The following is a 57,671-nucleotide window of genomic DNA, read 5'->3' as shown; positions in this document are numbered from 1 at the left end:
CATCACCACCTGGTTCGCGCAGAAGGATCGCGCCACGGCTGTAGGCCTCATTCTCACGGCCTCATCCGTCGCCTTCATCGTCGCCAACCCCATCGGCGGTGCACTCATGAAGTTGGACGGCATCGCGGGTCTGCACGGCTGGCAGTGGCTCTTCATACTCGAGGGCATCCCGACTGTGATCCTCGGCGTCATCCTGTACATCACGCTGCCCAATTCGCCGGAGAAGGCACCATGGCTCGAACCGGAGGAGGCGCGCGAACTGACTCGCCGCGCCGTCGGGAACGAGGTCGAGGAGTCGAACCCGGGCGCAATCGTCCGTACTGCGATGTCCAAGCCTTTTCTGCTGGCCATCGCGGGCATCTACTTCATCAACCAGATTGCGACCTACGGCGTCATTTTCTTCGTCCCCTCGATCGTCGAGGCGATGAATGTGACCGACAGCTTCATGATCGGACTCATCTCGGGCGTCGTCGGCATCGGTGCCGTCATCGGCGTGGTGTTCATCCCCCGTGTACTCAAGCGCAATCCCGGCACGGAGGTGCGGCTCATCGGCATCACGACCGCGGCCGTGATCGTCCTGGCGTTGCTGTTCATCTTGGTCGGGAATCCGGTGACCAAGATGCTCATCCTCAGCGCGGCCATGCTCTTCATCGTGGGGGTTCAGCCTCTCTACTGGTCCGTCCTCATGGCTCGCCTGGGGGGAGTCGCCGCAGCTGCCGGCCTGGCTTTCGTCAACACCATCGGACTCACCGGTGCCTTCGTGGGGCCGTACGCCTTCGGTCTTGCGGAGACGGCAACCGGCTCACCGTCCTCCGGACTGTGGGTAGTCGTGGGCACGACCTTCATCGGACTGTTGCTTGTCCCCCTGCTGAGGAAGCTGCTCGAGCGCCACGACAGTGAGAACCCGACGCAGGAGCTGGTCGAGCACAAGACCGAAAAGCCCGTGGTCATCCCCGGACACGCGCTCTGACCCGGCGGTTCGTCCACGATCTCGTACGGCGAATTCTGACAACCCACATGCCCGGCGATAGGACAACGGTCCCGAGCCGCGGGTGTGATCCTCGCGGAAACGCGGGCTCGACCAGCGCCTGTATCCGCATTCAACTACCGCTTTTTTACACCTGAGAGCCAGAAGGAGAAAGCTATGGCGACCGTCCCGACAGTGACAGGGGATATCGACTCCGCCGATCTCGGCCGAGTGCTGGCCCACGAACACATCTTCGTGCTGGGGGAGGAGTACCGGGAGAACTACCAAGACGACTGGGACGAAGATGCCAAGGTCGCCGAGGCGGTAGCAGAACTCGGACAACTGCCTGACCTGGGAATCGACACGATCCTCGACCCGACTGTACTGGGACTGGGTCGCTACCTACCTCGAGTGCAGCGGGTAGCCGAACAGGTCGACGTCAACATCGTCGTCGCCACCGGCTTGTACACGTACAACGAGATCCCCTTCCAGTTCCACTACACGGGTCCCGGTCTCCTTTTCGACGTCCCTGAACCGCTGACGCAGCTCTTTCTTAAGGACCTGCGCGAGGGCATCGCCGACACGGGCGTGCGTGCCGGCTTCCTCAAGTGCGCCATCGAAGAGCAGGGTCTGACCCCGGGCGTCGAGCGAGCGATGCGGGCAGTCGGTGCCGCCAGCGCCGAAAGTGGTGCTCCGATCACGGTGCACACCAACCCCCACACCGGCTCGGGCCTTGTGGCCCAGAGCGTGCTCGCCGAAGAGGGTGCCGACCTGTCGAAGGTCGTGATCGGCCACAGCGGGGACACCACCGACGTCGACTACCTCTGCAAGGTCGCTGACGCGGGCTCCTACCTGGGTATGGATCGGTTTGGGCTGGACGTACTCCTACCCTTCGAGGATCGGGTGGCCACGGTGTTGGAGATGCTGCGCCGCGGCTACGCCGAGCGGATGGTGCTCGCACATGATGCGGCGTGCTTCATCGACTGGTTCGACCCCGAAGCCAAGCGCCGGGTGGTCCCGCAGTGGAACTACCGGCACATCAGTGAGGACGTCATCCCCGCGCTCCTCGAGGGCGGTGCGTCACAGGACGACATAGACACGATGCTCATCAAGAATCCGCGCGCGTACTTCGAAGGGTGATCCATTCCGGTACTGCGGTGACGCCGGGTGACTGGCCTATACGTCCTGCCCCGCCCCGCCCCGCCCCGACTCAGGCGGGGCGGGGCGGGGCTGGAATCTGGTAGCAGTCAGTGCGCGAAGACCGGGGGGCGCTTCTCGACGAACGCCCGGGCCGCCTCGACGTGGTCGTCGGTCAGTCCGCACTCCTTGTGTCGCGGGACCTCTCCCATCATGGACTCCGACAACGTCTGGTGCGGGGCCTCTCGCAGATTGCTCTTGATGTACCGCAGGGTCAGTGCCGGGCCGTTGGCCAGACGGGTCGCGAGCTCTGTGGTCATCCGTGTGAGCTCATCTTCGGAGACGAGTTGGGTGAGCAGATTCAGGTCGAGACATGCTTGTCCGTCGAGGCGGGGATTCAGCAGCAGCAACTCGCGAGCACGCGCCGGGCCGACCAGCCGGTCGAGCAGCCACGCGACGCCAAAGTCGCCGGACAGTGCCACTGCGGCGAAAGCCGTCGCCATGACGGTCCGTGGTGTTCCGATTCGCAGATCGGTGGCGAGGGCCAAGCCCAGTCCGGCGCCGGCTGCAGCGCCGGGAATGGCCGCGATCGTCGGCTTGGTGAAGGCGTGCAGACGCCCGACGGTGAGTTCCTGGTGGCGCAGCTGCTCGGCGACCGCGTCGGGGTCGACCTCGGTGGCGCCGCCTCCTTCTCCGCCGTCCTCGTCGAACTGCTGGACGTCGCCACCAGCGCAGAATGCGCGTCCCGCGCCGGTGAGGACGAGAACGCGCACGGCGGGATCCTCGTCGGCGTGTGCGAGTAGTTCGCCGAGTCGCTCGATCATCGGCACCGACATCGCGTTTCGTCGGTCCGGCCGGTTGAGGGTGATGGTCGCGATTCCCTCAGTGATGTCGTAGAGGACGTGGTCGGTATCAGTCACGGGATCTCCTGGTGTCGGGGTTCGGATCGGGGCCGGGTGGAAGGGAATGGTCGGACGAAAGCGATGGTGGCGATCATCGGGAGGACGGCCAGCACGAGCATGGCCCTGGGGAAGCCGATGGCCTCACCGAGACCGCCAACCGCGGCTGCGCCCAAACTGCCGCCCAGAAGGAAGACCAAAGTCAGTAGACCGAGGGCCCCGCCCCGGGTGTTCACGGGCACCGAGTCGGCTACGAGCGCGGTCATCGCGGGCTGCCCCAGGCCGAAGGCGAGCACGAGAACGAGTGTGGCAGCGATGAGGGCGACGGCGTCTACCCGGGCGGCTCCCGTGGCGGCCAGAGCTATGGCCGAGGTGGTTCCGATCGTCGCGAGAAGTTGGCTGCGCGGCGCGCCGAACCTGATGAGCATCGGGCCGGTGATGCGCGGCGCGACGATACCGAGCGCGGCGCAGGGGACGAGAAGTAGTCCGACTCGCGCCCCGGACCATCCATCGGCGATGAGGACCGTGGGTACAGCAACCAGGATTCCGAACCACGCCGCTGGAAGGCTCACCGCGGTGAGTAGGCTCCGGCGGGCTATTCGGTCGCTGACGAGGCCGGCGGGCACGACCCCGTGCGGCCGCCAGCGCGAACGCAGGACCGCGGTGGGTCCGCAGACGAGTAGGAGCGCGCCACCTGCGGCCGCCACGATCGGGCCCAGCGTCGCTGCCTGCAGGGACATCACGGCGCCGATAGCCGCGCCCCCGATGAGGGCCACTCCGGCGGGGTCCAGCGTCGCGCCCTGCTGGCGATCTGTAGGCAGGTCGCGCCTCACGAGAGGAACGATGAGCAGGGTGAGCACCGGGATGGCGACGACCGGCCGCCAGCCGAAGGGGTCGACGAGCAGGGCCCCGGCCACCGGACCGAGTGCGTTGATGGTCGCTCCGATGCCTGAGTACGTCGCCATGGCGCGCGCTCTCGAGTCGCCCGCGAATAGCGCCTGGACTGCGGCGATGGTCAGCGCCGGGACGGCTGCAGCTCCCAGTCCCTGCAGGGTGCGTGTAGCGATGAGGGCCGGGAGGGAATCGACGAGCGCCCCCGCACAGGCCGCGGTGACCATGATCGATATGCCCACGAGAAGGGGCAGCCGGATGCCGAAAAAGTCGCCCAGGCGTCCGAAGAGAGCGCTGCCCACCGCAAGGGCCAGCGAGTAGCAGCTGACGACGAGAGCGGCACGACCAGCTGTGAGGTTGAGATCGTTCGCGATCGCCGGCAGGGCGACAGCGACCGCCGCGCTGCCGAGGCCGGTCACGCCGAAGAGCACGGCGATGGCCCAGGCGAGCGTCCCGCGGTGCGGTGCCGGTGGCGGGCTGGCGCTGGAGATGGTCACTCCTCAGGCGAGGCGGCAAGGACTTGAAGGTGAATCAGGGTTCAAGTATACCTGTAGTCAGATTAACCTTGAAGGAGTCCCGCTTTGACGTCTATGTCTCCGGTGACGGCCCCGTCCGACGGGCGCCCTGTGCGGGCACTTCTGATCGACTACGGGGGAGTGCTCACGGTCCCGCTGGGTTCAGCCTTCCGTGGAATCGCCGCCGACGCGGGACTCGAACCGAGTCAGGTGCTTGGCGTGCTCGGCACCCATGAAGGGGCACGCTCTGCGCTGGTGGAGCACGAGGTGGGACAGCTGGATGATGAGGGTTTCGAGGATGCGTTCGCGGCAGCCCTTGTCGAGGCAGGGGGAAAGGTCGAGGCGCGGGGGCTGCTGGCCGCCCTGGGCGCCCACCTCGAGCTGGACCCGTCGATGATCGACCTGGTCCGCCGGATTCGTGCCGCAGGCGTACCGGTGGCGCTCGTCTCCAACTCCCTCGGTCGGGATTGTTATTCCCGCATCGACCTCGACGAACTCTTCGATGTCAGTGTGATCTCCGCTCAAGTGGGTGTACGCAAACCATCACGCGAGATCTACCGCATCGCGTGTGCTCGGCTCGGCGTGGCACCGGATGAGTGCCTGCTCGTCGACGACCTCGAGCACAACCTCGTCGGTGCTGCCCGTCTGGGAATCACCGGCGTCCTCCACCGAACCGCCGAGGAGACGATCGGCGCCGTTCACGACCTCTTGCACCTGCCCGCCCCATCCGTCATCGGCCAGTAGCCGGCACACCATCAGAAAAGGACCACCACGATGTTTGAACTCAGCGAGCGCGGACAGGACTACCGCGACCGTCTCCTCACCTTCATGGAAGAGCACGTCTATCCCGCGGAGAGCGTCTACCGCGAGCAGATGCGTGCATCGGGCGATGCGAACCACCAGCCGCAGGTGCTCGAAGACCTCAAGGCCGAGGCTCGTAGCCAGGGTCTGTGGAATCTGTTCCACCCGCATCCGGAGTGGGGACCGGGCCTGACCAACCTCGAGTACGCGCACCTCGCCGAGATCACCGGACGCAGCCTTGAGATCGCACCCGAGGCCATCAACTGCAACGCCCCGGACACCGGCAACATGGAGGTGCTCACCCTCTTCGGCACCGAGGAGCACAAAGAAAAGTACCTGCGGCCGCTTCTCGCGGGCGAGATGGCCTCCGCGTTCGCCATGACCGAGCCCGCCGTCGCGAGCTCCGACGCGACCAACATCGAGACCCGCATGGAGCGCGATGGTGACGAGTACGTCATCAACGGGCGCAAGTGGTGGACGTCGAACGCCTTGCACAAGAACTGCAAGGTCATGATCGTCATGGGCAAAACCGATCCAGACGCCCCCATTCACCGGCAGCAGTCGATGATGGTGGTCCCCCTCGACACCCCGGGAGTGAAGATCGAACGCGGTCTCCCGGTCTTCGGGTACATGGATCGGGAAGGTCATGCGGAGGTGACGTTCACCGATGTGCGCGTGCCCCGCTCCGCCCTTCTCGCCGGCGAGGGGGATGGCTTCATGATCTCCCAGGCACGACTCGGCCCGGGTCGTATCCATCACTGCATGCGCGCCATCGGTGTCGCCGAGCGCGCCCTCGACCTGATGATCGACCGCGCACAGTCGCGGGTGACGTTCGGCGAGCCGGTGGCGAACCGGGCCAACATCATGGATTGGGTCGCCGAATCGCGCATCGAGATCGAGATGGCCCGCCTGCTCACCCTGAAGGCGGCACACATGATGGACACCGTCGGCAACAAGGTGGCGCGCACGGAGATCGCCGCGATCAAGGTCGCGGCCCCAGCTGTCGCGTTGAAGGTTATCGACCGCGCCATCCAGGTGCATGGCGGTGGCGGCGTGAGCGACGACTTCCCTCTCGCGCTCTGGTACGCCCATATGCGCACCCTGCGTCTCGCCGATGGTCCGGACGAGGTGCACAAGATGACCATCGCGCGTCGCGAGTACCGTCGCCGCGATCCCGAGTGGGGGCGGAAGAAGTGATCGAGGGCATCGACACGGAGGCGATGACGGAGTGGCTCGCCGAGCGAGTGGAGGTCGAGCAGCCGTTGACCTACGAACGTGTGGGTTTGGGTCAGTCCAACCTGACCTACCTGGCGACAGACGTCAGGGGCCGCCGGTTGGTGTTACGCCGTCCACCGATGGGCGAGATCCTCGCCTCCGCGCATGATGTCGCGCGGGAGCACCGGATTCTCTCGGCTCTCCAGGACACGCGGGTACCCTTGCCTGTCGTCCACGGATTGTGCGAGGACCCGGCGGTCGCCGACCGTCCGGTACTCGTCGTGTCCTTCGTCGACGGGCTCGTGCTCGATGATCGAGCGGATGCGGAGCGGCTTTCCCCGGCTGCTCGGCACGCTGTGGGGCTGTCTCTGGCGGAGACCCTGGCACGCATTCACGCTGTCGATCTGGAGGAAGTCGGTCTCGCCGACCTCGCGAGCCGCAAGCCCTACGCCGCGCGGCAGCTGCGTCGGTGGGCTGGTCAATGGGAGCTGTCCCGCACCCGTGAGCTGGGCGAACTGGATCGGTTGACGAATCGTTTGCACGGGCTCGAACCGGCGCCCGGCGAAGTCGCACTCGTCCACGGCGACAGTCACCTCCGCAACATCATCATCGACCCGGATGACGCGCAGGTGCGCGCGATCCTCGACTGGGAGCTTGCCACCCTCGGCGACCCGCTCGCCGACCTCGGCACCTTGCTGGCCTACTGGCCCCAAGAGGGAGACCTGCCGACGATGCGCTTCGACGCCTCGACCGTGCCGGGCTTCGCAACACGGACCGAGCTGGTCGAGCACTACGCCGAGGTGTCAGGACGTGACGTTTCGGACTTGCCCTTCTGGCATGGTCTCGGACTGTGGAAGCTCGCGATCATTCTCGAGGGGGTTCGTCGGCGCCAGCTCGACGATCCGCGCAACCTCACGGCGATGGGTCAGATCCCGGCGGAGGCGGTCGATGAGCTCGTCGCCTGCGCTCATGCGGTGCTCGATGAGGCAGGGGAGATGTGATCTACGAGAGGGTCGTTCCCGGCTCGGGAAGCTGAGCCCGGTTGAGCGAGGGCCTCCGGTTGAAGGAGCGGACCCGTGCGGTTCGCCGCTCCACCATCCGGAGGTTCTCGCACCGGCCACTGCCGTCCCGTGGCCGCTCGACTGCACTAGCCTTGGGCCCCATGATCACCGCAATCGTCTTCGTCCACGCCGAGACGGCGCGGATCCCCGAGGTCGCCTCCGCCATCGCCGAGATCGACGGCGTGTCAGAGGTGTACTCCGTCACCGGCACCATCGACCTCATCGTGTTGGTCCGGGCGCGGCGCAACGAGGAGATCGCCGACATCGTCTCCGACCGCCTCAACAAGGTACCCGGCGTGCTGGACACCGAGACGCACATCGCGTTCCGCACCCAGTCCAAGCATGACCTCGAGGCCGCGTTCTCGATCGGTTACGAGGACTGACCGCTCATCTGCTGGAACGGGCGAGCCGGCGTGCCCGGCGCCGCGCGCGCTGCAACTCGGCGAGCAGGTCGGGGCCACCCCACCGACGGCGGTTCTCGCCGTCGGCCTCCGCCTCGCGCACCAGCTCCACCATCCGCTCGCAGGCCGGCGCCGACAGTCCGAGCTGACGGGCCATCTGCACGACCTTGCCCTGCAGGACGTCGATCTCGGTGGGCCGGCCGCGCAGCAGGTCGTCGTTCATGGACGAGGTGCCGTCGGCGTCGACCCGCATCACGGCCCGACCGAGTCGGCGGAACAGCGGGGTGGGCAGGCGCATCACGATCGGGAGGGCGCCCGCGGGCACGGCGAGCGGCACCCGGGGCACCACGCCGGCCGCGGTGAACACCCGGTTCGCCTCGGCCTGGCACAGGGCTACGCAACACCGCAGGTCGCGGTCGAGCAGCTCGGTGCGCAGCGGCAGGCCGGAGAGGGCCTGGACGGCGTTGTTGAGGTTCATGAGGATCTTGCCGTGCAGGACGGCCTGGATGTCGTCGGTGGGACGCAGCGGCAGGCCGGCCTCGGCGGCCGTGAGCAGCAGTGGGGTGAGCCTCGGGTGCTCGGCGATCCGGATCTCACCGGTGGACGTGCGGCGGTAGGTGGCGGGTCCGGTGCGGGCGACGTTGAACGGCACGACGCCGGCGATCACCGGCGCGGAGTCGACGCCTTCGCGGATGAGGTCGGCGGAGTGCAGCCCGTTCTGCAGACCGACCACGAGGGTGGTGGGTCGCAGGAGCGGTGCGAACTCCGCGGTGGCGGTGGCGGTCTGCCCGGCTTTGGTGCACATCAGCACGACATCGGTGCGGCGGACCGAATCCGGGGTGGTGGCCAGGGTGAGCATGTCCGCGGGGACGTGCAGGCGACCGCCCTCGTTGCCACCCGCCTCCACGGTGAGGCCCAGTTCGCGGATGGGGTCGAGGACGTGAGGTCGCCCGACGAGGGTCACGTCGGCGTGGCGGGCGAGTCGGCCGCCGAGGTAGCAGCCGACCACGCCCGCGCCGATCACGGTGATCCGGAGTGGGCGATCGGGGCTGGTCATGGTGGTGCAGACGTTACGACACGCACGGCCGCGCGGCAGGCGTTCGCCGTACGTGACTGTGACGGGAAGTGCGAGGGGAGTGGCGCGGGCGCGCGAGGGGAGTGGCGCGGGCGCGCGAGGGGAGTGGGGGCGGGCGTCAGCGGTGCCGGGGCCGCAGGACGACCTCGGTGGGGTGGGCGTCCGGAGTGGACTCCAACGCGTGCCGGACGGCGGTGGCCACGGAGTCGGCGCTGAGGTAGGCGCCGGGGTCGTAGGTGCCGCCCTCCGCCGCGACGATCGCGCGCTGCATGTCCGTGTCGACGCGGCCGGGGTGGATCGATGTGACGCGTAGGTCGGGTTCTTCGCCGCGGAGGGTGTCGGTGACGGCGCGCAGCGCGAACTTGGAGGCGCTGTAGGAGCCCCAGCCGGGCTTGGCGGTGGTCCCCGCGCCGGAGTTGACGACGACGAGGTGTCCGCCTGCCGCGCGCAGCGCCGGGAGCAGTGCCCGGGTCAGCTCGACCACGGCCAGCACGTTGACCTCGAACGCCCGGCGCCACTGCTCGGCGTCGGTGTGTTCGATCCGGCCGAGATCGGCGACCCCGGCACAGTGGACGAGCCCGTCGAGCGTGCTGAGGCCGTCGGCGACGCAGGCGACCCCGTCGGCGGTGGTGAGGTCGGCCTCGACGATCTCGACGGACCGGCCGTCGTCCGGGTGTGCGGAGCGACAGTCGGCGGCGACGGCCCGCAGCGCGTCGGCGTCGCGGCCCACCAGGACCAGTTCGTGGCTGCCGGCCAGGGCGCGGGCGGTCGCCGCCCCGATCCCGCGGGAGGCGCCGGTGATGACGACTGTGCTCATGCCCGCCGAGGCTAGTCGGGCAAGGCGGGGGAGTGGGCCGCGCGGGTCCAGGCGGGGGCCGTGCGTCGGGCGGGGGCCAGGTGGGTTCAGGCGGGTCCGGCGGAGTCGGCGTCGAAGGCGTCGAGGAGGGCGTTGAAGGCGGGCACCGCCGCCGACAGCAGCTCACGCTGCTCGCCGGTCAGCCGCCCCAGGTGTTCGGCGAAGTCGCGGTCGCGGTCGGCCAGCACCTGCTCGATGCGCGCACGGCCCAGGTCCGTCAGACGAACGCAGACACCACGCCGGTCCGACTCGTCGGGCTCGCGCTCGACGTACCCCATGGCCTCGATGACGCTCACCGAGTTGCTGGTGGTCGGCACCCGCACGTTCTCGAGACGGGCGAGGTCCGTCATGCGCAGCCGCCCGTGGCAGGCCAGGGTGTGCAGTATCGACGTCTGCGCTCTACTCAGCGCGTACTGGGTGCTCTGCCGGCGGACCAGCAGGTCCAGCCGGAGGAGGATCGGCCGGAACTGTTCGGCGAGACCCAGAGCGGGCCCGACCTCACCGGTGTCCGGTTCCCTCGTCGTCGTCACCATGACCCCAGCCCCCTCGAGACCGGCTCCCCCCCGGGAGCCTCGCGGCACCGAATGTAAGCCCTTCCTCTCCCGCCGTGGGGCGTCACGTCGAGGCACTGGTGGGGGGGCGTGTGGTGGTGGACACTGAAGGCATGGGTTTGTATCACCAGATCACCGGATCCGGACCGACCATCGTCCTCATCCACGGCGTCTGCCACCGCGCGCACGCCTGGGACGCCGTGGTGCCGCTGCTCGCCGACCGGTTCCGCGTGGTCGTCGTCGACCTGCCCGGACACGGACGCTCCGCCGACCTGCCGGACGCCGGGGACGTGCTCGACCACTTCGTCGGTGAGCTCGTCGACCTGATCGAGGCGGTCGTCCCGGCTGGCGAGCGGCCGCACATCGCCGGCAACTCCCTCGGCGGCTTCCTCGCGCTGGAACTCGGCGCGCGCGGGCTGGCCAGCAGCGTCACCGCGCTCTCGCCCGCCGGGTTCTTCCGCTCGCACGCCGAGTGGCGCTACACGATCACCGTCTTCCGCAGCCTCCGACGCGCGGCCGGCAGACTCGGCCGGCACATCCCCGCCCTCACCGAGCGGGCCGCCGGACGCGCGGTGATGATGGCGGTGTTCTGCGCCCGCCCGTGGCGGTACCCCGCCGAGGCCGCCGCGATAGACAGCGAGGCGATCGTGTCCAACACCGTGCTGGACCGGGCCGACCGCCGGACCTTCCTGTTCTCCGCGCCCGTCGACGAGAACCTCCCCATCACCATCCGCTGGGGCCGGTTCGACATGGTCCTACCGGTCGGTCAGATCAAGCTCGCCACGCGGCTGTTCCCGCAGGCGAAGGTGGAGATCACCGCCGACGGGCACGTGCCGATGTCCGACGACCCCGAGGGCGTGGCCGCGTCGATCGCGGCCTGCGCCGAGCGCGGACTGGCGTACGCGGGCGCGGCACCGGTGGTCGCGAGCGCGGGCGCACCCGCCGGGCGGTAAGCCGCGCCGCCCGCCTGCCCGCCTGTCCGCCGGCCCGTCGAGAAGAGCGTTTGCCCCGCATTGCCCGAGTGGAAATGTGCGAAACGGTCTTCTCGACGGCGGCCTACGCCCCGGTGCGCAGGGTCAGAGGCCTACGCTCCGGGGCGCGGCGGGGTCAGCGGCCGAGCGAGCCCATCGGCAGCGACCCCGAGCCCAGGGAACCCCCGCCCAGGGAACCCGAGCCGAGCGAGCCCGTGCCGCCGGAGAAGCCGTCGCGCCAGGCCACGACCGTCGACGGACGCGGCTGGGAGTCGCCGCCATCGGGCCAGTGCGAGGCCGGGTTCTCGATCGACGCGCCGTCCATCTCGCCCGGGTGCTGGACGTTGACGATCGCGCGATCCTTGAACACCAGCGGACCGCAGGTCTCCGCCCCGATCGGGACGGTGAGGAACAGCTTGGTCTCGCCGCGGTTCGGCCCCTCGGTGGCCACCGAGTAGAGGCCGTCGTTGAAGCCGAGTGCGTTGCCGTCCGTCGACACCCACAGTCCGCCGGCGGGGTCGAACGCGACGTTGTCCGGGCACGAGATCGGGCTGACCTTGGACTTGTCGAAGCCGCCGAAGTAGGAATCGGCCTCGGCGGGATCACCACACACGAGCAGCAGGTTCCAGCCGAAGGTGGTGCCTTCGTGGTCGTCGGTGATCTCCACGACCTGACCGTGCTTGTTGTTGTGCCGGGGGTTGGCCTCGTCGGCCGCGGCCCGGCCGGTGCCGCCGCGCTGGGAGTTGTTGGTCAGCGCCATGTACACCTTGCCGGTGGTGGGGCTGGGCTCCACGTCCTCGGGCCGGTCCATCTTGGTGGCGCCGACCTTGTCGCCGGCCATACGCGTGTGCACGGCGACCTGCTCGGGCGTCATACCCTCGACGTGCGAGACGGCCTTGCCGTCCGCGTTGGCGGTCATGAGCGGGATCCAGGTGCCGGAACCGTCGAATGCGCCGTCGGACGGCAACGTGCCCGAGCCGTCGATCTCGGACGCGGGCGAGTTGCCGGAGAAGGTGGCCACGTAGAGGGTGCCCTCGTCGAGGATCCGCATGTTCTCGGCGCGTGCCGCCCGCGTGTTGCCGGGGACGATCCGGCGGCTGGAGACGAACTTGTAGAGGTAGTCGAAGCGCTCGTCGTCACCGGAGTAGGCCACGACGGTCCCGTTGGCGGTCACGTGGATGCTCGCGCCCTCGTGCTTGAAGCGGCCCATCGCCGAGTGCTTGACCGGCGTCGAGTCGGGATCCCAGGGATCGACCTCGACGACGTAGCCGAAGCGGTTGACCTCGTTGGGCTCGGCGGCCAGGTCGAAGCGGTCGTCGAACCGCTCCCACAGCCGGCCGGAGGGGGAGACGCTGATGCCGTAGCGGCTCAGCTGCGCGCGGCGCTCGGTGTCGGTGACCGAACCGGAGGTGCCGAAGTACTGGTTGAAGTTCTCCTCGCCGGAGAGCACGGTGCCCCACGGGGTGTGCCCGCCCGCGCAGTTGTTCAGCGTGCCCAGGACGCGCGTGCCGGTCGGGTCGGCGGTGGTCCGGGTGAGCGGGCCGACGGCGGGACCGCGCAGCTCGAACGGGGTGGTGGCGGTGATGCGACGGTTGTAGGAGCCCATGACGGGGTCGAGGCCGCCGTCGGAGGAGCGGGTGGCCAGCTCGACGACGGTCAGCCCGTGTGCGGCCCATGCGATCTCGACCTGCTCGCGGGTGGGGTTCGCGGAGTCGTAGCCACGGAACATCGTGGGCTCGGTGGTGTACTCGTGGTTGACGGTGAGCAGGTAGCGGCCGTCGCGGTCGTCCATCGGGAACATCACGGCGAGGTCGCAGTTGTAGCCGTACTGCATGGCCTGGGCGGCCGCGGTCTGGTTCTCGAAGTCGAACTCCGGGGCGCCGGGCAGCACGGGGTCGCCCCAGCGGATCACGACGTCACTGGAGTAGCCCTCGGGGACGGTCACAGCGTCGGCCTTGTTGGGCGCGACCGGGGTGAATCCGGTGTCGATCGCGGCGCCGCCGGTCGAGCCGGTGGCCCCGAGCGAGCCGGTGGCCGCGGAACCCTGCGCGGCGGCGGTCGCGGGCAGGGCCTGCGCGGCTCCCACCGCCAGCGCCACGACGCCCGCGGCCTTGAGCGCCCCGCGGCGGCTGATCTCGGTGGCGATGTCGCCGAAGTAGGCGTTGTCGGAGGTGTTCGGCACCGGGGCGGCGCACTGGTCTCCACACTTGTACACACAGGTCACGTGCTGGCGGTCGGAGATCCCCGGAGTGGCGATCGGAAGCAGGCGGCGGACGGACATTCGAGTCTCCCTGAAGACATCTACGGCTCAACGGACGCTGTGACGCTAGGAGCATGGGTCAGTAATGGCTCGAAGCGCGCCGAGAGTACGGCGGAGTGCGTGAGAGCGTTGCGCTCGGGCCGGCGTCACTGGCGGCCAGGTATTCGGTTTGCGAAGCCGCGGTGATGGCGTTCAGTCCGCGGGTCAGCCTGTAGGTCGCCCGGGCCTGCCAGTTCAGGCGATCTGGAGGCCGCCGAGCCCGGTGGCGCCGATATGACCGTGGAGCTTTCGCAGGTTGTGGCAGGCAGCGAGCAGTAGCCATTCACCGCGGGCGGCGTCCAGACCGCGAATCAGGAGTTGCTTGCCGTTCTGCAGGGTGCTCATCTGTCCGAAGACCGGTTCGACGATCGCTTTGCGCCGGGCGTAGACCGCTCGGCCTTTCTTCGTGGCGAGCTTGCGGGCCATGCGCTGCTTGTCCGTGGCGCTGGCCGGGATCGGTCCCCGGGGGGCGATCGGCGCCGGTTCCCCGCTGCGCTGTCGTCCGGTGGCGATGAAGAACTCGGTGCCCTGCTCGCCGGTGACCTCGGCGGAGGCGGCGAGGTTCGCGGCTGAGCAGTACCCGGCATCGGCGAGCATCTGCTTCGGGGCCTGCCCCGTGTTGCTGATGGCCTGCTCGGTCATGGGGATGAGGTTGCCGACGTCGGCGGCACAGTCGTTGACCTCGGCCGCCACGATGATCTGATGGGCGGCATCGACCACGGCCTGGCCGTTGTAGCACTGAGCGAACGACCCGTCCCCGGTGAGCATGATCTTCGACTCCGGGTCGGTGAAGTTGCGCTGGGCCTTCGGCCTGGGCGTGGCGCGCTCGGCGGCCTCAGCGGCCTTCTGCGCGACGGTGTCTTCGTCTTCGCCCTTACCGCGGGCCTTAGCCTCAGCCTTCTCCGCCGCATCGGCGGCGGCGTCGGCTTCCAGAGCAGCTTTGGCCTGGCGCAGCTTGACCAGGCGAGACTCTCGGCGGGCCAGCTCATCGGGCAGCTCGTCCCCGCGCCGGTTCTTGCCGAACTTGGCGTCCTCGGCCTTGTCGATGGCCTCGGCGGCGGCCAGCAGATCGGAGACCTCCTGGGCCAGTACCTTCTCCTTGTCCGTCAGCCGCGCGTACGACATGGCCTTGCGTTTGGAGGCGTTCGCCCGCAGCTTCGTCCCATCCAGCGCGACCTGTCCAAGCGTGACCATCCCGGCGGCCTGGCACAACGCCAACGCCTGCAAGAACAGGTTGCCCAGCGCGGCCAGGTGCCTCTTGCGAAACCTGGCGATCGCGCGGTAGTCCGGGGCCGCCCCGGCCGCCAACCACCGGAAAGCGACGATGTCGGTGCAGGCCTTCTCGATCCCGCGGGAGGAGCGCACCCCCGTGGTGTAGCCGAAGATCAGCAACCGCACCATCAACCGCGGATCGTACGGCGGGGCCCCGCGCCCCTCCTGGTAGGAGACGTAGATCCGCGATAAATCCAGGTGCTCATCGACCAGATCCGCCACGAACCGTGCCAGATGATCGGCCGGAAGCCAGTCATCCAGCGACGGCGGCAGCAACAACCCCTGGCCCGGGTCGAACGCCCGAAATGTCTTGCCTGCGCCCACCGGCTCGACCTCGCCCTGCCGGTCAGCCCGCTCGACGCGGAACTCCTCGGCGGCGAACAACTCTTCCTCGCCCATGACGACAATTATCCCGCCGAACCCGCCCCATCAGCGGACCTGAACTGGCGTGTTACTGACCCACGCTCCTAGGTGCGCAGAACCACCGGACGGACGCGCCCGGTGGACGTCCGGATGAACTGTGGGCGCAGTGCCGGTGAACTCCGGCGCGGGCCGCTACAGTCGTCGTGTCCACCCTCTATCTCGGATCGTCCGGCACGTTCCTGCCGGTGAAGGGAAAGACCCGCTCATGGCCTCGGTGACCTTCGAGAACGTGTCCATCGTCTATCCCGGGGCCGCGCGGCGCAGCGTGGACCGGCTGGACCTGGAGATCGCCGACGGCGAGTTCCTCGTCCTGGTCGGGCCCTCCGGCTGCGGCAAGTCGACCACCCTGCGCGCGCTCGCCGGTCTCGAGGACGTGGCCGCCGGCCGCGTCCTCATCGGCGACAGGGACGTCACCGGCACGGAACCCAAGGACCGGGACATCGCGATGGTGTTCCAGAACTACGCGCTGTACCCGCACTACACGGTCCGCGAGAACATGGGCTTCGCGCTCAAGTTGGCCAAGGCGAGCAAGCAGGAGATCGCCGAGCGGGTCCAGACCGCCGCGGAGATGCTCGACCTGGTGCCGTACCTGGACCGCAAGCCCAAGGAACTCTCCGGTGGTCAGCGGCAGCGTGTGGCGATGGGCCGGGCGATCGTGCGCAATCCGCAGGTCTTCCTCATGGACGAGCCGCTGTCCAACCTCGACGCCAAGCTCCGCGTGGCGACGCGTGCGCAGATCGCCAAGCTGCAGCGGGATCTGCGCACCACGATGATCTACGTGACCCACGACCAGGTCGAGGCCATGACGATGGGCGACCGCGTCGCGGTGCTCAAGGACGGGGTGCTTCAGCAGGTCGACACCCCGCGGGAGCTGTACAACAACCCGGTCAACGCGTTCGTCGCCGGGTTCATCGGCTCGCCGTCGATGAACCTCTTCGAGGCGCCCGTGGCCGACGGGGCGGTGGACCTCGAGGGCTTCCGTGAGCCGGTGCCGGCCGGGTCGGGTCCGCGGGTCACGGTGGGCGTGCGGCCCGAGCACCTGCGGATCGCCGAGGACGGTCACGGGTTGCAGGTGACGGTCGTGCTGGTGGAGGAGCTCGGCGCGGACAGCTATCTGCACTGCTCGACCGCCGACGGCCACCCCGTGGTGTACCGCGCCGGGTCCGGCGAGCACGCGCGCAAGGGCGACACCGTGTACCTCGAGGCGCTCGACGGCGAGGTGCGCTTCTTCGACGTGGAGACCGGCGACCGCCTCCGCTGAACCGTCAAGCGGCGCAACATCTGTTGTTGTTACAGTTAACGCTGTGACCTCGCCTGCGTGAACCCCACGTGACGGCGGGAGCGAGCGACCCGGCCGATGATCGCCGTGGTCCCGCGCCGCCGCCGTCGTGTGGGTTACGCTCAGCAGGTCCTCAGTGAGATCCGAGTCACATTCGACGTCGATCAGCTGCCCCTCGGCGCGCGCCGACGGGAGTCGAGACACGACAGTAGGAGAGAGCGCATGGCCGTTCACGGCAGGTTCCTCAAGGCGGCGACGGCCGCCTCCATCGTCGCGGTGGTCGCCGCGGGTTGTTCCTCCGGGAGCGGGGAGGACAGCGAACAGGCGAGTTCCGGCACCTCCGGCGTCGGCCCCATCACCTTCGCGATGGGCAGCAACGACACGGACAAGCTGCGCCCCGTCATCGAACAGTGGAACGCGGAGAACCCCGACCAGGAGGTCACCCTCCACGAGCTCCCCGCCGAGCAGGACGGTCAGCGCGACACCCTCGTGCAGTCGCTGCAGACGGAGAGCGGCGAGTACGACGTGTTCGCGCTCGACGTCACCGACACCGCGTACTTCGCGGCCAACGGCTGGCTCCAGCCGATCGAGGGTGAGACCGAGGTCGACACCAGCGGGCTGATCGAGGCCGCCGTCGACTCGGCGACCTACAACGACACCCTCTACGCGGTGCCGCAGAACACCAACGCGCAGCTGCTCTACTACCGCACCGACCTGCAGCCGGAGGCCCCCGCCAACTGGGGCGAGCTCGTCGAGTCCTGCGGCGCTGCCGTCGAGGCCGCCATCGACTGCGTCAACCTGCAGCTCAAGCAGTACGAGGGCCTGACCGTCGCGGCCACGCAGTTCATCCACAGCTGGGGCGGCAGGATCGTCGGCGACGACGGCCAGACCCCCGAGCTGGATAGCGAGGAGACCCGCGCCGGCCTCACGGCCCTGGTCGACGCGTACAAGAACGACGTCGTCGCCATGAAGTCAGACAGCTTCACGGAGGAGCAGACCGCGCAGGCCTTCCTGGGCGGCCGCACCATGTACGCCTACAACTGGCCGTACATGTACGACTCGGGCCAGACCGACCCGACCTCGGAGGTCGTGGACAAGTTCGACGTCGCGCCGATCCTCGGCCCGGACGGTCCGGGCAAGTCCGTGCTCGGCGGCTACAACAACGGCATCAACGTCTACTCCGAGAACAAGGCCACGGCCAAGGCGTTCCTCGAGTTCCTCATCTCCGAGGACGTCCAGATGGGCTTCGCGCAGGAGTCCTTCCCGCCGGTGCTGTCCTCGATCTACGACGACGCCGCGCTGCAGGAGCAGTTCCCGTACATGGAGGCCCTCAAGGCCGCCCTGGACAACGCCGAGCCGCGCCCGGTCTCGCCGTTCTACCCGGCTCTGTCGAAGGCCATCCAGGACAACACCTTCGCGGCCCTGAAGGGCGAGAAGACCGTCGAGCAGGCGCTCACCGACATGAGCGCCGCGATCGAACAGGCTCAGTGACGGGCCCTCTCTGAACAACGGCCGATGGGCCCCGGGTGCGAGCCCGGGGCCCAGCGGTCTCCGTGACAGGGTGTGGCGCACCCGGCGAGGAAGCGGCGAGATGACGACGAGCGAGAAGTCCCAGGCTCCACTGGTGGCGAAGAAATTCGACTGGCGACCGGTGTGGATGGTGGGCCCCGCCCTGATCATCCTCGCGGTGGTGATCGGCTACCCGATCGTCCGCGCGGTGTACCTGTCCTTCATGGCCGACCGCGGGCTCGACCCCGCCACCGGGATGTTCACCTCCGGCGGGTTCGCCGGCTTCCAGCACTACCTCTACTGGCTCACGCAGGCGTGCCCGGCCCCCGGCGGCGGCACCGTCACCTGCCCCGACGGCGTCTCGGCCACCGACTTCTGGCCCGCCATGGGCAACACCCTGTTCTTCACGGTCACCACGGTCTCGCTCGAGACCGTGCTCGGCTTCGCGATGGCCGTCATCATGGGCAAGAGCATCTGGGGCCGCTCCCTCCTGCGGGCCGCGGTGCTCGTCCCCTGGGCGATCCCCACCGCCGTCACCGCCAAGCTGTGGGCGTTCATCTTCGATCCCAACGGCATCGCCAACACGATCCTCGGCACGAACATCGCCTGGACCACCGACCCCTTCTACGCCCGTGTGGCCATCATCGTCGCCGACGTGTGGAAGACCGCGCCGTTCATGGCCCTGCTTATCCTGGCCGGACTGCAGATGATCCCCGGGGACGTCTACGAAGCGGCCCGCGTCGACGGCGCCTCCCGGTGGCAGCAATTCGTCCGCATCACCCTGCCGCTGGTCCGGCCCGCGCTCATGGTCGCGATCCTGTTCCGCACGCTCGACGCGCTGCGCATGTACGACCTGCCCGTCATCCTGGTCTCGGCGAACTCCAACTCGCCCACCGCGACCGTGTCCATGCTCGTGGTCAACGAGATGAGGATGGGCAACTTCAACAGCGCCTCCGCGATCTCGACACTCGTGTTCCTGCTGGTCTTCGCCGTCGCGTACATCATGGTGAAGTTCCTCGGCGCGAACGTCGTGGAAGATCGCACAGGCAAGAAGGAGGAGATCCGGTGAGCCACCGAGTGCCTGACCACAGCACCTCGCCGGCCACGCCGACGACCACCTCGTCGTCGTCGACCTCCGGCCCCCACCGACGTCCCGACGACCGGGACCTCAAGCCCCCGCGCAAGCCCCTCGGCCGCACCGCGGGCACCTACGTCGGCGCCCTGCTCATCCTCATCTGGGGGCTCGCGCCGTTCTACTGGATGCTCGTCACGGCGTTCCGCGACAACAGGTTCGTGTTCTCCGCCAGCCCGCTGCCGTCGAACGTCACGTTGGACAACTTCCGTGAGGCACTGTCCACGGACGGCGGCAACAACTTCCTGGGCGCGATCATCAACTCGGTGATCATCAGCTCCGTCACCACCGCGCTCGCCCTGACCTTCGGCGTGTTCACCGCCTACGCGCTCGCCCGGGTCGACTTCCGCGGCAAATTCTTCGTCACCGGTCTCATCCTCGCCGCGTCGATGTTCCCCGGGGTCGCCCTGGTCACCCCGCTGTTCCAGCTGTTCACCGATATCGGCTGGATCGGCACCTACCAGGCGCTCATCATTCCCAACATCTCGTTCGCGCTGCCGTTGACGATCTACACGCTGACGTCGTTCTTCAACGACCTGCCGTGGGAGCTCGAGGAGGCCGCCCGCGTCGACGGCGCCACCCGCGGTCAGGCGTTCATCAAGATCATCCTGCCGCTCGCGGCGCCGGCCCTGTTCACCACCGCGATCCTGGCGTTCATCATCACGTGGAACGAATTCATCCTCTCGCAGCAGCTGTCCACCACCGCGACCGAGCCCGTCACCGTGGCGATCGCCCGCTTCTCCGGCGTCAACCCGTACATCCCGCCGCACGCGGCGATCATGGCCGCCGGGGCGCTCGTCACCGTGCCGCTGGTGATCATGGTGCTGCTCTTCCAGCGGCGGATCATCTCCGGCCTCACCGCCGGCGGCCTCAAGAGCTGATCGGCATGGGGCGCAGGGACAGCGCCGGTCGGTCCGATGGCCCCGACCGGGTGGTGCGGGGGCGTAGCGGCGGCGACGCGCTGGCCTCGCGCCAGCGGCTGGAGGTGATTGGCGGGTTCGTCGCGTTCTTCACCGCGCTCGCGCTGGCCAACGCGGTGGGCCTGATCCTCACCGGGCGCCCGTCGATCTTCGCCTCGCTGGTCCTGGTGCTCATGCTGGTCATCTCGTGGTTCACCTTCCGCACGTGGCGGCGGGTCGACAGGGCGGTCCGGGCGAGCTGAGGGGCGTGCCCGGCCCGGGGCTCCGCCCTCGGCTGTCGCCGGCCGCCCGCCGTTGTGGCCCACGTCCGCTACCCGGAATCCGGATCCGCGGAGGCCGGGCCCTCCGGGTGCAGCGCGTCGGCCATCCGTCGGGCCTCGTCAGGGGTGCTGGGGCCGCCGATCTCCGTGGATCGTTCGATCTCGGCCGGGTCGCGCCCGTCGTCCGCGCAGTGCCGTGCGAGCACCTCGGACCCATGGCGGTACGTCTCCACGTCGACGAACGAGTGCCAGGTGTCGGCGTGACGCGCCACGTGCCGAAGGGTCTTCTTCTCGTTCCGGTCGGGAGATTCCTTGGGCCGGTACCGAGATCCGCCCCGGTCCACTAGTGTGGCCCACATCACTGACGCTGCATCAAATATATGTGATCTGAACCGGGGAGACGCACATGACCACCACCGAGCCCGACAAGACGGGACCCTCCTTCGCGAGCCTGGACCCCCGCGACGGAACCGTCCTCGCCGAGTATCCGATCGCGGGGCCCGAGGAGGTCGGCCTGGCCGTGGAGCGGGCGCGGGCCGCCGCGCGCTGGTGGCGCGGCCAGGGCCCGCGGGGTCGCCGGGCGTGGCTGCTGGAGTACAAGCGTGCCATCTCCTCCCGCGCCCAGGAATTGGCGTCGCTGATCTCCGCTGAGACCGGCAAGCCGGACGAGGACGCGACGCTGGAGGTGATGCTCGCCGTCAGCCATCTGGAGTGGGCGGCCAAGAACGCGGACAAGGTGCTGCGTCGACGCGCGGTCTCGGCCGGGTTGCTGATGGCGAACCAGGCCGCGTACGTCGAGTACCAGCCCTACGGGGTGGTCGGGGCCATCGGTCCGTGGAACTACCCGGTGTTCACCCCGATGGGCACCCTGTCCTACGCGATGGCTGCCGGCAACGCGGTCGTGTTCAAGCCGAGCGAGCTCACTCCGGGTGTCGGGGTGTGGCTCGCCGAGGTGTGGGATTCGCTCGGGGCGTCCCAGCCGCTGATCCAGACGATCACCGGCGACGGCTCGACGGGTAACGCCCTGTGCAGGGCGGGGGTCGACAAGCTGGCCTTCACCGGTTCCGCCGCGACGGGTCGTAAGGTCATGGCCGCGTGCGCGGAGACACTGACGCCTGTCGTCATCGAGGGGGGCGGCAAGGACGCGCTGTTGGTGGACAGGGACGCCGATCTCGATGCGGCCGCAGACCAGGCGGTGTTCGGCGCGATGGGCAACGCCGGTCAGACCTGCGCTGGCGTCGAGCGGATCTACGTCCACGAGGACGTCAAGGACGCGTTCGTCGGCAAGTTCACCGCCAGGGTCCGCGCGCTGACGCCCGGCAGCTCGATCACCTCGAGCTACGGGCCCATGACGCTACCGGCGCAGGTCGACATCATCCGCCGGCACGTCGAGGATGCGATATCCCGCGGTGGCAAGGCCGTCGTCGGCGGCGAGGACTCGGTGGGCGAGAAGATCGTCGAGCCGGTGGTGCTGGTCGACGTTCCCGAGGATTCGAGCGCGGTCACCGAGGAGACCTTCGGCCCCACCGTCGTCATCAACCCGGTGGCGGACCTGGAGGAGGGCGTGGAGAAGGCCAATGCCACCAGCTACGGGCTGGGCGGGTCGATCTTCACCGGCGACCGCAGGCGTGGCCTGGCGCTGGCCGAGAAGCTCGATGTGGGAATGGTGTCTATCAACTCGTTCCTCGCCTTTGCCGGCATCCCCGCTCTGCCGTTCGGCGGTTCCGGGGACTCGGGCTTCGGCCGCATCCACGGTGCCGACGGTCTGCGTGAGTTCGCGCGCCCCAAGGCCATCACCGCGCAGAAGTTCTCGGCGCCGCTGAACCTGATGACCATGACCCGCAAGCCGCGCGACATCAAGATCGTCAAGTGGATGCTCGCCAACGTCCAGGGAAAGCTGTGATGTGACATGACCGCCACCACTCCCGAGAGGACCGGAGAGACGACGACGACGAGGGCGTCCGACTCCGACCGGCCCGCCCTTCCCGGGGTGTTCGGAACCATCCCGGCAGAGCTCGTCGTGGAGCCGGCAGTCGAACACCCGCTGACGGCGCGGGTCCCGCTCACGCCCGGGCGGTGGTACTGGCGGGATCTCATCGCGACGCTCGATCCGGTGGCGGACGCACCGGAGATCCGCCGCATCACCTCGACGTACGAGTTCCCGTGGGACTACCAGCGGGCGCTCGAGCTGGCCCTGTACCGGACCTACTGCATCCCCTCGGTCTCGGCTGTGTTGGAGGAGGCGGGCAACTTTCGCGACCACCCGCAGAAGCGGTACGACGACACCGCGCTGCTCATGGTGGAGCTCGTCGAGCACGGGTACGACTCGCCGCGCGGCAAGGAGGCGCTGCGGGTGATCAACCGGCAGCACGCGCGGTACGAGATCACGAACGACGACATGCTGTACGTGCTGTCGACGTTCATCTACGAGCCGCTGGAGTGGATCGACGCCAACGGGTGGCGCCGCCTGCACCCGCATGAGCGCCTGGCCGCGTTCCACTTCTACCGGGGGGTGGGTCAGCGGATGAAGATCGCCGACATCCCCGAGGACATCGGGGAGTTCCGGCGCTGGCGGGACGAATACGAGTCACGTGCCATGCGGTACGCCCCGACCAACGAGCTGATCGGCACGTACACCCTGGACCTCATGTGTTCCTGGTATCCCCGGGCGGTCCGGCCGGTGGTGCGCCGGGTGGTGCTGTCGCTGATCGACGACGACATGACCCGCGCCTTCGGGTTCCCGTGGCAGCCGCCGGTGCTCCGTGAGGCCGCGTACGGGGCACTGCGGGCGCGGTCGAAGATCGTCCGGTGGATGCCGGTGCGTCGCCGGGAACTGGGCGCTCGCGGGACCGAGAACCGGACGTACCCCGGCTACCCGGATGGTTACCGGCCCGCGGACCTGGGGGCGTGCCCCATCCGGCCGCGGGACCGCACGTTGATCGAGGCGAAGGAGTCGAGTCGATGACCGCCACCGGACGCGACGCGATCAGGGTCGACCACGACGACCCGGGCGTGGTGACGATCAGTATCAACCGGCCCGATCGGATGAACGCGCTCGACCACTCCACCGTGACGGCCCTGGTCGAAATCATCACGGAGTACGGTGCCGATCCGGCCACCCGGGCCATCGTCCTGGCGGGAGAGGGCGGGGCGTTCACGACCGGTGCCGATCTGCAGGCGATGAGAGAAGCGGGGGAGGACGCGCCCACCCCCGACGCGACGATGGATCGTGCGGCCGCCCTGGTCCGCGCGGTGCTCACCACGCAGGTGCCGGTGATCGCGGCGGTCACCGGGCCCGCGGCCGGCGTGGGAGTCTCGCTGGCGCTGGCCTCCGACCTCGTGCTCATGTCCGAGGACGCCTACCTGCTGTTCGCGTTCACCAACATCGGTCTCATGCCCGACGGAGGCGCCAGCGTGCTGCTGCCGGCGGCCGTCGGGCGGTCGATCGCCTCGCGGATGCTCCTGCGTGGCGATGCGGTCTCCGCGTCGGAGGCGCGCGACGTCGGACTCGCCCTGGAGATCCACCCGTCATCGGACCTCCGGCCGGCTGCCGCCAAGCTCGCCCGCCGGCTCGCCCGCGGGCCGCGTCGGGCTCTCGAACTGACCAAACGCGCCGTCGCCGGCGCCACCCTGGCCGAACTCGACGCCGCATTGGCCCGCGAGCACGAGGGCCAGCGTGAATTGCTGACCTCAGCCGACTTCGCCGAGGGCGTGTCCTCGATCCTCGAGAAACGCCGCCCGAACTTCTCCTGACCCGCGCTCCTCCCTCACCCCTCAGAAAGGTCGAGATGATGACCACTGTCGCGGACCCCACCACAACGGATCCCATCGCCGAACTCCATGCCGCACGCCGCAACACCTGGAACACGTGGGTCGCCACCCATGCCGAGATGAAGCCGGACGCCGAAGCGTTGCGGTTTCTCGGCCAGGCCACCACATGGAGGCAGCTGCACGAGCGCAGTGGCCGCTTCGCCGACGCGTTGGCCCGCCGCGGCGTGGGCAGGGGCGATCGGGTCATGCTCATCACCCTCAATAACCCCGAGTTCGTCGAAGCCATTCTCGGGATCAACGAACTGGGTGCGATCGCGGTGCCGGTGAATTTCCGACTCACCCCGGGCGAGCTCGCCTACCTGGTCAGTGACTGCGCGCCGAAGGTCGTCATCACCGACGCGGTGCTCGCCCCGCTCGTGGGCGCGATCCGCACCCAGGGCGAGGAGCCGGGGGAGCACATCGTCATCGGCGGCGAGTCCGCTGCGGAAGACCAGACCACGTATGCCGACGCGCTCGCGGAGGAGGGTGCGAGGCATGATCCGGTGGACGTCCCCGAGGACTCGACCGCCCTCATCATGTACACGTCCGGCACCACGGGCCGGCCCAAGGGGGCGATGCTCTCCTACGAGAACCTCACCGCCCAGTCACTGACCTGCATCCGGGTGTTCCGCCTCTTCGACGAGGAAGGGCGTTCCCTGTGCGCAGCGCCGATGTTCCACATCGCGGCGCTCGGAGCGATCGCCCCCAGCCTGCAGCTCGGCGGTGTGACGGTCGTCCACCCCTTGCAGGCCTTCGACCCCGCGGCGGTCCTGGACACCCTCGAGGCCGAACGCATCACGAGTGTCTTCCTCGTGCCCGTGCAGTGGCAGGCCGTCTGCGCCGAACAGCGGGCCCGGCCGCGGAGCCTGGTGTTGCGCAACATCTCGTGGGGGGCGGCCCCCTCGACGGACACCATCCTGCGGGCCATGGCGGAGACGTTCCCGGACGCGTTGAACTGCGCGGTGTTCGGTCAGACCGAGATGAGTCCCATCACGTGCGCCCTCGACGGCGACGACGCGATCCGCAAACTGGGCTCGGTGGGCAAGGTCATCCCCACCCTCCAGGCCAGGGTGATCGACCCGTTCGGTGAGCCGGTGGGGCCCGGCGAGGTGGGGGAGATCGTCTACCGCGGTCCGACCACCATGTCCGGGTACTGGAACAAGCCGAAGGAGACCGCGGACGCCTTCGAGGGCGGCTGGTTCCACTCCGGGGACCTGGTGCGGATGGACGAGGAGGGTTTCGTCTACGTGGTCGACCGCAAGAAGGACATGATCATCTCCGGTGGTGAGAACATCTACTGCGCGGAGGTGGAGAACGTCATCGCCGGCCATCCGCGGATCCGAGAGGTCGCGGTGATCGGACGCAAGGACGAGAAGTGGGGCGAGGTTCCCGTGGCGGTGGTCGCGCTGAACGAGCAGGACGACGCCGTCGACATCAGCCTGGAGGAGCTCACCGAGTGGCTGCGGGACAAGCTCGCCGGCTTCAAGCTGCCCAAGCATCTGGTGCACGTGGACGAATTGCCGCGCAACGCCAGCGGCAAGGTGGTCAAGGGCGCGCTCCGCGCCGAGCACGGCACCGTGGGCGTCTGACCGGAGGGTTCAGGCGTCCGCGGAGTCCCCGCCCCTCGACTCGTCCCACACGCCCGCCCGCTCGAGATGGTCCACGAGCAGGCGGGCGCCCCTGTCGAACTCCGAGTCGATCACCTCGTGGGCCGTGGCCGTGTCGCCCGCGCGTAGTGCCTCGAGCATGCGGCGGTTTTCGGCGAGGGCGGCGTCCCGCCACTGCCGATCCTCCGCGTACAGCCGGTACGGCATGTAACGGGCGGCATTGGAGAGGAAGCGGGCCAGTTTGTCCGACCGCGACGCGCGATTGATCGAGCGGTGGATCGCGTACTGGGCGCGAACCACCCCGTTCGCGTCGTCTGACGAGGCGGCCGACTCGAAATCGTCCACGAGCCGGGCGTGACGCTCCAGGGCATCGGCGTCGAACCCGGCGATGGCACGGTCGACGATGCGCTTGGACAGTTCGGCCTGGAGCCAGAAGATGTCCTGCACGTCCTGTCGGCTCATCGGAGACACCAGATAGCCGCGCCGGGGGACGAGATCGACCAGTCCCTCGCCCCGCAGAGTCAGCAGCGCCTCGCGAACAGGGGTGACGCTGACCCCGAGTGTTGCAGCCGTCTCATCGAGCCGGATGAAGTCGCCGGGTCGGAGCTCGCCACTCATGATGAGGGTCCGGACGTGATCGGCGACCTCCTCCGACAGCTGTGGACGCTGAGCGAGTCGCGTGGGGGCCAAGTCCGCCACCTCACTTCCCGATACGAAGCGCTCGCCACGGGGCGGCCGCAGCGCAAATCAGATATATCCGTAGCGTGTCACAGTACCCGCCCGACCCGACGATGCGCTCGTGGCACGGCAGTGATTCACGTGAAACATCGGTGATCGCCGGACCCGCGGAGTGATCGCACCGACGACCGGGGAATTTTCACCACGCACGATCCGGCCGGGTGAGACTGGGTGCATGACCGACTCCGCCGGCCCCGCCGTCCACCCCGAGATCCGCCCCGCCGTCCGCACCGAGCGTCGCGACCACGTGCTGCTCGCGATCCTCGACCGTCCCGAGGCCCGCAATGCCGTCAACGGAGAGATGAGCACCCTGCTCGGGCGTGCACTAAACGAGGCCGACACCGACCCGGAGGTCCGGGCGGTGGTCATCACCGGCGCGGGCGAGCAGTCGTTCTGCGCGGGCGCGGACCTCAAGGCCATCGCCCGCGGCGAGGACATCTTCCCCGCCGAGAACCGCGAGTGGGGCTTTGCCGGGATGATGCAGCAGTACGTGTCGGTCCCGGTGATCGCCGCCGTCAACGGCACCGCCCTGGGCGGGGGCTGCGAGATCGCGTTGGCCTGCGACCTCGTGGTGGCCGCCGAGCACGCCGTCTTCGGCCTGCCCGAGGTCAAGCGCGGGCTCATCGCCGCCGCCGGCGGCGCGTTCCGACTGCCCGCCCAGCTGCCGCACCGGGTGGCCATGGAGATGCTTCTCACCGGCGAGCCGATCTCCGCCGACCGCGCCCTCGATCTCCACCTGGTCAACCGCGTCGTGCCCGCCGACCGCCTGCTCGACGAGGCGCTCGAGCTGGCCGCGGTGATCGCCGCCAACGCCCCGCTGGCCGTGCAGGGCACCAAGCGCGTCGCGCTCGGTATCACCGACGGGGCGCGGCCCTCGGAGGCGTACAGGTGGACGGTCAACGACACCGAGATGATCACGGTCATGACCTCGGAGGACGCCGCCGAGGGGCCGCGCGCGTTCGCCGAGAAGCGGGCCCCCGTGTGGAAGGCGCGCTGACCGGGACGGGCCCGCGACCGGATGCGGGCGCCCACCCCACGTCCTAACGTCTGGGCTCATGCCAGACCGACAACGATGGATCAGGGTCGAGGAGGAACTCCACCTCGTCGACCTCCGGACCCGACGACCGGTGCGCCGCGCGCCCGAGGTGCTCGCCACCCTCGCCGACAGCACCGACCCCGCCGGCGACGACAGCGCCGACTCCGCCGGCACCGCCGACAGCGCCGGCACCGCTGACAGCGCCGGCACCGCTGACGGTGGCGCGAGCCCCGTGTCGTCCGCACACCACGGAGCGCTCCTGGTGTCCGATGCGGGCGCCCACACGCGGCTCGAGGACCTCGCCGAGGCGATCCGACGCAACCGCCGGACCCTCGGCGAGGCCGCGGAGACGTCACACGCGGGGATCGTGGCCGCGGGCTCGCTCGCCTCTCCGGGTGTCGAGTTCGACCCGGGCCCCGGCGACTTCCACCCCGGCCCCGGCCGGGAGGCGCAGACGCGCGCGGCCGCCCGCTTCTCCGTGGTGGTCGAGGTCGCCGACGCCGACGAGGCCCAGTACGTCGCGCGGCGGGCGGTCGCGGTGGCCCCCACGCTGCTGGCCATGAGCGCGAGTTCGCCCTACTGGGCCGACGGCACCGACTCCGGCTACGCATCCACCCGCACCTTCGAGGCCCGCTGGTCGCCCGCCCACGTCACCGCGTTCGCCACCGACACCGCCGAGGGCCTGCTCGCGGCCGAGGACGAACTCGTCGGCACCGGTGTCGTGCCGGGCCGGGAGGCGCTCGAGATCGACATCCGCCCGTCCCGGGACGGCGCCGGGGTCGAATTCCGGGCGTGCGACTCCTGTAGCACGGTGGACACCCTCGTCGTCGTCGCCGCTCTGTTCCGCGCGGTCGTCGACACCCTCCTGGCCGAGCGCGCCGACGGTGAGAGCCCCTGGGACGACCCCTCCCCGGCCGTGCTGGACGCGGCGTTCTGGCGCGCGGCGCGGTCCGGCCTCGAGGGTGACCTCGTGGACGTGGTCACCGGGACGCCCCGGCCCGCCACCGAGGTGCTCGTGGACCTGGTCGCCGACCTCGAGTCGCACATCGAGGCCACCGGTGAGGCCGACCTCGTGCGCGATCTCCTCGACGGGGTCCGCGCGACAGGCACCTCGGCCGCCCGGCAGCGCGCCGCGCACCGGCGGCGCGGTCGCCGCGGCGACGTGGTCTCCGTGCTGCTCGCCGAGACCTCGGGCCGGCTGCGGCCGCGTGCCGTCTCCGACGACCGTGGCATGCGCTCCATGCTGTCCGCGTACTCGCCGCTCGGCGAGGCCGTCACCGAGGACGTCCACGACGAGGCGATCACCGCCGACGGCGCGCCGCGACCCGAGTACGTGGAGGTGCTCAAGGCCGTCTCCGACCTCGGCCCCGAGACCCTGCGCGACCGCAAGGCCGGCGTCGACGACCGCCTGCGCGACCTCGGCATCACGCTCAAGGTGTACGGCTACGACGAGCCGCAGGTCTTCCCGCTGGACGCCGTGCCGCGCATCGTGCCCGCCGACCAGTGGAGCCGCATCTCCGCGGGGCTCGAGCAGCGCGCCCGCGCGATGGAGATGTTCCTCCAGGACATCTACGGCCCGAGCGAGATCACGCGCGCGGGGATCGTGCCGCCCGACGCGCTCGAGCGGGCGCCCGGTTTCCGGCCGACCGGCCGCGCGGTGCCGGAGGGCGTGCTGCACGCCCCGGTGTGTGGCGCCGACCTGGTCTCGACGGGGCCGGGCGAGTGGATCGTGCTCGAGGACAACCTGCGCATGCCGGGCGGCTTGGCCATGGCCGTCGCGCTGCGCGACCGGATCGCCGAGGGGTATCCCGAGTTCGGCGCGCGCTCCGAGGTGCACGACCCGCGCGCCGGTCTGGAGCTGCTGGGGAGGACGTTGCGCGCGGCCGCGCCGGAGGGCGTGGACGATCCGCGGATCGCCGTGGTGGTCGCCGAGGACGAGCTGGAGGCCTTCGACCTCATCCACGCCGCCGAGGCGGTGGACGCCGTGGTGGTGACCCCCGATCGCCTGGTGTGTGCGGACGGGAAGGTCTATGGCGACGACGACGAGGGCCGCCACCCCATCGACGTCCTCTACGTCCGTATGGACGAGGAGATGCTCCTCTCGTCGGACGGCGCGGACGGTGTGCGCCTGCGGCGTGGGCTGCTCGGCGCAATGGCCGAGGGGGCCGTGGCCGTGGTGAACGCGCCGGGCAACGGGGCGGCCGACGACAAGGCCATCTACGCGCGGGTCCCGCAGATCATCGACTTCTACCTGGGCGAGAAGCCGCTGATCGGCCAGGTCGACACCTACCTGTGCTCGGACCCCGAGCAGCGGCGCGAGGTGCTGGACCGGCTCGGCGAGCTGGTGGTCAAGCCCATCGACGGCTACGGCGGGTCCGGCATCACGGTGGGCCCGGAGTGCTCGCCGCGGGAGCTCGACGAGCGGCGCGACGAACTGCGCCGCGACGGTTCGCGGTTCGTGGCGCAGGAGGTGCAGTCGCTGTCCACGCTGCCGACGTTCGACGGGCACGAACTGCAGCGTCGCCACGTGGACATGCGGGCGTTCGTGATGCTCAGCCGCGACGCGGCCGGGCAGATCGTCGCCGAGGCCCCGCCGGTCGCCATGACACGCGTCGCGCCCGCGGGCACCATGGTCGTCAACGCCTCCAGCGGAGGGGGCGGGAAGGACACCTGGATCCACCGTGCCTGACATCACCGAGGTCACAGAGGAGAGAGAGTCACTGGACGTCGCCGGGTCGCCCGAGGACGCGGTCGGCGGCCCGGAGTACATCCGGCACACGTCGTCGCCGTGCCTGTCGCCCGACGGGTCGATGCTGGCGTTCGTGGTCACCGAACGGACCGGCTACCCGCGGGCGGTGCAGCGGCCGCTCGGGCCGGGCGGGCTGGACGGTGCCGGCCCGGAGCGCGACGTCGTCCTGCCCATCGACGGCCCCGTCCGCAAGGTCGCGTACTCGCCCAACGGCAAGTGGCTCGCCTGCGAGGTCGCGCCGGACGGTGGTGAGCGCGAGCGCATCTTCCTGGTCACCACGGACCCGGAGGACCACAGCGCGTACGCCGTGGACACATGGGGCGACGCGACCGTGCAGATCGTGTGCTGGGACGGCGAGCTGCTCGCCGTGACGGCGTTCGACTCCGAGGGCGTCGCCGAGGGACGACTCGTCGACCCGGAGTCGGGGGAGAGCACGGTCGTGGACCGCCGGATGGGCGGCGCGCTCGTCCACGCCCGCGACGGGGCGGCGCTGTTCCGGGTGGGTGCCCGCGGCATCCGCGAGCTGCTGCGGATCGTCCCCGACGGCCGGTGGTGGCCGCTGCTGCCCGTCGACACCGGGGCCACGACCGACGCCGGGGTCATCCTCGACGCCGGCGGGCCGGATCGGCCGATGCGCATGGTGGTCCGCAGCGACCACTCCGCCGAGCGGACCGGCCTGCTCGCGGTGGAGGCCGGCGAGGACGGCACCGAGTCGTGGCCGCTCGCCTACCGCGACGACGCCGACCTCGACACCGTCGAGGTGAGTCTGGACCGGTCGACCGCCGTCCTGCTGTGGAACGTCCGCGGGGGGCTCTCCGAGCTGGAGGTCCTGGACATCGCGTCCGACCGGCCGCGCGTCATCGCCCGGCCACCCCTGCCCGACGTGGTGGCCACGTCGCCCACCATCACCGCGGACGGTCGGCTGCTCGCGGTGACGGTCGAGAGCCTCGACGAGCCGCCCCGGGTGGTGATGTACGACGTCGAGCGCTGCCGGTGGACCGGCCGTGGCCCGCACAAGCCGGACCCGGCCCCCGAGCTGGTGACGTTCACCGCCCGCGACGGCCTCGAGCTGAGCGGCTGGCTATACCGCGCCGCGCCGGAGGGTGAGCCCGCGCCCACCGTGGTGTACCTGCACGGCGGACCGGAGGGGCAGTCGCGTCCGGGGTACAACGACGTCGCCCGGCGGCTCCTCGACATCGGGGTGACGTGCTTCGCCCCCAACGTCCGAGGCTCGACCGGATTCGGGCGCTTCTTCAGCCACGCCGACGACAGGTACGGGCGGTTCGCCGCCATCGACGACGTCGAGGACGCGCTGCTGCACCTCGTCGACGAGGGCATCGCCGACCCGGACCGCGCCGTGGTCGCGGGACGGTCCTACGGCGGGTACCTCGTCAACGCCACGCTCGTCCGGCACGCCGGTCGCTGGTGCGGCGGCATCGCGGCGTGCGGGATGAGCGATATGCGGACCTTCTACCGCGACACCGAACCGTGGGTCGCGGCGGCCGCCTACCCCAAGTACGGCAATCCCCTCCAGGAGCAGGAGTTGCTCAAGGAGGTCTCGCCCCTGCGCCGGTTCCATCGGGTGGACGTGCCGATGCTGTTCGTCCACGGCGCGAACGACACCAACGTCCCGCCCAGCGAGAGCGAGCAGGCGGCCGAGGCGCTGCGACGCAGGGACGTACCGGTGGACGTGCTGATCTTCGAGGACGAGGGTCATGAATTCGTGAAATTGGCCAACCGGCAGCTGCTCGGCGACCGGGTGGTCCAGTTCTGTCAGGAGGTGTTCGATGTTCGGACGCGGAAAGACCGAGAGTAAGACCGAGAATCAGGACCCGAGCGGTCTCGAGGAGCGCCTGGTGCAGTGGCGGCGCCACATCCACGCGCACCCCGAGCTGTCGTTCGAGGAGTCCGAGACCACGGCCTACATCGCCGAGCAGCTCCGCGGGATGGGGCTGAAGCCGCGCGAGTTCGAGCTGGGCACGGGCCTGTGGTGTGACGTGCCGGCGGCCGACGGCGCCACCGCTAAGGACGTCGTCGCGCTCCGCGCCGACATCGACGCGTTGCCGATGTCCGAGGAGTCGGGGGAGTCGTTCTCGTCCGAGGTCGAGGGCGTGAGCCACACCTGCGGCCACGACGGGCACACCGCGATGCTGCTCGGTGCGGCCGAGATGCTGGTCGCCGACCCGCCGCCGCGCCCGGTCCGCCTCATCTTCCAGCCCGCCGAGGAGACCATGCCCGGTGGCGCCAAGACCTGCGTCGAGGAGGGCGTGGTCGAGGGCGTCGACCGGATCATCGCGCTGCACTGCGACCCCCACCGCCGCGTCGGCGAGGTCGGGGTGACCGGCGGGCCCATCACCTCGTCTAACGCCAAGATCGGCGTGCACGTCCACTCGGCCGGCGGTCACACGGCGCGGCCGCACGAGACGCAGGACACCGTCCACGCGCTCGCAGAGATCGTCCTGGGTCTGAACGGCGTGGTCGACCGGCGTATCGATCCCCGCTCCGGCACGGTCCTGACGTGGGGGTCGATCAAGGCCGGCGGTTCGGCGCCGAACGTCATCCCGGACTCGGGCGAACTGTGGGGCACGCTCCGCAGCGCCGACCGCGACGTGTGGGCCACCGCCGAACCGCTCGTCCGCGACGCGATCGAGCACCTGGCCGCGCTGTACGGCGTGCGGGCCGAGGTGGAGTACGTGCAGGGCGTCCCGCCCGTGGTCAACGACGACGAGTGCGCTGAGCTCGCCGCCCGTGCCGTGGAGGCGGTGCTCGGTCCCGAGGGCGTGGGTACGGCCGACCAGTCCAGCGGCGGCGAGGACTTCGCCTGGTATACCGAGGAGATCCCGGGCGTGTACCTGCGGCTGGGCGTCTGGGACGGCGAGGGGGACGAGACGGACCTGCATCACCCGGGCTTCGTGCTCGACGAGCGGGCGCTGCTCCACGGCGCGCGCATCTTCAACGAGTTCGCCCGCCTCGACCGCGACGCCTGACCGAACCCGGCCGGGGCCGGGTCCGCCGCCGCGTCAGCGGACGGTGATGGCCGCGTCGCCGGCGGGGACGAGCTCGCCGATCACCGGAGCGCCCGGGATCTCGCCGGCCACCAGCAGGCCGCCGGAGGTCTGGGCGTCGGCGAGCAGCAGCAGTTCGTCCTCGCCCACCCCCGCGTCGAGGTGCGGACGCACCCAGTCGAGGTTGCGGCGCGTCCCGCCGCTGACGAACCCGTCGGCGAGTGCCTGGCGGGCCCCCTTGAGGTAGGGCACGGCGGCCGAGTCGATCACCGCCGAGACGCCGCTGGCCCGGGCCATCTTGTAGAGGTGGCCGAGCAGCCCGAACCCGGTGACGTCGGTTGCGCACTCGACGCCCGCGGCCAGCGCCTGTCGCGAGGCGACGTCGTTGAGGCGGGTCATCGTCTCGATCGCCTCCGCGCTCACCGCGCCGGTGTTCTTGTGCCGGCTGTTGAGCACGCCGATCCCCAGCGGCTTGGTCAGCGACAGCGGCACCCCGGCGCGCCCGGCGTCGTTGCGCAGCAGTCGGTCCGGATCCGCGGTCCCGGTGACGGCCATGCCGTACTTGGGCTCCGGGTCGTCAACACTGTGCCCGCCGGCCACGTGGCACCCGGCCGCTCCCGCGATGTCCTGGGCACCGCGCAGCACCTCGCCGGCCATCTCGTACGGCAGCACGTCCATCGGCCAGCACAGCAGGTTGATGGCCACGATCGGGGTGCCGCCCATCGCGTAGACATCGGACAACGCGTTGGCGGCCGCGATCCGGCCCCAGTCGTACGGGTCGTCCACGACGGGCGTGAAGAAGTCAGCCGTACTGATCACCGCGACGCCGCCGGAGATCCGGACCGCCGCGGCGTCGTCGCCGTCGTCCAGACCCACGATGAGCTCGGCCGCCGGGTCTCGGACCGGGGCGCCGACGAGCCCGGAGACGACGTTCTCCAGGGCGCCCGGCGGGATCTTGCAGGCGCATCCGCCACCATGCGCGTACGAGGTCAGCCGGGCGAGGGGAGATGCGGGATCGGTGGTCATGCCCCGACCCTAGCCACGCGGGCGGCCGGTGGGCACCCACGCACGAGGATCGACGGGCACGTCCGCCGCGGAACGCCTACCCTCGTGGTGGCAGGGAGGCGTCCGGGCACCTGGTGGTCCCCGCGGTCTTCAAAACCGACGTGGCCGAGTATCTCGGTCAGGCGGGTTCGATTCCCGTCCGCCTCCGCCACAACCGTTCGTAAAGGGGAGCGACGATCGCCGAGCAGCCGCCCGCGGGGCCCACGCGGATCGCCGCCGACGATCCACGCTCGGCGCCGGCCCCGGCCGACGTCGCGCGTTCGGTGCAGGCCCCGGCGACCGCCGACGATCCGCGCCGACGTATCCCGTCCACCGACGTCCTGCTCCGCGACCCGCGGCTCGCCGCCGCCGTCACCGAGCTGGGCCGTGAGCTGGTCAAGGCCGAGATCCGGCGCGCGCAGCAGGATGCCCGTGCCGGTGACCTCGACCCGGACGACATCGTCGACGCCGTCATCGCGGCCCTGCCCACCGCGGCGGTGACCCTGACGCGGGTCCTCAACGCCAGCGGCGTGCTCCTGCACACCAACCTCGGCCGCGCACCCCTGTCGGAGGCCGCGGTGCGGGCGCTCGCCGAGGCGGCGGGGACCAACGACGTGGAGCTGGACCTGGCGACGGGACGCCGCGGCAGGCGGGGCCGCGGAGCGCTGGACGCCCTGCGCGCGGCGGTCCCGACGGCCGGGGACGTGCACGTGGTGAACAACGGTGCGGCCGCCCTCGCGCTGGCCGTCACGGCGCTCGGCGGACCGGGGCGCACGGTCGTCATCGCGCGCGGCGAGATGGTCGAGATCGGCGACGGCTTCCGCCTGCCCGAGCTGCTCGAGTCCACGGGCACGCGCCTGCGGGAGGTCGGCACGACCAATCGCGTCAACGCCGAGGACTACGCCCGCGCCATCGACGACACCACCGCGTTCATCCTCAAAGTGCACCCGTCGAACTTCGTGGTGAGCGGCTTCACCTCGTCCGTCCCGCCCGCCGACCTCCGCGGTCTCGGTGTGCCGCTGGTCGTCGACATCGGCTCGGGCCTGCTGACGCCGCATCCCGCGCTCCCCGACGAGCCGGACATGACCACCACCCTCGCCGCGGGTGCGGACCTCGTCACCTCGAGCGGCGACAAGCTGCTCGGCGGCCCGCAGGCCGGGGTCCTGGCCGGTGACGCCGAGCTCGTCCACCGCCTGCGCCGCCACCCGCTCGCCCGCGCGCTGCGGGTCGACAAGCTCACCCTCGCGGCGCTCGAGGCGACGCTGCGGGGGCCTCGCCCGCCCGTCGTGGCGGGGCTCGAGGCGGACCCCGTCGAGCTCATGTCGCGCGCCGAGCGCATCGCCGGCCGTCTGCACGAGGCCGGGGTCGACGCACGGGCGGTGCGGTCGGTCGCGGCCGTCGGCGGCGGCGGTGCACCGGGCGTCGAACTCCCTAGCGCGGCCGTGTCCCTGCCGGAGTCCTTCGCCGACGCGCTGCGCGCCGGCCGCCCCGCCGTTCTGGGGCGGGTCACCGAGGGCCGGTGCCTCCTGGATCTGCGGGCGTTGCCTCCGGGGGACGACGACGAGCTCGCTGCGCTCGTGCTCCGCGCGTGGGCGCTCGCCTGATGTTCGTCGTGGCCACCGCCGGGCACGTCGATCACGGCAAGTCGACGCTCGTCCGCGCGCTGACGGGCGAGGAGCCCGACCGGTGGGACGAGGAACGGCGCCGCGGACTGACGATCGACCTCGGCTACGCCTCGACCACCCTCGACGACGGCCGGACCGTCGCGTTCGTCGACGTCCCCGGGCACCGGCGGTTCGTCCCGAACATGCTCGCCGGAGTGGGGCCGGTGCCGGCGGTGATGTTCGTCGTGGCGGCCGACGACGGCTGGATGCCGCAGTCCGCCGAGCACCTCGACGCCCTCGCGGCCCTGCGGGTGCGGCACGGGATCCTGGTGATCACCCGCAGTGACCTGCTGGAGCCGGAGCTCGCGTTGGCGGAGGCCCGCGAGGCGCTCGCCGGCACCCCGCTCGCCGACATCCCGGCCGTGTGCGTCTCCGCGGTCACCGGCGAGGGCATGGACCGACTGCGCGCCGAGTTGGCCGAGCTCGGCTCGCTCTTGCCCCGGCCCGACCCCGACGCCGACGTGCGCCTGTGGGTGGACCGCTCGTTCACGATCGGCGGCGCAGGCACGGTCGTCACCGGGACCCTGCCCGCCGGCACGATCCGCGTGGGGGACTCGCTCGAACTCGGTCCGTCGGGTCCGCGCGTCACCGTGCGCGGCCTACAGTCGCTCGGGCACACGCGGGACGAGGTGACCGCGGTGGCGCGGGTGGCCGTGAACCTCCGCGGGGTCGCCGCCGACGACGTCCCGCGGGGCAGCACCCTGGTCGCGCCGGGCCGCTGGCGGGCGGTCGACACGGTCGACGTGCGGGTCGACGGGCGGACCGACGCGCTGCCCGAGCAGATCATGGTGCATCTCGGCTCCGCGGCGGTGGCCGCCCGCGTCCGGCCCCTCGACGAGCGCCACGCGCGGCTGACGATCTCCGCGCCGCTGCCCATGCGGATCGGGGACCGCCTCATCCTGCGTGAACCGGGCGCGGACCGGATCCCCTCGGGTGCCGTCGTCCTCGATCCCGCGCCGCCGGAACTGCGTCGCCGCGGCGCCGCCCGCCGGCGGGCGGACGAGCTCGCGCAGGCGCCCGAGTCGCCGGAGTTGGAGTCGGAGCTGCGTCGTCGGGGCGTCGCGCACGTCGACGACCTGCGGGCGTGGGGCGTGTCCGCCCCACCCGTCGGTGGGGCGTACCGCGGGTGGCTCATCGACCCGGAGTGGGCGGCCGCCTTGGCCGGACGCCTGGTCGAGGCCGTCCGCGTGCACGATCGCGACGACCCCCTCGATCCCGGACTGCCCACGGAGGCCGCGCGTCGCGCCCTCGACCTGCCGGATGCCGCTCTTCTGGAGGCGGTGCTCGCGCAGCCCGCCGCCGCGTCGCTGCGGACGGAGGGCGGTCGGGTGACGGCCGGCGCGACTGCGCTACCGGAGAAGGTTCGGTCCGCCGCGGAGCAGGTGGCCGAGCGGCTGCGGGCCGCCCCGTTCGACGCGCCCACCGCCGACGAGCTCGCCGAGCTGGGCCTCGGGCCGCGCGAGCTGGCCGCGTGCGAGCGCGCCGGACTGCTGACCGGGCTGGGTCCCGGCGTCTGGTTGGGCCCGGACGTCTACGACGAGGCGGTGCGCCGACTGCGCCAGCTGCCGCAGCCGTTCACCCCGAGCACGGCCCGGACCCACCTGGGCTCGTCGCGGCGTGTGGTGATGCCGCTGCTCGAGGCGCTCGCCGCGCGCGGGCTCACCCGCCGCGAGGGCGACGACGGCCACGTCGTCACCTGAACGGGTCGTCAGCGGGCGCGGTCGTCGCCCACCTGCTCCGCGTAGGCCTCGCCGCCGCCGCGGGCGTCGCGGCGCTCACGCTGGGGGACCACCACGTACTTCGGGTCCTCCGCCGAGGCCATGCCGGCGTGGAACACCGCCCACCGCGTGCACGCCGACCCGGCCGCCATCGCCAGCCCGGACACCGCGGACAGCAGCCGACTACGCCGACCGAGGACCGTGCCCACCGCGCCGGCGCCGGTGAGGACCTGCGCCGCCCGGTGGTACTTCCCGGCCCGGCCCTCGTGCAGGGGCTCGGCGGTGATGCCCATGGACCGCTGCATGATCTGGTCGGCGGTCAGTTCGAGAGCGGCACCGCCCACCGCCAGCCGACGGGCGGGACCGGTCTCCTCGAGCGGAGTGAGCAACAGGCCCGCCCCGCCGGACGCGGCCGCGGCACTGCCGACAAAGACGAACGGCAGCTCTCGGCGCGCCGCGCTCCAACTCGGCAGGGACGTGTCGGTGAGCAGCACCGCCGTGTACGACGCGACCGCCGGGGCGACGAGCGCCGCGACGAGGCCGGCGGGCCGCGACGCCCGGCTGATGAGCTCGGTGGGCAGCCGCCGGGCGAGCTTCGCCGGCAGCAGCGGCACGATCTCCTCACCCAGCGCCAGGCCCGCGAACGGCCCGTACGCGGAGAGGATCCAGGTGCCCACGCTCATCGGCGACGTCAGCTTGAGCACCCGCAGCATGTGGTGGAACCGCTCCGGGCGCCCCAGGTCGTGGACCAGGTAGTACAGGCTGCCGGTGATCCCGCCGAGCGCGACGATCCGCGCCGAGCGGCGCTGATTGGGCAGTCCGGCCAGGTCCGCACCGGCCGCGAGGAGTGACGAGCCACCGGCCAGCCCGCCGAGGAAGAGATACGCCGCGATGTCGTACTTCCACGGCGGAGCCTTGACGATCGGTTTGCCGTAGTACGAACGGAACTCCGCGGGGGGCACCATGGCCTGCTCGCGGCCGCCCCGGCCCTTCCGGCGGGTCCGGGTGGTCTGCCCCGGGCCCCCGGGAATGCCCGCCTTGTCGTCGTCGTGCTCGGCGCGGTTCCCACCGTCGACGGCCATCAGGACCGTCCCCCCGCGGCGAACGCCGCCACGGCCCCGCCCAGCAGGGTCACCGCGGCGAGCGCGGCCTGGCGCCACATCGCCCCCACGTGCCGCGTGGTCACCACGGGATCCGGCGGCAGCCCGTAGACCTCGGGGTCGTCGAGCAGGAGGAAGAACGCGCCCGTGCCGCCGACGCCGTTGCGGGAGTCGTGGCCGTACAGCTGGGCGTTGGGCTCGCCGGCCTCGACCAGCTGGTCCAGTCGACCGGCCGCGCGCTCGCGGAGCTCGTCGAGATCGCCGAACTGGATCGAGTCGGTGGGGCACGCCTTGGCGCACGCCGGGGTCTGCCCCTCGGTGAGCCGGTCGTAGCAGAGCGTGCACTTCTGCGCGATGCCCACCGCCGGATCGCCAGCCGGACCCGAGCGCCGCTCGATCACGCCGTACGGGCACGCGCTCACGCAGTACCCGCACCCGTTGCAGATGTCGCTCTGCACCACGACCGTGCCGAACTCGGTGTGCATGAGCGCGCCGGTCGGGCACACGTCCACGCACGCCGCGTGGGTGCAGTGCTTGCACACGTCCGACTCCATGAGCCAGCGGAAGTCGGTGGGCTCGCCGGCGTCGGGGGAGTCACCGGGCAGGGTCGGCGCCGGCATGCCCAGGTCGACGGGCGCGCTCGGCGCCGGCGCGACGGACGCGTCCGCCACCCGCGCGGGCACCTCCTGCTCGATGAACGCGACGTGCCGCCACGTCGACGCCCCCAGCGCCTGCGTGTTGTCATAACTCATCCCCGACAGCTCGATGCCGTCCTCGGGGATGAGGTTCCACTCCTTGCACGCCACCTCGCAGGCCTTGCACCCGATGCACACGCTCGTGTCGGTGAAGAAGCCCTTGCGCGGCGGCGGATCCGAGTAGCCGTTGTCCCCGGCCGGGTCGATGTCACCGAAGAAGGACCGTCCGAGGTCGGACAGGAAGGCGGACATGATTCAGCTCTCCGTTCCCGGTTCGGTGGGCACGCCGGCGCGGCGACGGTACTCCTCGACGAACTCGAGTAGCGCGGGGCCACGCGGGCGACGTCCCGCGACGATGTCACAGCTCGTCGCCTTGGTCGCGGGGATGGACACGTTGGGGTCGAGTTGCTGCGGCAACAGGTCGTTGGCCGGGTCGCCGATGCTCACGCCGTTGCCGCCCCAGTGGTAGGGCAGCCCGATCTGGTGGAGGGTGCGGCCGTCGACCTGCAGCGGCGTCATCCGGCGGGTCACCAGGACGCGGGCCTCGATCGCGGAACGGGCGGTCACGATCGTGGCCCACCCGCCGTTGACCAGTCCCCGCTCCCGCGCGAGCTCCGGGGAGATCTCGCAGAAGAACTCCGGCTGCAGCTCGGACAGGTACGGCAGCGTCCGGCTCATGGCCCCCGCCGTGTGGTGCTCGGTCAGGCGGTAGGTGGTGAAGACGAACGGGAACACGTCCGTCCCCGGATCCCCGTGACCCGGTTGCGTCTCGTTGTATCGACCCGGCCGGATCGACCGGGCGGGGTTGGCGTCCCGGCCCGGATAGATCGGGTTGGCCACGGGCGACTCCGGCGGCTCGTAGTGCGCGGGCAGCGGACCGTCGGCGAGCCCGCGGGGAGCGTAGAGCCAGCCCATGCCGTCGTCCTGCATGATGAACGGCTGCGCGCCGCCGATCGCCTCCGGACCCACCGCTCCCTCGGGCGGGGTGTAGTCGGGCGACTTGTCGGCCTCGAAGTCGGGCACGTCGTCACCCACCCACCGGCCGGCGCCGTCGTTCGCGTCGGGGTCCCAGCGGACGTACGCCTTGCGCTCGCTCCACGGACGGCCCTCCGGGTCCGCCGAGGCGCGGTTGTACAGGATGCGGCGGTTGGCCGGCCAGGCCCAACCCCACTCCGGCGCGACGGGGCCCTGCTCGTGCCGGGACTTGCGCCGCGCGGCCTGGTTCACGCCGTCGGCGTAGACGCCGCAGTAGATCCAACAGCCGCATGCCGTCGAGCCGTCCGGCTTGAGCTGCGTGAACGCGGACAGCGGCTCGCCGTCGGGGCCGCGGCCGTTGATCTCGGCGAGCACGGCCTCGGCGTCCGGCTCGTCCACCGTCCCCGGCTCCATGGGGTAATCCCACGTCAGGTCCAGCAGCGGCCGGTCACGCGGATCGGTGGAGTCGGCCAGCTTCTCCTTGAGGCGACGCCCGAGGTGGTAGTAGAACCACAGCTCGCTGCGCGCGTCTCCCGGCGGTTCGACGGCCTGGTGCCGCCACTGCAGGAGCCGCTGCGTGTTGGTGAACGTGCCCTTCTTCTCCACGTGATTGGCGGCGGGGAAGAAGAACACCTCGGTGCCGATGTCCTCGGTGCGCATCTCGCCGGTCTCGATCTCCGGCCCGTTCTTCCAGAAGTCGGCCGACTCGATCATGACCAGGTCGCGGACGACCAGCCAGTCGAGGTTGGCCAACCCGGCGCGCTGCATCCGCCCGTTCGCGGTACCCACCGCCGGGTTCTCGCCCACCAGGAAGTACCCGCCGCCGCCCTCGTTGACCTGACGCTGCACGGTTGCGGTCGAGTCTGCCTTGCCCGTGAGCTTGGGCAGATAGCCGTAGGCGAAGTCGTTGTCCTCGGTGGCCGCGTCTCCCCACCACGCCTTGAGCAGGCTGACCATGTACGAGCGCATGTTGCCCCAGAAGCCCTGCGCCTCGTCGTCGGTGCCGATGTAGCTGTCCAGATCCGGCTGGCTGTGCGCGTCCGGAGTGGGCAGGTAGCCGGGCAGCAGGTCGAACAGGGTGGGGATGTCGGTCGAGCCCTGGATGCTCGCGTGCCCGCGCAGCGCCATGATGCCGCCGCCGGGCCGGCCGATGTTGCCGAGCAGCAACTGCAGGATCGCGGCCGTGCGGATGTACTGCACGCCCACGGTGTGCTGGGTCCAGCCGACCGCGTAGCAGAACGCCGACGTGCGTTCCCGCCCCGAGTTCTCGGTCAGCGCCCGGGCGACGCGGTGGAAGTCCTCCGTCGCGATGCCGCAGGTGCGCTCGACCATCTCCGGGGTGTAGCGACTGAAGTGCCGCTTGAGGATCTGGAAGACGCACCGCGGGTGCTGGAGGGTCTCGTCCACGTTCGGGTCGGTGGTGGTCGCCGAAGCGCGGGCGCCGGCGGCGCCGGGGACCTCCGCGGGCTCGTCGTCCGAGTCGTCCTGACCCGAGCCGCTCTCGTGCGGCATGTCGTTGCCGCGACCCTCGTACTGCCACGACTCGAAGTCGTACGTCCGGTCCCCGCTGTCGAACCCGGAGAACAGGCCCGCCAGGTCTTCGGTGTCGAGGAACTCCTCGCCGATGATCGTCGACGCGTTGGTGTAGGCACGAACGTACTCGTGGAAGTAGGAGTCGGTGGTCAGGACGTGGTTGATCAGCCCGCCGAGGAACGCGATGTCCGAGCCGGCGCGGATCGGCACGTGCAGGCCCGCGAGGGCGCTGGTGCGCGTGAACCGCGGGTCCACGTGGATGATGGTCGCGCCGCGCCGCTTGGCCTCCATGACCCACTGGAAACCCACGGGGTGGGCCTCGGCCATGTTGGAGCCCTGGATGACGATGCAGTCAGCGTTGGCCAGATCCTGCTGGTAGTTCGTGGCACCACCACGCCCGAACGAGGTTCCCAGACCGGGAACGGTGGAGGAGTGTCAAATTCTGGCCTGGTTCTCCACCTCGATGGCGCCGAGCGCCGTGTAGAGCTTCTTCATGAGGTAGTTCTCCTCATTGTCCAGCGTCGCCCCGCCGAGGCTGGCTAAGCCGCGGGTGCGCCGGACCGTGTCGCCCTTGTCGTCCGTGTCCTCCCAGAACTCTTCCCGCGACGCCAGGACGCGCTCGGCGACCATGTCCATCGCCGTCTCGAGGTCCAGTTCCTCCCACTCTGTGGCGTACGGCTTGCGGTGGAGGACCGTGGTGATGCGCCCGGGGTTGGTCACGAGCTGCTTGCTCGCGGATCCCTTTGGGCACAGGCGGCCGCGCGAGATGGGGCTGTCGTCATCCCCCTCGATCTGGACGACCTCGCCGTCGGAAACGTAGACGTCTTGGCCGCACCCGACCGCGCAGAACGGGCAGACGCTCTTGACCACCTTGTCGGCCGTCTTCGTACGAGGGGTGATCTCCAGTGAGCGGCGCGAACGGGTCGCGCTACCGCGGCCGAGCAGGTCGGACCCGGCCAGCTGGCGCAACACGGGCCAGTTGAGCGGCGAGCCGTACCTCGCCAGCTCGGGCCCGGACCCCCGCGGCCGATCCGGCCCGGACTGCTGGTACTCCGACTCCGACATGCCACCTCCCGTACTCGCGTACGGGCCCCATGTAACGCGAGCCCCCCGGGCCCCGCAAGCGAATCGACGTCGGCCCCGCCCGGTCGCGCGCGGGCGGGCGACCGATCCGTCACGCGGACGCCTCCGATCCGCATCATGGTGGGGTGGACGAGCAGACTCAGACCGATTCCGGGGCGTTCGCGACCGTAGGGCTCATGGCCGACCCCGGAGTGCCCCGCCGGGTCGCGGTGGCGATCGCGGACGACCTCGCCGAGGACCTCGGCCGTGAACTCGGTGGACGCTGGCGGGTGGAGGTCGACCAGGAGACCCTCCCGCTCGGACCGGAGGGGGAGATCCGGCTCACCGAGCACGCCCCCCGCCTGCTGCAGCAGCACGGGTGGGACTTCGTGCTCTATCTGACGGACCTGGCGACCCACCCCGACGGCGTGCCGGTGTTGTACGACGTCAGCGGCTCGACCGCGGCCGCCCTGGTGTGTGTGCCGGTGCTGGGGGTCTTCCGCGTGCGGTCGAAGGTCCGCGAGCTGGCGCTCCGGCTGGTCCGTTCGGGGACCCACCGAGACGGACTGGGCGTGCCCGGCACCGACGACCTGCCCCCGGCGCACCGGCGCGGGTTCGCCAACCGGGCCCGCCTGCTCGCGGGCATGGTGCACAACAACCGACCCACCCGGATGGTGACGACGCTGTCCGGTGTCGTGGCCGCCGGGGCGGGCTCCGGTGCCTTCGGCATCTTCTACGGCAGCATCGCTTCTCTCGCGGTGGAGCTGCACGCGCTCCGACTGCTGCTCATCAGCATGATGGGTGTGCTCACCCTCGTTTTGTGGCTCATCCTGCGCAACGGACTCTGGACCCGTCGGAACGACGCTTTCACGCCCGGCAACCGACGGATGGACAACGCGGCCACGGTCCTCACGGTCGGGGCGGGTGTGGGCATCATGTTCGTCGGTCTGTTCGCGGCGATGTTCGTCCTGGCGCTCACCGTGATGGACGCGGACTACCTCGCGACGCAGCTCGACCGACCCGCGGTCCTGCTCGACTACGTCCATCTGGCGTGGCTGTCCAGCTGCCTGGGTGCCTTCGCCGGCGCCCTGGGATCGAACTTCGACGACGAGAACGTGGTCCGCGAGTCCACCTACAGCCTGCGGTGGCACGAGCGCCGCAAGATGTTCGACAGCTACCAGAGCCGTGAGGGCGACCCGGACGAGCAGCAGGAACAGCAGCGGATCGAGCGCGAGCATGACGACGACAACGACGACGACAACGACGACGACAACGACGACGACAACGACGACGCCCGCGGCCATGACACGCAGCATCACGGCGAGCGGAGCTACGGCGAGCGGAGCCGCGGCGAACAGGGCCACGGCGAACAGGGGCACGGGGAGCATCCGGGTGTCGACACGGCCGCCGGCGGCGAAAGCCGCGGAGAGGTCGACGACGACGGGGCTCCGGACCGCGGGGGCGTCATCGCGGACGGCGACTCCGAGTCCTCTCGGCAGGTGGAGGATGACCGGTCGAGAGGGTAGACAAGGGGCATGACCGCCGCACCCGCCGACCTCGCCCCCGTGAACGACGCCACCACGACCGCGCCGCCGCTGCCCCGCGCGTGTGGGCCGCTGTCCGACGCGGTGATCGGGGCGCTGTCGACCGGGCGCACGGGCGGCCTGCCGGCGGTGTCGGCCGACGTCGAGCCGCTGGGCCGCGACCTGCAGCTGACGCTCTACACGTTGTACGAGTTGCACTACCGGGGCTTCGATGGCGTCGATGCCGAACTCGAGTGGGATCCGGAGCTCCTGCGGATGCGTCGGGACCTCGAGCGGGTGTTCCTCGAGCACCTGCGCGGCGCGGTCGAGCCGGGCGACGACCCGGTGGCCGAGATGGACGCGATGTCGGTCGAGGCCACCTCCGGCACCGGCCCGTCGTGGTACTTCAAGGACGAGGGCACGTGGGATCAGATCCGCGAGTACTTCGCCCACCGCTCGCTGTACCACCTCAAGGAGGGGGATCCGCACGCGTTCGCGATCCCGCGGCTGCAGGGTCAGGCCAAGGCGTCGTTCGTGGCCGTCGAGTTCGACGAGTTCGGTGGTGGCCGCGGAGATCGCGTCCACCAGCAGTTGTGGGCGGACCTCATGAGCGCGGCCGGGTTGGACCCGTCGTACCTCGGCTATATCGACCGGGTGAGCGCCGAGACGCTGTCGACGGTCAACCTCATGTCGATGTTCGGCCTGCACCGGTCGCTGCGCGGCGCCGCGATCGGGCACTTCGCGGCGATCGAGATCACCTCGTCGCCGGGGTCCGCGCGCCTGGTGGCGGGCTTGCGACGGATGGACGCTCCCGAGGAGTGCGTGCACTTCTACGCCGAGCACGTCGAGGCCGACGCGGTCCACGAGCAGGTCATGCGCCACGACGTGGTGGGCGACCTGGTCGGACGCGAGCCCGAGCTCGCCGCCGACATCGTGTTCGGGATGCGGGCGCTCGACTACCTCGACGACCTCGCGGCCGAGAAGATGCTCGCGGCGTGGAAGCGCGGGGAGTCCTCGCTCCTGCCCTGACGCCCGACGACCCCTGCGGAGCGCGGGGCCGACGCGGCCCCCGCCCGGAATCCGCTACTCCCGCTCAGCCCCGCCCGCTCAGCCACTGCCCGAAATCCGCTACTCCCGCTCCTGATCCGCTACTCCCACAGGGGTAGCGGATCCCCACTCGGAGTAGCGGATTTCTGATTGGGCGGTCAGCTCTGCGCGTCGTCCGTGTCGGTGGGGCGCACCTTGCGGCGGTGGCTGGTGTCGCACAGCGGGTAGTTCTTGCTGCGCCGGCACGCGCATACCGCCACCATGAAGCGGTCCGAACACACCCGGTGCCCGTCGGGCGTGGTCATGTCGACCGGCCCCTCCACGAGGATCGGACCGCCGGGCACGATCCGCACGCGCCTGGCGTCGGGCGCCTGCCCGCCGGCCCCGCGGGCGTCGCGCGACGCGCCGCTTCCGCCACCAGCCGAGCCGCCGGTCCCGCGGGCGTCGCGCGTCCCGCGCTCAGCTGCGGTCAACGCGGATCACCGCCAACTCCTCCTCGCGCCGTCCGGGCTCGAGCAGACCGGCGGCCTCGAGGCGCTCGGCGTACGAGGTCATGACGGGGCCGAAGTCGACGGTGCGGGTGGCGACGACGCGCGCGGTGAACCCGAACCGCTCCATCTTGCTGATGGTCTGCGGCGGGTCGGAGAACTCCGAGTGCACGATGAGCATGGTCCCGCCGGGTGCGAGGAGGTCGGGGGCGAGCTCGCAGAGCTGGTCGAGCACGACCCGCCCGTTGGCGCCCGCGTCCCACGCGCGGTTGGGGCCGGTGCCCTCGAGCGGGGCGTCGGAGGGGACGTACGGCGGGTTGGACACCACCACGTCGAAGGGGCCGGCGTAGCGGGCCTCGGCCAGCGTGCCGATGCGGACGTCGACGTCGACGCCCGCCCGCTCCGCGTTGCCGGACGCGCAGGCGACGGCGGCGGGGGAGATGTCGTAGGCGACCACCTCGCGGGCGCCCTTGAGCGCGGCCTCGATGGCGAGGATGCCACTGCCCGTACAGATGTCGAGCACGCGCTTACCGGCGACCACGTCGCAGTCCTCGAGTGCGTCGCAGAGCAGCCAGGAATCGTCTTGCGGCGCGTACACGCCGTCGTCGACCTCGATATGGGCGAACCGGGTCTGGGTCATCGGGGCCTCCGGTTGAGCAGGGGGTCGGATGTTGCCCAGTCAATCTGTGAGGGCCGGCGCCTGCAACCGATGTGACCGCGCGAGACGGAGCTGTTACTGCCAGTAGAGGCCGCCGGGCACGTCCGCGCCGCCGGTGAGTCGGCAGGTCAGGACGGTGTCGTCGGCGCCGGTCACGGCGAGGCCCTCCTGTGCGCACGGCCCGCCGGGGCGTGGCTGGCCGGCGGCCTCCGCGAGCCCGCCCCCGCCCTCGCCGGCGTCGGGCACGGAGCCGGCGCGGGGCAGCCACAACGGGCCGGCGCCGCGGGGGTCCTCGGTGCAGAACAGCGCGGATCCGTCCTCGGCCTGGGCGACCTCGCCGAGCATCTGGCACGGCCCGCCGGCGCCCACGACGTTGGCGGGCAGCTGCGGCGGGGGTGCGGGCGCCGCGGGCGCGGCGGCGGTGGCCGTCGCGGACACCGGTTCGGCGGTGTCGCGGGTCGGCGTGGGGGACGTGGGGGTCGACGACGACGAGGTGCTCGACGTCGCCGCCGACGGGGCGACCGGTTCGCCGTCCGGGTCGGCGGAACAGGCCGAGAGTGCGACCCCGGCCGCCATCGCGAGTGCGATGACGGCCGGGACACGGCGACGTCCCGAGGTGGTGGGCCGGTGGTTCGTCGCTGTGGGGTTCATTCGATCCTCTGTGGTGCGCTGGTCAGGCCCCGATGATGAAGGCCTCGAGCTCGGCGCGGGCCTTGTCGTCCGCCATCTGCTCCGGCGGGGACTTCATGAGGTACGCCGAGGCCGGCAGGATGGGTCCGCCGATGCCGCGGTCCTTGGCGATCTTGGCCGCGCGGACGGCGTCGATGATGATGCCCGCCGAGTTGGGCGAGTCCCACACCTCGAGCTTGTACTCGAGGTTGATGGGGGCGTCACCGAACGCACGTCCCTCGAGACGAACGTACGCCCACTTGCGGTCGTCGAGCCACTCCACGTAGTCCGAGGGGCCGATGTGCACGTTGCGGTCGTGGACCTTGTTCTTGAGCGAGCCCTCGAGGTTGGAGGTCACGGCCTGGGTCTTGGAGACCTTCTTGGACTCGAGGCGGTCCCGTTCGAGCATGTTCTTGAAGTCCATGTTGCCGCCGACGTTGAGCTGGTACGTGCGGTCCAGCGCGACGCCGCGGTCCTCGAAGAGCTTGGCCATCACGCGGTGGGTGATGGTGGCGCCGACCTGGCTCTTGATGTCGTCGCCGACGATCGGGACGCCGGCGGAGCGGAACTTCTCGGCCCACTCGGGGTCGGAGGCGATGAACACGGGCAGGGCGTTGACGAACGCGACGCCGGCGTCGATCGCACACTGCGCGTAGAACTTGTCGGCCTCCTCCGAGCCGACGGGCAGGTAGCTCACCAGCACGTCGACCTCGGCGTCGCGCAGGGCCTGCACGACGTCGACGGGCTCGGCGGCGGACTCCTCGATGGTCTCGCGGTAGTACTTGCCGAGGCCGTCGAGGGTGGGGCCGCGCTGCACGGTCACGCCGGTGGGCGGGACGTCGCAGAGGGTGATGGTGTTGTTCTCGGAGGCGCGGATCGCCTCGGCGAGATCCATGCCGACCTTCTTGCCGTCGACGTCGAACGCGGCGACGAACTCCACGTCGCCCACGTGGTAGTCACCGAACTTCACGTGCATGAGGCCGGGGACGGTCGAGTCGATCGCCGCGTCCTTGTAGTACTCCACGCCCTGCACGAGCGAGGACGCACAGTTGCCGACGCCGACGATCGCGACGCGCACCTTCTGGTCGGTCATTGGGGTTCTCCTTGTGATGGGTTCTCTGTCCGGATGAGCTCGTTGATCCACCGCAGCTCGCGCTCGCTGGTCTCGAGCCCGAGCAGGGTGAGCTGCCGGGCGTATCGCAGTTCGGTGGGGCCGGTGCGTGCGGCCGCGTCACGCTGACCCTCGCGTCGCTCCTCCAGGACCCGACGCCGGCCCTCGAGCAACCGCACCCGGGCGGGGCCGGGCGTGCGGTCGAAGAACGCCAGGTGGACGCCGAAGCCGTCGTCGGTGAACGACGACGCCCCGGGTTCGTCGAGCAGGGTCGCCAGCGTCTCCTTGCCGCGCGTGGTGATGCGGTAGGTCTTGCGACCGCGCCGCGCGGTGGCGGGTGGCCGGGTGGCGGTGGCGGCCGAGGAGTCCTCGACGATGTCGCCCTGGTGTTGGAGGCGACGCAGCGTCGGATAGAGGGAGCCGAAGGACACCGTCCGGACCGTCCCGAGCATCTCGGACAGCCGCTTGCGCAGCTCGTACCCGTGCATCGGCCGCTCGTCGAGCAGCCCCAGGATGGCCAGTTCCAGCACTCCACCTCCCCCTTCCCACGTCGGTCATGCCTGCGGATGTCATGCGACGGTCACCGATCGTACACCCGCTGATGTATCGGACCGATATACCGCCGTGTGGCATCGGCTCGACGTGTAGCCCGATGCCCCGGCGGGGGCCGTAGGCTGGGGTCGTGGACCAGGCCGACTCCCGCTTCCCGCGACCCGGCCCCCCGCCGGGGCCGGAGGACCCCACCGGCCGTGCGGCGCTGCGGCGCCGCCGGGTGGTGGACTTCGCGCTGCGCCGTCGCGGCGTCCTGGCGTCCCTGCGCGAGGGCGGACTGTCGCTGCGCGAGGTCTGCGACGCGGACGTCTACCTCCTGCGCGCGGCCGGCTTCCACGGCGTGGTCACCGAGACCGTGTGCCCCGTCTGCCGCAAGGAGAACCTCACCGAGGTGTCCTGGGTGTTCGGCGACGACCTCGGTCCGGCGTCGGGCTCCGCCCGAGGTGTCGACGAGATCGAGCAGCTCGCCCTGTCCCACGACGAGTTCACGGTACACGTCGTGGAGGTGTGCCGCAGCTGCTCGTGGAACCACCTCGTCGAGTCCTATGAAGTGGGGCTCACGCCGGGGACCGGAAAGCGCGTACGACGGGCGGCGAGAGAGCTCCGACGCCACCGCTGAACACCCCGCCCGCTGCCCGACGGCGCCTCCGGAGTACAGCGTCGGCGACGTTTTCGTACACAATGGTCGCCAGAGCACCGCCGCCGGGGCCTTCCGGATCGGTCGGATCGGCTCGCGGGAGGGTAGAGCATGGCGCAGAACGGCAGGACGGGTAAGGCCGCCGACGAGGGCCGGGGCAGGGCCTCGGAACAGACCGGTTGGGTCCGTCGCCATCCGATCTGGACGACGGTGATCCTCCTCGCCGTCGTCCTCCTCGTCGTCCCCCTGACGGTCGCGGTCGTGACCTACAACCGCACCGAGATCCCCGAGCCCGGCAGCGTCCGCACGGAGCAGATCTCGGAGATCTACCAGAGCGACGGCACCACGATGATCGGTCGCATCGTGCCGCCCGAGGGTAACCGCACGCTCATCGAGCTCGACGTGGTGCCCGTCCACGTGCGCAACGCGGTCATCGCCGCCGAGGACCGCTCCTTCTACACCAACGAGGGTTACGACCCGACCGGCATCGGCCGCGCGGTGATCGGGCAGATCACCGGCGAGTCCAGCGCGGGCGGCGGCTCCACCATCACGCAGCAGTACGTCAAGAACACGATGGTCGGTGACGCGCCCACCTACGAGCGCAAGGCCAAAGAGATCATCATCGCCGCCAAGATGACGAACGAGTGGTCCAAGGACCAGATCCTCGAGGCCTACCTCAACACCATCTACTTCGGCCGCGGCGCCTACGGTATCGCCGCCGCCTCCACCGCCTACTTCAACAAGCCCGTCGAGGCGCTGACGGTGGAGGAGGGTGCGCTGCTGGCCGGCGTCATCCAGTCGCCCTCCGCCCTGGACCCGCTCAACAACCGCGAGGCCTCCGAACGACGGTGGAACTACGTGATGGACGGCATGCGCGACATGGGCGCCATCGACGCGCAGCAGCGCGGCAACGCCGTGTTCCCGCAGGTCGTCGAAGACCCGCAGGCCGTCGAGCAGAACGTCGGCGACCCCACCAACGGGCCCATTCGACGTCAGGTGCTCGCCGAGCTCGCCCAGTCCGGGATCGACGAGCAGATGCTCAACACCCGCGGTCTCAAGATCATCACCACGATCGACCCCAAGACCCAGGACGCGGTCGTCAACGCCGCCCGCTCCAACATGCAGGGCGAGAGCCCGGACAACCGCACGGCGGTGGTGTCGATCAACCCGCGCACCGGCGGCGTGATCGGCTACTACGGCGGCGAGGAGGCCGAGGGCTGGGACTACGCCAACGCCCCGCTGCAGACCGGCTCGACGTTCAAGATCTTCGGCGTCGCCGCCGCCCTCGAGCAGGGCATCGGCCTCGGCACCCAGATCTCCTCCGCTCCGGTCACCACGGGCAACGTCACCGTCACCAACGTCGGCGGTCAGTCCTGCGGCTCCTGCTCGATCTCCCAGGCGCTGCTGATGTCGCTCAACACCTCGTTCATCCGCCTGCAGCGGATGCTCGACAACGGCGCCAACGACGTCCGCGACATGGCGCACCGCACGGGCATCCCCAAGCAGATCCCGGGTCTGCCGTGGGAGACCCTGAGCGAGCAGGGCGAGGACCCGTACGACGGCCTCATCCTGGGCCAGTACCCCATCCGCGTCCGTGACATGGCGACCGGCCTGGCGACCTTCGCCGCGGAGGGCGTCCACCGGCCCACGCACTTCATCGAGCGGGTCGAGACCGCCGACGGCGAGGTGCTCCTGGACAACTCGTCGATCGAGGGCGAGGAGGTGGTCGAGGCCGACGTCGCCAACAACCTCACGTCCGCGATGGAGCCCATCGCCGCCTACTCGAACGGCCACGCGCTGGCGGGCGGGCGCCCCTCGGCGTCCAAGTCCGGTACCACCCAGCTCGGCGACACCGGATACAACAAGGACGCCTGGTTCGTCGGCTACACCCCGTCGATCGCCACCGCGGTCTGGGTCGGCACCGACGACAACAAGCCGCTGTTCAACGCCTGGGGCGGCACGATGTACGGCGCCTCCGTGCCCGCCGACATCTGGAAGTCGGCCATGGACGGCGCGCTGTCCGGCACCGAGTGGGAGTCCTTCCCCGAGCCCGGCTACATCGGCGGTCGGGCCGGCCGCTCGTCGTGGGAGTCCTCCGGAACCGGCTCGGGCACCACGGGCGGTACCGGGACCGGCGACACCGCTCGCCAGCCGAGCGTCGCGCCCGCGCCCGTCCAGCCCGCACCCGCCCCGCAGGCCCCCGGCCCGCTGACCATCCAGGTGCCCGGCCTGCCGGAGATCGTCATCCCCGGCGCCGGTGCGCCCGCCCCGGCCCAGCCCGCCCCCGCGCCCCAGCCGGCGCCCGGTGGCGGCGCGGGTGGTGGTGCCGCGGGTGGTGGCAACGCGGGCGGTGGCAACGCGGGAGGCGGCGGGACCGAGGCCGGAACCGGCGGCGGAACCGGCGGCGACGACGACGGCGGGGCCTGACCCGGTGTGACCGTGCAGAACGACGGCCACCTCTCCCCGCTGCCTCTCGACGACGACCTGCGGTCGCTCGAGCCGCACGAGCGGGTCCGACCCGGCGACGGAGCCGGTGCGGGCGCGCTCGCCGCGTGGGGCGGCCCCCTCGGCCGGCACGCCGTGGTCGGCCGCCAGCGCTTCTGGACGCCGCTGCGCGTGATCATGCTGTTCGCCGTGATCTTCCTGGCGTTCGGCTTCTTCTCCAAGGCCGCCTGCCTGGAGACCACCCATCCCACCGACGGGTCGCAGCCCGGCCTCAACTGGGACGGTCGGCAGTACTACAAGGCCTGCTATGCGGACCCGCTGCCGCTGTACTCGGCCGAGGGCCTGGACACCGGGGCGCTGCCCTACAAGTACTCGTGGATCGCCGACGGCGGCGAGGTCCGCTACATGGAGTACCCGGTGCTGTCCGGGATGTTCCAGTACGTCACGGCGCAGGCCGCCCAGGCGCTGCACGAGATCTTCCCCGGCGGGCCGCTCGAGGTGGTCACATACTTCGCGCTGGGTTGTGTCCTGCTGGCGTTCATGTGGATGGTCGCCGTGTGGGCCACCTACCGCTCGGCCGGCCGCCGGCCCTGGGACACGCTGCTCATGGCGGCCAGCCCGCTCGTGATCTTCCAGGCCTTCACCAACTACGACCTCATGGCGGTGATGTTCGCCTCCGTCGCGCTGCTGCTGTGGGCCCGCCGCCGCCCGGTCTGGGCCGGCGTCGTGCTGGGGCTGGGCGTGGCGGCCAAGCTGTACCCGCTGTTCCTGTTCGGCGCGCTGCTGGTGGTGGCGATCCGCCGCAGGCGGTTCGTCGAGCTAGGGAAGGCCGCGGCCGCCGCCGTCGTGGCGTGGTTGGCCGTCAACCTGCCGATCATGGTCCTGTTCCCTGACGGGTGGCGGGAGTTCTTCCGACTCAACTCCGATCGGCCCGCCAACCCCGAGAGCATCTACGTCGTCATCCAGACGCTCACCGGCTGGCAGGGCTTCGACGCGGGCCGCGCCGCCGGGGAGGCCCCCGCGACGCTGAACACCGTCTCGTTGGTGTTGTTCGCGCTCGCCTGCCTGGCGGTGCTGGTGATCGGTCTGACCGCGCCCGCGACTCCGCGCGTGGCGCAGTTGGCGTTCCTCATCGTGGCGTTCTTCCTGCTCACCAACAAGGTGTGGAGCCCGCAGTATTCGCTGTGGCTGGTCCCGCTCGCGGTGCTCGCCGTGCCGCGCGTCCGCCTGCTGCTGACGTGGATGGCGTTCGACGCGCTGCTGTGGGTGGCGCACATGTCGTACTTCCACGGCGTGGCCAACAAGGGGATCGGCCCCGAGCTCTTCCACCCGCTCGTGCTGGTGCGCGACCTGCTCGTCCTCGCCGTGTGCGCGGTCGTGATCCTCGAGATCTACCGGCCCCACCTCGACCGCGTCCGCATGACGCATCAGGGCACGCCCGAGGGACCCGACCCGCTCGCCGGGGTCCTCGCCGATCCCGGGGAACGACCGGTCACCCGTGCGACCCCCTCAGACTCCGGTGGGACACAGCCCGCCGACCCCGAGACGAAGGACCCGATCCGATGACTACCAGCGCCATGATCTGGATGTTCTTATGCATCCTGGTCGGATTCATCTGCATGGTGACCGCCGCCGGCGGCTACCGCGCGGGGTGGCGTCAACCCGTGTGGATCGGCTGGACCGTCGCGGCCTTCCTGTTCCTCACCGTGATCCCGGTGGCGCAGGCGCTGACGATCGGGCTGCAGCACGGCTGACGCATCCCCGCCGCGTGCGGCCCCCGCCGCGGCGACAGCCCGAGGGCTCAGCCGCACAGGTCGAACGGCTCGGTGTCCGGGAAGTGCCGCTCCCACTCCTCGCCGGTGAGCTGGACCCCGCCGGCGCAGGCCTCGCTCACCACGCGGTCGGGGTCGAGCTGCCACATCCACATGGCGCCCTCCGCGCCCACCGCGAGCAGTCCGCCCGCCGGGGAGGCGCTGCGGCCCTGGTAGAGCAGCGGGTCGGTGGTCGAGCCGAGCACGGCCCACGGTCGCGGATCGGAGGGCTCGCCGACGTCGATGACCGTCACCTGCCCGGTGCTGGAGGTGAGCAGGAGCAGATCGTCATCGGCGGAGAACGCGGTCCAGTAGATCTCACCGGGTGGAGCCGCGAACGAGGCGAGTTCGGCGGGCGCGGACGCGTCGGAGACGTCCCACAGTCGAACGGTCTTGTCGCCGCCGGAGGTGGCGAGCAGCGGAGGGTGGTGGGCGTACCCGGCGGACGGTGACGCGCCGATCCCGGTGGTGAGCCGGTGCGCGACCACCGGCCGGTCGGGGTCGGCGGTGTCGAGGATGACGGTCTGCGGGCCGAGGGTCGGGACGACGAGCTGCCGGGAGTCGGAGGAGAACTCGGCGACCACGCACGGGTCGGGCAGCGGCACGGTCACCCGCAGTGCGGGGCGGGTGGGATCCGTGACGTCGACCAGGCCGAGGTCGGGGCTGGTGTCGCTGCACACGGCGAGGGTGCGGCCGTCGGGGCTGAGCGGGTTGGCCACCACGACGCCGGAGGTGACGGGCAGGCTCGCGACCGGCCGGGTGGCGGGTCCGTAGGGCGCGGTGAACACCTGCACGCCGCCGTCCGCCAGGCCCGCGTAGACGACCCGCCCGTCGGGGGACATCGCCACGGACCCGGAGAACCGGGTGTCGCGGCCGGGGATGACGCGGCCGGTCTCGCGCGGGACGGGACCGGTGGTGTCGACGACGGTGTGGTGCATCTCCGCGGCGGTGACGCCGAGGACCCCGGAGGTCCGGTCCTGCGAGGAGGCGGTCTGGAAGATCGAGTTGGACTCCGACGCGGCCCCGAGGCGCCCCAGCGGCCAGAGCCGGACCAGGCCGTCGACCGAGTACGTCACCAGGTGGTCGGAGTCGGTGAACCGGACGCCGGTCGCGACCTGGGAGGCGGGTAGTTCGGTGAGCACGCGCCCCGCGGGATCGTAGACGCGGACCCGCTCGTCGGACCCGGCGGCGGCGAGCCGGCCGAGATCGTCGAAGGCCACGTCGTTGACGTAGGCGTCCCACCCGGTCAACTCCGGCAGCGCCCGCGCGCCGGCGAGCGCCGCGATGCCCGACCCGTCGCCACCGGAGCCGTCAGCACCCGACCCGTCACCGCCGGAGCCCCCCGCGGCGCCGCCCGGCAGCTGCCACAGCTGCACGGTACGGCCGGTCGTGCCGACGGCGATGCGGCGGCCGTCCGGGCTCACCGCCAACGACATCGGCATCGCGACGGGCCCCGTGTCGAGGGCGGGTCCGCGACGGGCGGGCCCCTCGGCGTGGGCGTCTACCAGTGTCTTGATCCCGGCGGTCCGGTTGGTTGCGAGCAGGGTCCGCGAATCGGGCAGCCAGGCCAGCGATTCGACGGGCTTGGCGACCTCGGTGCCGGGGTCCGGAACGGCCACGCGGGCCCGCTGGTCGGTGACGGCGGGGGCGCCGCCCCGCGTGGCGAGCGGCCAGCGCAGGACGCGGCCGTCGCCGGTGCCGGCGGCGAGGGTGGCGCCGTCGGGGGCGAAGGCGACGGAGTGGAACGGGCCGGTGCCGGCCTCGAGGACGGACAGGATCGCCGGGGCGGCGGGTTCACGGAGGTCGACCAGGTGCACCCCGCCCTGCCCGGCGGCCGCGAGGACCGAGCCGTCCGGCGAGAGGTCGGCGGCGTACAGCTCGTGCCGCGGCCCGGCGCCGAGCGCGAGGGTGGCGTAGGCGGCCTCGTCGCCCGGTCGGAAGAGCCGCAGCACGCCGTCGGAGCTGACGGAGGCGACGCCCGCGCCGTCGGGCAGGGCCACGACACGCCCGGAGCCGGCGGCGGCCTCGAATCGCAGCGGGACGTCGGCGCGGCTGGTGTTGAGCAGCGCCGATCGCGCCTCGGTGGTGGGGTGGATCCGGTAGGCGGCCAGCGCGAGAGCGCGCCCTAGTCCGGGGTCGCGGCTGAACGCGGTGGTCGAGGACACCGACCCCGAGCGCGACAGGGCGACGTCGCGGGTGTGGCGGGCGTCCGCCTCCGCCCGGAGCGCGAGCACACTGGCGACCAGGGCCAGGACGGTCACCACCGCCAACGACGCCGCGAGTCCGGTCAGCGCGCGGATGCGTCTGCGGTCCCGCCGGGCCACGGACCGGTGATGCGATTCCGCGGCGGCGAGGAACTGCCTCTCCGATTCCGCCAGGTGGGAGCTGGCGACCTCGTCGTCGTCCCTCCATCTCACATAGTCGGCGGTGGCCGACGCCGGGGGCAGGGCGGCGTCGGCGCGGCCGGAGTCCTCCCAGTCGGTGGCGGCCGCGCGCACGCGGGCGAGGACGCGCAGGCCCTCGCGGTCCGCGTCGATCCAGTCGACCAGGCGCGGCCAGGAGGAGAAGAGGACCTCGTGGGTGGGGGTGACCGAGTCACCGTCCACGGTGAGGAGGCCGGCGTGGGCGAAGGGGGTGGCGACGACGAGGAGGTCCTCGGACAGCTCGGCGAGCGGGGCGTGGCGACGGACGGGTCGGGCGGAGCGGACGTCGACGAGCCGGAGGAAGAGGGCCCGGCAGTTCGCCCGTCCCGCCCGGTCGAGTTCCTGGTAGACGGACTCCGCCGACGCGCGGACGGCGCCTTCGACACCGCCCGACGAGTAGTAGTCGTCCACGGTGATACGGCGCCGTCGGCTGCGCTCCCAGCACACGAGCAGCACGTGGGACAGCAGCGGCAGCAGCGAGCGTTCGTCGGCGCCGGCGTGCGTGGGGGCGACCGCGTCGAGCAGGAGGTTCACCAGTGACGGCTCGACCGTGTAACCCAGGGACCGGGCGGGCTCGACGATGATCTCGGCCAGCTGCTCGCGGCTCGGCGGGCCGAGCACCACCGGGTCGTCGAGCGCGTCGCGGAGGACCGGTTCGGCGAGGGCGGACTGGAAGAAGTCGGCGCGCAACGCCAGGACGGTCGGACGGCCGGCGGCGGCACGTCGGCCCAGCCGGTCGAGGATCGCCGAGCGGCGGCCGGCGTCGAGGTCGTCCGCCCAGATCTCCTCGAGCTGGTCCACCACCAGGAGGCCGGCGCCGTCGGCGGACTCCGCGGTGACCTCGGTCGGCCGGACGATCACCACGGACGCATCACCGGGGATGCCGCCGGCGGTCCAGCGCGGGGCGAGACCCGCGGCGAGCAGCGAGGACTTGCCCGACCCGGACGCCCCCACCACCACCAGCGGGCGGACCCGCGGCGAGGCCAGCCGGCGGAGGATCTGTTCGACTTCCGCCTCGCGGCCGTGGAACAGCGGCGCGTCACCCGCCAGATAGACGCAGTCCGACGTACGGGCTGCCGGTGTCGTCGGGCTGGGGCACCGGTGTGCGGGGCACCGGCCGGGTCGGCTCGGTGATCC

At 70.9% G+C, this 57,671-nt stretch carries 47 protein-coding genes and 1 tRNA gene (2 of these 48 cut by a window edge); 29 read left to right on the top strand and 19 right to left on the bottom strand.

Annotation, left to right across the window (positions count from 1 at the left end):
* Both VYL96_RS16460 and VYL96_RS16455 read left to right on the top strand, forming a co-directional pair.
* Window positions 1–970: the 3' portion of an MFS transporter gene (locus VYL96_RS16460; protein ID WP_165928468.1), read on the top strand. Its footprint begins 401 nt before the window's first position; only the last 970 of its 1,371 coding nucleotides appear in the window; its start codon lies off the left edge, out of view; it ends in the stop codon at window positions 968–970.
* A gap of 174 nt (window positions 971–1,144) precedes the next feature.
* Window positions 1,145–2,107, top strand: a complete 963-nt coding sequence (locus tag VYL96_RS16455) for a phosphotriesterase family protein (RefSeq protein ID WP_131885667.1) — start codon at window positions 1,145–1,147, stop codon at window positions 2,105–2,107.
* Between the two features lie 107 nt (window positions 2,108–2,214).
* Here the strand turns inward: VYL96_RS16455 and VYL96_RS16450 are convergent, their stop codons facing one another.
* A complete protein-coding gene (locus tag VYL96_RS16450) occupies window positions 2,215–3,024 on the bottom strand; it encodes an enoyl-CoA hydratase-related protein (RefSeq protein ID WP_131885668.1) in 810 nt (269 codons plus the stop codon).
* Window positions 3,021–4,391 (bottom strand): MFS transporter, encoded by a 1,371-nt coding sequence (locus tag VYL96_RS16445; protein WP_131885669.1) that lies wholly within the window; start codon window positions 4,389–4,391, stop codon window positions 3,021–3,023. The genes VYL96_RS16450 and VYL96_RS16445 overlap by 4 nt, the downstream gene beginning before the upstream one ends.
* Window positions 4,392–4,484: 93 nt before the next feature.
* Here VYL96_RS16445 and VYL96_RS16440 point away from each other — a divergent pair, with 93 nt between their 5' ends.
* From VYL96_RS16440 to VYL96_RS16425, 4 genes are all read left to right on the top strand, one after another.
* Window positions 4,485–5,153 carry an HAD family hydrolase gene (locus VYL96_RS16440; RefSeq protein ID WP_131885686.1) on the top strand — a complete coding sequence of 223 codons (669 nt, stop codon included), beginning with the start codon at window positions 4,485–4,487 and terminating at the stop codon, window positions 5,151–5,153.
* 30 nt (window positions 5,154–5,183) lie between these two features.
* Entirely contained in the window at window positions 5,184–6,407 is a 1,224-nt protein-coding gene (locus tag VYL96_RS16435; protein WP_131885670.1) for an acyl-CoA dehydrogenase family protein, read from the top strand.
* A 23-nt stretch (window positions 6,408–6,430) separates the two neighbouring features.
* Window positions 6,431–7,426: a phosphotransferase family protein gene (locus tag VYL96_RS16430; RefSeq protein ID WP_375544730.1), complete on the top strand. Its 996-nt coding sequence runs from the start codon at window positions 6,431–6,433 to the stop codon at window positions 7,424–7,426.
* A 161-nt stretch (window positions 7,427–7,587) separates the two neighbouring features.
* Entirely contained in the window at window positions 7,588–7,869 is a 282-nt protein-coding gene (locus VYL96_RS16425; protein WP_061228358.1) for an Lrp/AsnC family transcriptional regulator, read from the top strand.
* Window positions 7,870–7,873: 4 nt separating this feature from the next.
* Here the strand turns inward: VYL96_RS16425 and VYL96_RS16420 are convergent, their stop codons facing one another.
* The 3 genes from VYL96_RS16420 to VYL96_RS16410 all read right to left on the bottom strand — a co-directional run bounded on the left by VYL96_RS16420 (window position 7,874) and on the right by VYL96_RS16410 (window position 10,351).
* On the bottom strand, window positions 7,874–8,944 hold the full coding sequence (locus VYL96_RS16420) for a 2-dehydropantoate 2-reductase (protein WP_131885672.1): 1,071 nt from the start codon (window positions 8,942–8,944) through the stop codon (window positions 7,874–7,876).
* A 136-nt stretch (window positions 8,945–9,080) separates the two neighbouring features.
* Window positions 9,081–9,779, bottom strand: coding sequence for an SDR family oxidoreductase (locus VYL96_RS16415; RefSeq protein ID WP_131885673.1), 699 nt, complete (start codon window positions 9,777–9,779; stop codon window positions 9,081–9,083).
* A gap of 86 nt (window positions 9,780–9,865) precedes the next feature.
* Window positions 9,866–10,351, bottom strand: a complete 486-nt coding sequence (locus tag VYL96_RS16410) for a MarR family winged helix-turn-helix transcriptional regulator (protein WP_061228355.1) — start codon at window positions 10,349–10,351, stop codon at window positions 9,866–9,868.
* A gap of 131 nt (window positions 10,352–10,482) precedes the next feature.
* Here VYL96_RS16410 and VYL96_RS16405 point away from each other — a divergent pair, with 131 nt between their 5' ends.
* The gene (locus VYL96_RS16405; protein WP_131885674.1) at window positions 10,483–11,322 is read left to right on the top strand and encodes an alpha/beta fold hydrolase; all 840 of its coding nucleotides are present in this window, start codon (window positions 10,483–10,485) and stop codon (window positions 11,320–11,322) included.
* A 154-nt stretch (window positions 11,323–11,476) separates the two neighbouring features.
* Here the strand turns inward: VYL96_RS16405 and VYL96_RS16400 are convergent, their stop codons facing one another.
* Both VYL96_RS16400 and VYL96_RS16395 read right to left on the bottom strand, forming a co-directional pair.
* Window positions 11,477–13,621 (bottom strand): PhoX family protein, encoded by a 2,145-nt coding sequence (locus VYL96_RS16400; protein WP_131885675.1) that lies wholly within the window; start codon window positions 13,619–13,621, stop codon window positions 11,477–11,479.
* Between the two features lie 213 nt (window positions 13,622–13,834).
* Window positions 13,835–15,310 carry an IS1182 family transposase gene (locus tag VYL96_RS16395; RefSeq protein WP_329437300.1) on the bottom strand — a complete coding sequence of 492 codons (1,476 nt, stop codon included), beginning with the start codon at window positions 15,308–15,310 and terminating at the stop codon, window positions 13,835–13,837.
* Between the two features lie 229 nt (window positions 15,311–15,539).
* Here VYL96_RS16395 and VYL96_RS16390 point away from each other — a divergent pair, with 229 nt between their 5' ends.
* From VYL96_RS16390 to VYL96_RS16370, 5 genes are all read left to right on the top strand, one after another.
* Window positions 15,540–16,595 (top strand): ABC transporter ATP-binding protein, encoded by a 1,056-nt coding sequence (locus VYL96_RS16390; RefSeq protein WP_131886255.1) that lies wholly within the window; start codon window positions 15,540–15,542, stop codon window positions 16,593–16,595.
* Between the two features lie 240 nt (window positions 16,596–16,835).
* Complete coding sequence (locus VYL96_RS16385; protein WP_131886256.1) at window positions 16,836–18,104, top strand: ABC transporter substrate-binding protein; 1,269 nt, start codon at window positions 16,836–16,838, stop codon at window positions 18,102–18,104.
* A 100-nt stretch (window positions 18,105–18,204) separates the two neighbouring features.
* A complete protein-coding gene (locus VYL96_RS16380) occupies window positions 18,205–19,191 on the top strand; it encodes a carbohydrate ABC transporter permease (protein WP_007627185.1) in 987 nt (328 codons plus the stop codon).
* A gap of 8 nt (window positions 19,192–19,199) precedes the next feature.
* Window positions 19,200–20,135, top strand: a complete 936-nt coding sequence (locus tag VYL96_RS16375; RefSeq protein ID WP_131886274.1) for a carbohydrate ABC transporter permease — start codon at window positions 19,200–19,202, stop codon at window positions 20,133–20,135.
* Between the two features lie 5 nt (window positions 20,136–20,140).
* Entirely contained in the window at window positions 20,141–20,416 is a 276-nt protein-coding gene (locus tag VYL96_RS16370) for a hypothetical protein (protein ID WP_131886257.1), read from the top strand.
* 68 nt (window positions 20,417–20,484) lie between these two features.
* On the opposite strand, the gene VYL96_RS17315 is transcribed toward VYL96_RS16370, so the two are convergent.
* A complete protein-coding gene (locus VYL96_RS17315) occupies window positions 20,485–20,706 on the bottom strand; it encodes a hypothetical protein (protein ID WP_407935067.1) in 222 nt (73 codons plus the stop codon).
* A gap of 134 nt (window positions 20,707–20,840) precedes the next feature.
* Between VYL96_RS17315 and VYL96_RS16360 the strand changes: the two genes are divergently transcribed.
* Genes VYL96_RS16360 through fadD5 form a run of 4 tightly spaced genes read left to right on the top strand, consistent with a single transcriptional unit; the run spans window position 20,841 to window position 25,833 of the window.
* Entirely contained in the window at window positions 20,841–22,337 is a 1,497-nt protein-coding gene (locus tag VYL96_RS16360; RefSeq protein WP_061913443.1) for an aldehyde dehydrogenase family protein, read from the top strand.
* A gap of 6 nt (window positions 22,338–22,343) precedes the next feature.
* Window positions 22,344–23,399, top strand: coding sequence for an oxygenase MpaB family protein (locus VYL96_RS16355; RefSeq protein WP_131886258.1), 1,056 nt, complete (start codon window positions 22,344–22,346; stop codon window positions 23,397–23,399).
* Entirely contained in the window at window positions 23,396–24,187 is a 792-nt protein-coding gene (locus VYL96_RS16350) for an enoyl-CoA hydratase-related protein (protein ID WP_061913445.1), read from the top strand. The genes VYL96_RS16355 and VYL96_RS16350 overlap by 4 nt, the downstream gene beginning before the upstream one ends.
* A 35-nt stretch (window positions 24,188–24,222) precedes the next feature.
* Window positions 24,223–25,833, top strand: a complete 1,611-nt coding sequence (fadD5, locus tag VYL96_RS16345) for a fatty-acid--CoA ligase FadD5 (protein ID WP_083961753.1) — start codon at window positions 24,223–24,225, stop codon at window positions 25,831–25,833.
* Window positions 25,834–25,842: 9 nt separating this feature from the next.
* On the opposite strand, the gene VYL96_RS16340 is transcribed toward fadD5, so the two are convergent.
* Window positions 25,843–26,550 (bottom strand): GntR family transcriptional regulator, encoded by a 708-nt coding sequence (locus tag VYL96_RS16340; protein ID WP_131886259.1) that lies wholly within the window; start codon window positions 26,548–26,550, stop codon window positions 25,843–25,845.
* Between the two features lie 214 nt (window positions 26,551–26,764).
* Between VYL96_RS16340 and VYL96_RS16335 the strand changes: the two genes are divergently transcribed.
* Genes VYL96_RS16335 through VYL96_RS16320 form a run of 4 tightly spaced genes read left to right on the top strand, consistent with a single transcriptional unit; the run spans window position 26,765 to window position 33,361 of the window.
* Entirely contained in the window at window positions 26,765–27,586 is an 822-nt protein-coding gene (locus tag VYL96_RS16335) for a crotonase/enoyl-CoA hydratase family protein (protein ID WP_063972761.1), read from the top strand.
* 58 nt (window positions 27,587–27,644) lie between these two features.
* Window positions 27,645–30,314, top strand: a complete 2,670-nt coding sequence (locus VYL96_RS16330) for a glutamate-cysteine ligase family protein (RefSeq protein ID WP_131886260.1) — start codon at window positions 27,645–27,647, stop codon at window positions 30,312–30,314.
* Window positions 30,307–32,190 carry a S9 family peptidase gene (locus VYL96_RS16325; RefSeq protein WP_131886261.1) on the top strand — a complete coding sequence of 628 codons (1,884 nt, stop codon included), beginning with the start codon at window positions 30,307–30,309 and terminating at the stop codon, window positions 32,188–32,190. The genes VYL96_RS16330 and VYL96_RS16325 overlap by 8 nt, the downstream gene beginning before the upstream one ends.
* The gene (locus VYL96_RS16320; RefSeq protein WP_131886262.1) at window positions 32,162–33,361 is read left to right on the top strand and encodes an amidohydrolase; all 1,200 of its coding nucleotides are present in this window, start codon (window positions 32,162–32,164) and stop codon (window positions 33,359–33,361) included. The genes VYL96_RS16325 and VYL96_RS16320 overlap by 29 nt, the downstream gene beginning before the upstream one ends.
* A 33-nt stretch (window positions 33,362–33,394) precedes the next feature.
* On the opposite strand, the gene selD is transcribed toward VYL96_RS16320, so the two are convergent.
* The gene (selD, locus tag VYL96_RS16315) at window positions 33,395–34,405 is read right to left on the bottom strand and encodes a selenide, water dikinase SelD (protein WP_131886263.1); all 1,011 of its coding nucleotides are present in this window, start codon (window positions 34,403–34,405) and stop codon (window positions 33,395–33,397) included.
* Between the two features lie 94 nt (window positions 34,406–34,499).
* On the opposite strand from selD, the gene VYL96_RS16310 reads away from it, so the two are divergent.
* The 3 genes from VYL96_RS16310 to selB all read left to right on the top strand — a co-directional run bounded on the left by VYL96_RS16310 (window position 34,500) and on the right by selB (window position 37,787).
* Window positions 34,500–34,595 (top strand) — tRNA-Sec (locus VYL96_RS16310).
* Between the two features lie 169 nt (window positions 34,596–34,764).
* Window positions 34,765–36,027 (top strand): L-seryl-tRNA(Sec) selenium transferase, encoded by a 1,263-nt coding sequence (selA, locus tag VYL96_RS16305; protein ID WP_243699769.1) that lies wholly within the window; start codon window positions 34,765–34,767, stop codon window positions 36,025–36,027.
* The gene (gene selB, locus VYL96_RS16300; RefSeq protein ID WP_207913589.1) at window positions 36,027–37,787 is read left to right on the top strand and encodes a selenocysteine-specific translation elongation factor; all 1,761 of its coding nucleotides are present in this window, start codon (window positions 36,027–36,029) and stop codon (window positions 37,785–37,787) included. Before selA ends, selB begins: the two co-directional genes overlap by 1 nt.
* 8 nt (window positions 37,788–37,795) lie before the next feature.
* On the opposite strand, the gene nrfD is transcribed toward selB, so the two are convergent.
* The 3 genes from nrfD to fdh are packed head-to-tail and all read right to left on the bottom strand — an operon-like array spanning window position 37,796 to window position 43,173.
* Window positions 37,796–38,887, bottom strand: coding sequence for an NrfD/PsrC family molybdoenzyme membrane anchor subunit (nrfD, locus tag VYL96_RS16295; RefSeq protein ID WP_243699767.1), 1,092 nt, complete (start codon window positions 38,885–38,887; stop codon window positions 37,796–37,798).
* Window positions 38,887–39,852, bottom strand: a complete 966-nt coding sequence (locus VYL96_RS16290; RefSeq protein ID WP_131886265.1) for a 4Fe-4S dicluster domain-containing protein — start codon at window positions 39,850–39,852, stop codon at window positions 38,887–38,889. Before VYL96_RS16290 ends, nrfD begins: the two co-directional genes overlap by 1 nt.
* Window positions 39,853–39,855: 3 nt before the next feature.
* A complete protein-coding gene (fdh, locus tag VYL96_RS16285; protein WP_407935066.1) occupies window positions 39,856–43,173 on the bottom strand; it encodes a formate dehydrogenase in 3,318 nt (1,105 codons plus the stop codon).
* A gap of 143 nt (window positions 43,174–43,316) precedes the next feature.
* Between fdh and VYL96_RS16280 the strand changes: the two genes are divergently transcribed.
* Window positions 43,317–44,696 carry a hypothetical protein gene (locus VYL96_RS16280; protein ID WP_131886267.1) on the top strand — a complete coding sequence of 460 codons (1,380 nt, stop codon included), beginning with the start codon at window positions 43,317–43,319 and terminating at the stop codon, window positions 44,694–44,696.
* A 9-nt stretch (window positions 44,697–44,705) separates the two neighbouring features.
* Window positions 44,706–45,722 (top strand): iron-containing redox enzyme family protein, encoded by a 1,017-nt coding sequence (locus tag VYL96_RS16275; protein WP_106385287.1) that lies wholly within the window; start codon window positions 44,706–44,708, stop codon window positions 45,720–45,722.
* Window positions 45,723–45,898: 176 nt separating this feature from the next.
* Here the strand turns inward: VYL96_RS16275 and VYL96_RS16270 are convergent, their stop codons facing one another.
* From VYL96_RS16270 to VYL96_RS16250, 5 genes are all read right to left on the bottom strand, one after another.
* Window positions 45,899–46,213, bottom strand: a complete 315-nt coding sequence (locus VYL96_RS16270; protein WP_243699768.1) for a CDGSH iron-sulfur domain-containing protein — start codon at window positions 46,211–46,213, stop codon at window positions 45,899–45,901.
* On the bottom strand, window positions 46,200–46,868 hold the full coding sequence (locus VYL96_RS16265; RefSeq protein ID WP_131886268.1) for a HemK2/MTQ2 family protein methyltransferase: 669 nt from the start codon (window positions 46,866–46,868) through the stop codon (window positions 46,200–46,202). The genes VYL96_RS16270 and VYL96_RS16265 overlap by 14 nt, the downstream gene beginning before the upstream one ends.
* 93 nt (window positions 46,869–46,961) lie before the next feature.
* Complete coding sequence (locus tag VYL96_RS16260) at window positions 46,962–47,537, bottom strand: hypothetical protein (RefSeq protein ID WP_131886269.1); 576 nt, start codon at window positions 47,535–47,537, stop codon at window positions 46,962–46,964.
* A 22-nt stretch (window positions 47,538–47,559) separates the two neighbouring features.
* Entirely contained in the window at window positions 47,560–48,648 is a 1,089-nt protein-coding gene (locus tag VYL96_RS16255; protein WP_131886270.1) for an inositol-3-phosphate synthase, read from the bottom strand.
* The gene (locus VYL96_RS16250) at window positions 48,645–49,196 is read right to left on the bottom strand and encodes a PadR family transcriptional regulator (protein ID WP_063972772.1); all 552 of its coding nucleotides are present in this window, start codon (window positions 49,194–49,196) and stop codon (window positions 48,645–48,647) included. The genes VYL96_RS16255 and VYL96_RS16250 overlap by 4 nt, the downstream gene beginning before the upstream one ends.
* 242 nt (window positions 49,197–49,438) lie before the next feature.
* Between VYL96_RS16250 and VYL96_RS16245 the strand changes: the two genes are divergently transcribed.
* From VYL96_RS16245 to VYL96_RS16230, 4 genes are all read left to right on the top strand, one after another.
* Complete coding sequence (locus VYL96_RS16245; protein ID WP_197471312.1) at window positions 49,439–49,837, top strand: DUF5318 family protein; 399 nt, start codon at window positions 49,439–49,441, stop codon at window positions 49,835–49,837.
* Window positions 49,838–49,966: 129 nt separating this feature from the next.
* On the top strand, window positions 49,967–52,282 hold the full coding sequence (locus VYL96_RS16240) for a transglycosylase domain-containing protein (protein ID WP_131886272.1): 2,316 nt from the start codon (window positions 49,967–49,969) through the stop codon (window positions 52,280–52,282).
* Window positions 52,283–52,288: 6 nt separating this feature from the next.
* A complete protein-coding gene (locus VYL96_RS16235) occupies window positions 52,289–53,866 on the top strand; it encodes a glycosyltransferase family 87 protein (protein WP_082904370.1) in 1,578 nt (525 codons plus the stop codon).
* Window positions 53,863–54,054 (top strand): hypothetical protein, encoded by a 192-nt coding sequence (locus VYL96_RS16230; RefSeq protein WP_043567330.1) that lies wholly within the window; start codon window positions 53,863–53,865, stop codon window positions 54,052–54,054. The genes VYL96_RS16235 and VYL96_RS16230 overlap by 4 nt, the downstream gene beginning before the upstream one ends.
* Before the next feature lie 47 nt (window positions 54,055–54,101).
* On the opposite strand, the gene VYL96_RS16225 is transcribed toward VYL96_RS16230, so the two are convergent.
* Window positions 54,102–57,671, bottom strand: partial view of an nSTAND1 domain-containing NTPase gene (locus tag VYL96_RS16225; protein WP_131886273.1) — the 3' portion only. Its footprint extends 396 nt past the window's final position; the window shows 3,570 of its 3,966 coding nt (coding positions 397–3,966); the start codon falls outside the window, past its right edge — the gene reads right to left on this strand; its stop codon occupies window positions 54,102–54,104.

Origin of the sequence: Dietzia maris (assembly GCF_036287335.1) — a bacterium.
In the GTDB taxonomy this organism is placed as follows: Bacteria; Actinomycetota; Actinomycetes; order Mycobacteriales; family Mycobacteriaceae; genus Dietzia; species Dietzia cinnamea.
Note: the sequence above shows the minus strand (reverse complement) of the source record. Positions and strands in the feature narration are given on the sequence as shown.

What these genes read in the sequence shown, in the direction of transcription:
- VYL96_RS16260 (WP_131886269.1), bottom strand. Translation starts at nt 47,537, where the DNA reads ATGAACCCCACAGCGACGAACCACCGGCCCACCACCTCGGGACGTCGC.
- VYL96_RS16395 (WP_329437300.1), bottom strand. Translation starts at nt 15,310, where the DNA reads ATGGGCGAGGAAGAGTTGTTCGCCGCCGAGGAGTTCCGCGTCGAGCGG.
- VYL96_RS16410 (WP_061228355.1), bottom strand. Translation starts at nt 10,351, where the DNA reads ATGGTGACGACGACGAGGGAACCGGACACCGGTGAGGTCGGGCCCGCT.
- VYL96_RS16415 (WP_131885673.1), bottom strand. Translation starts at nt 9,779, where the DNA reads ATGAGCACAGTCGTCATCACCGGCGCCTCCCGCGGGATCGGGGCGGCG.
- VYL96_RS16355 (WP_131886258.1), top strand. Translation starts at nt 22,344, where the DNA reads ATGACCGCCACCACTCCCGAGAGGACCGGAGAGACGACGACGACGAGG.
- VYL96_RS16435 (WP_131885670.1), top strand. Translation starts at nt 5,184, where the DNA reads ATGTTTGAACTCAGCGAGCGCGGACAGGACTACCGCGACCGTCTCCTC.
- VYL96_RS16320 (WP_131886262.1), top strand. Translation starts at nt 32,162, where the DNA reads ATGTTCGGACGCGGAAAGACCGAGAGTAAGACCGAGAATCAGGACCCG.
- VYL96_RS16230 (WP_043567330.1), top strand. Translation starts at nt 53,863, where the DNA reads ATGACTACCAGCGCCATGATCTGGATGTTCTTATGCATCCTGGTCGGA.
- selB (WP_207913589.1), top strand. Translation starts at nt 36,027, where the DNA reads ATGTTCGTCGTGGCCACCGCCGGGCACGTCGATCACGGCAAGTCGACG.
- nrfD (WP_243699767.1), bottom strand. Translation starts at nt 38,887, where the DNA reads ATGGCCGTCGACGGTGGGAACCGCGCCGAGCACGACGACGACAAGGCG.
- VYL96_RS16330 (WP_131886260.1), top strand. Translation starts at nt 27,645, where the DNA reads ATGCCAGACCGACAACGATGGATCAGGGTCGAGGAGGAACTCCACCTC.
- VYL96_RS16265 (WP_131886268.1), bottom strand. Translation starts at nt 46,868, where the DNA reads ATGACCCAGACCCGGTTCGCCCATATCGAGGTCGACGACGGCGTGTAC.
- VYL96_RS16360 (WP_061913443.1), top strand. Translation starts at nt 20,841, where the DNA reads ATGACCACCACCGAGCCCGACAAGACGGGACCCTCCTTCGCGAGCCTG.
- VYL96_RS16425 (WP_061228358.1), top strand. Translation starts at nt 7,588, where the DNA reads ATGATCACCGCAATCGTCTTCGTCCACGCCGAGACGGCGCGGATCCCC.
- VYL96_RS16420 (WP_131885672.1), bottom strand. Translation starts at nt 8,944, where the DNA reads ATGACCAGCCCCGATCGCCCACTCCGGATCACCGTGATCGGCGCGGGC.
- VYL96_RS16290 (WP_131886265.1), bottom strand. Translation starts at nt 39,852, where the DNA reads ATGTCCGCCTTCCTGTCCGACCTCGGACGGTCCTTCTTCGGTGACATC.
- VYL96_RS16390 (WP_131886255.1), top strand. Translation starts at nt 15,540, where the DNA reads ATGGCCTCGGTGACCTTCGAGAACGTGTCCATCGTCTATCCCGGGGCC.
- VYL96_RS16335 (WP_063972761.1), top strand. Translation starts at nt 26,765, where the DNA reads ATGACCGACTCCGCCGGCCCCGCCGTCCACCCCGAGATCCGCCCCGCC.
- VYL96_RS16275 (WP_106385287.1), top strand. Translation starts at nt 44,706, where the DNA reads ATGACCGCCGCACCCGCCGACCTCGCCCCCGTGAACGACGCCACCACG.
- VYL96_RS16400 (WP_131885675.1), bottom strand. Translation starts at nt 13,621, where the DNA reads ATGTCCGTCCGCCGCCTGCTTCCGATCGCCACTCCGGGGATCTCCGAC.
- VYL96_RS16405 (WP_131885674.1), top strand. Translation starts at nt 10,483, where the DNA reads ATGGGTTTGTATCACCAGATCACCGGATCCGGACCGACCATCGTCCTC.
- VYL96_RS16370 (WP_131886257.1), top strand. Translation starts at nt 20,141, where the DNA reads ATGGGGCGCAGGGACAGCGCCGGTCGGTCCGATGGCCCCGACCGGGTG.
- VYL96_RS16385 (WP_131886256.1), top strand. Translation starts at nt 16,836, where the DNA reads ATGGCCGTTCACGGCAGGTTCCTCAAGGCGGCGACGGCCGCCTCCATC.
- VYL96_RS16430 (WP_375544730.1), top strand. Translation starts at nt 6,431, where the DNA reads ATGACGGAGTGGCTCGCCGAGCGAGTGGAGGTCGAGCAGCCGTTGACC.
- VYL96_RS16350 (WP_061913445.1), top strand. Translation starts at nt 23,396, where the DNA reads ATGACCGCCACCGGACGCGACGCGATCAGGGTCGACCACGACGACCCG.
- VYL96_RS16380 (WP_007627185.1), top strand. Translation starts at nt 18,205, where the DNA reads ATGACGACGAGCGAGAAGTCCCAGGCTCCACTGGTGGCGAAGAAATTC.
- VYL96_RS16240 (WP_131886272.1), top strand. Translation starts at nt 49,967, where the DNA reads ATGGCGCAGAACGGCAGGACGGGTAAGGCCGCCGACGAGGGCCGGGGC.
- VYL96_RS16440 (WP_131885686.1), top strand. Translation starts at nt 4,485, where the DNA reads ATGTCTCCGGTGACGGCCCCGTCCGACGGGCGCCCTGTGCGGGCACTT.
- VYL96_RS16455 (WP_131885667.1), top strand. Translation starts at nt 1,145, where the DNA reads ATGGCGACCGTCCCGACAGTGACAGGGGATATCGACTCCGCCGATCTC.
- VYL96_RS16255 (WP_131886270.1), bottom strand. Translation starts at nt 48,648, where the DNA reads ATGACCGACCAGAAGGTGCGCGTCGCGATCGTCGGCGTCGGCAACTGT.
- selD (WP_131886263.1), bottom strand. Translation starts at nt 34,405, where the DNA reads ATGACCACCGATCCCGCATCTCCCCTCGCCCGGCTGACCTCGTACGCG.
- fadD5 (WP_083961753.1), top strand. Translation starts at nt 24,223, where the DNA reads ATGATGACCACTGTCGCGGACCCCACCACAACGGATCCCATCGCCGAA.